48 protein-coding genes, 2 tRNA genes and 4 pseudogenes (2 of these 54 cut by a window edge) are annotated in these 57,671 nt (G+C 34.6%); 19 read left to right on the top strand and 35 right to left on the bottom strand.

The annotated features are described in order from the left end of the window. The 7 genes from ffh to rseP all read right to left on the bottom strand — a co-directional run. Positions 1-989, bottom strand: the 5' portion of a protein-coding gene (gene ffh / locus NHG98_RS00535; protein WP_096616097.1) for a signal recognition particle protein. It extends 355 nt beyond the left edge of the window; 989 of the gene's 1,344 nt are visible here — the first part of the coding sequence; it begins with the start codon at positions 987-989; its stop codon lies off the left edge, out of view. Next, positions 974-2,533, bottom strand: a complete 1,560-nt coding sequence (locus NHG98_RS00530) for a proton-conducting transporter transmembrane domain-containing protein (protein ID WP_096616095.1) — start codon at positions 2,531-2,533, stop codon at positions 974-976. The genes ffh and NHG98_RS00530 overlap by 16 nt, the downstream gene beginning before the upstream one ends. Before the next feature lie 304 nt (positions 2,534-2,837). Then, complete coding sequence (locus tag NHG98_RS00525; protein ID WP_096616093.1) at positions 2,838-5,738, bottom strand: FAD-dependent oxidoreductase; 2,901 nt, start codon at positions 5,736-5,738, stop codon at positions 2,838-2,840. A 45-nt stretch (positions 5,739-5,783) separates the two neighbouring features. Continuing rightward, positions 5,784-6,215, bottom strand: a complete 432-nt coding sequence (fabZ, locus tag NHG98_RS00520; RefSeq protein ID WP_065094742.1) for a 3-hydroxyacyl-ACP dehydratase FabZ — start codon at positions 6,213-6,215, stop codon at positions 5,784-5,786. A 4-nt stretch (positions 6,216-6,219) separates the two neighbouring features. Continuing rightward, positions 6,220-6,771 (bottom strand): OmpH/Skp family outer membrane protein, encoded by a 552-nt coding sequence (locus NHG98_RS00515; protein WP_096616091.1) that lies wholly within the window; start codon positions 6,769-6,771, stop codon positions 6,220-6,222. Next, positions 6,772-9,114, bottom strand: coding sequence for an outer membrane protein assembly factor BamA (gene bamA / locus NHG98_RS00510; protein WP_096616129.1), 2,343 nt, complete (start codon positions 9,112-9,114; stop codon positions 6,772-6,774). 7 nt (positions 9,115-9,121) lie between these two features. Further along, positions 9,122-10,240: an RIP metalloprotease RseP gene (rseP, locus tag NHG98_RS00505; RefSeq protein WP_096616089.1), complete on the bottom strand. Its 1,119-nt coding sequence runs from the start codon at positions 10,238-10,240 to the stop codon at positions 9,122-9,124. Positions 10,241-10,340: 100 nt separating this feature from the next. On the opposite strand from rseP, the gene NHG98_RS00500 reads away from it, so the two are divergent. Continuing rightward, on the top strand, positions 10,341-10,619 hold the full coding sequence (locus NHG98_RS00500) for an FAD assembly factor SdhE (RefSeq protein ID WP_096616087.1): 279 nt from the start codon (positions 10,341-10,343) through the stop codon (positions 10,617-10,619). On the opposite strand, the gene NHG98_RS00495 is transcribed toward NHG98_RS00500, so the two are convergent. From NHG98_RS00495 to NHG98_RS00485, 3 genes are all read right to left on the bottom strand, one after another. Further along, positions 10,594-10,920 carry a cell division protein ZapA gene (locus NHG98_RS00495; RefSeq protein WP_096616085.1) on the bottom strand — a complete coding sequence of 109 codons (327 nt, stop codon included), beginning with the start codon at positions 10,918-10,920 and terminating at the stop codon, positions 10,594-10,596. The genes NHG98_RS00500 and NHG98_RS00495 overlap by 26 nt on opposite strands. A gap of 72 nt (positions 10,921-10,992) precedes the next feature. After that, a complete protein-coding gene (locus NHG98_RS00490; protein WP_096616083.1) occupies positions 10,993-11,271 on the bottom strand; it encodes an HU family DNA-binding protein in 279 nt (92 codons plus the stop codon). 29 nt (positions 11,272-11,300) lie between these two features. Continuing rightward, positions 11,301-12,953 (bottom strand): 30S ribosomal protein S1, encoded by a 1,653-nt coding sequence (locus tag NHG98_RS00485; protein WP_096616081.1) that lies wholly within the window; start codon positions 12,951-12,953, stop codon positions 11,301-11,303. A gap of 147 nt (positions 12,954-13,100) precedes the next feature. On the opposite strand from NHG98_RS00485, the gene trmB reads away from it, so the two are divergent. Further along, the gene (trmB, locus tag NHG98_RS00480; protein WP_096616079.1) at positions 13,101-13,748 is read left to right on the top strand and encodes a tRNA (guanosine(46)-N7)-methyltransferase TrmB; all 648 of its coding nucleotides are present in this window, start codon (positions 13,101-13,103) and stop codon (positions 13,746-13,748) included. A gap of 114 nt (positions 13,749-13,862) precedes the next feature. Here trmB and NHG98_RS00475 read toward each other — a convergent pair whose 3' ends face one another. From NHG98_RS00475 to NHG98_RS00435, 9 genes are all read right to left on the bottom strand, one after another. Continuing rightward, positions 13,863-14,030 (bottom strand): hypothetical protein, encoded by a 168-nt coding sequence (locus NHG98_RS00475; protein ID WP_259245426.1) that lies wholly within the window; start codon positions 14,028-14,030, stop codon positions 13,863-13,865. Between the two features lie 448 nt (positions 14,031-14,478). Beyond that, positions 14,479-15,234 carry a putative folate metabolism gamma-glutamate ligase gene (locus NHG98_RS00470; RefSeq protein ID WP_096617617.1) on the bottom strand — a complete coding sequence of 252 codons (756 nt, stop codon included), beginning with the start codon at positions 15,232-15,234 and terminating at the stop codon, positions 14,479-14,481. A 76-nt stretch (positions 15,235-15,310) separates the two neighbouring features. Then, positions 15,311-15,823, bottom strand: a complete 513-nt coding sequence (locus tag NHG98_RS00465) for a dihydrofolate reductase (protein WP_096617615.1) — start codon at positions 15,821-15,823, stop codon at positions 15,311-15,313. Further along, on the bottom strand, positions 15,820-17,109 hold the full coding sequence (folP, locus tag NHG98_RS00460; protein ID WP_096676704.1) for a dihydropteroate synthase: 1,290 nt from the start codon (positions 17,107-17,109) through the stop codon (positions 15,820-15,822). The genes NHG98_RS00465 and folP overlap by 4 nt, the downstream gene beginning before the upstream one ends. Continuing rightward, positions 17,106-17,489: a dihydroneopterin aldolase gene (locus NHG98_RS00455; RefSeq protein ID WP_096617260.1), complete on the bottom strand. Its 384-nt coding sequence runs from the start codon at positions 17,487-17,489 to the stop codon at positions 17,106-17,108. Before NHG98_RS00455 ends, folP begins: the two co-directional genes overlap by 4 nt. A gap of 31 nt (positions 17,490-17,520) precedes the next feature. After that, entirely contained in the window at positions 17,521-18,171 is a 651-nt protein-coding gene (locus tag NHG98_RS00450; protein ID WP_096617258.1) for a CADD family putative folate metabolism protein, read from the bottom strand. 78 nt (positions 18,172-18,249) lie between these two features. Further along, positions 18,250-18,326 (bottom strand) — tRNA-Met (locus tag NHG98_RS00445). A gap of 42 nt (positions 18,327-18,368) precedes the next feature. Further along, complete coding sequence (trxA, locus tag NHG98_RS00440) at positions 18,369-18,692, bottom strand: thioredoxin (RefSeq protein ID WP_096617256.1); 324 nt, start codon at positions 18,690-18,692, stop codon at positions 18,369-18,371. A gap of 114 nt (positions 18,693-18,806) precedes the next feature. After that, entirely contained in the window at positions 18,807-19,427 is a 621-nt protein-coding gene (locus tag NHG98_RS00435) for a ribonuclease D (protein ID WP_096617254.1), read from the bottom strand. Positions 19,428-19,607: 180 nt separating this feature from the next. Here NHG98_RS00435 and NHG98_RS00430 point away from each other — a divergent pair. The 3 genes from NHG98_RS00430 to NHG98_RS00420 all read left to right on the top strand — a co-directional run bounded on the left by NHG98_RS00430 (position 19,608) and on the right by NHG98_RS00420 (position 22,277). Next, positions 19,608-19,680 (top strand) — tRNA-Gly (locus tag NHG98_RS00430). 800 nt (positions 19,681-20,480) lie between these two features. Further along, positions 20,481-21,080, top strand: a complete 600-nt coding sequence (recR, locus tag NHG98_RS00425) for a recombination mediator RecR (RefSeq protein WP_410543660.1) — start codon at positions 20,481-20,483, stop codon at positions 21,078-21,080. Positions 21,081-21,083: 3 nt separating this feature from the next. After that, positions 21,084-22,277, top strand: a complete 1,194-nt coding sequence (locus NHG98_RS00420) for a KAP family P-loop NTPase fold protein (protein ID WP_096641522.1) — start codon at positions 21,084-21,086, stop codon at positions 22,275-22,277. Between the two features lie 154 nt (positions 22,278-22,431). Here NHG98_RS00420 and NHG98_RS00415 read toward each other — a convergent pair whose 3' ends face one another. Next, positions 22,432-23,427: a hypothetical protein gene (locus NHG98_RS00415; RefSeq protein ID WP_259245425.1), complete on the bottom strand. Its 996-nt coding sequence runs from the start codon at positions 23,425-23,427 to the stop codon at positions 22,432-22,434. A gap of 60 nt (positions 23,428-23,487) precedes the next feature. Next, on the bottom strand, positions 23,488-24,822 hold the full coding sequence (locus NHG98_RS00410; protein ID WP_096641524.1) for a pyruvate dehydrogenase complex dihydrolipoamide acetyltransferase: 1,335 nt from the start codon (positions 24,820-24,822) through the stop codon (positions 23,488-23,490). 70 nt (positions 24,823-24,892) lie between these two features. Here NHG98_RS00410 and NHG98_RS00405 point away from each other — a divergent pair, with 70 nt between their 5' ends. After that, on the top strand, positions 24,893-25,384 hold the full coding sequence (locus NHG98_RS00405) for an SH3 domain-containing protein (protein WP_096641521.1): 492 nt from the start codon (positions 24,893-24,895) through the stop codon (positions 25,382-25,384). Here the strand turns inward: NHG98_RS00405 and NHG98_RS00400 are convergent. The 8 genes and pseudogenes from NHG98_RS00400 to NHG98_RS00365 form a co-directional block, all read right to left on the bottom strand. Then, complete coding sequence (locus NHG98_RS00400; protein WP_259245424.1) at positions 25,381-25,623, bottom strand: hypothetical protein; 243 nt, start codon at positions 25,621-25,623, stop codon at positions 25,381-25,383. The genes NHG98_RS00405 and NHG98_RS00400 overlap by 4 nt on opposite strands. Further along, positions 25,610-25,927: a WBM0748 family T4SS-associated protein gene (locus tag NHG98_RS00395; RefSeq protein ID WP_259245423.1), complete on the bottom strand. Its 318-nt coding sequence runs from the start codon at positions 25,925-25,927 to the stop codon at positions 25,610-25,612. Before NHG98_RS00395 ends, NHG98_RS00400 begins: the two co-directional genes overlap by 14 nt. Positions 25,928-25,980: 53 nt before the next feature. Next, positions 25,981-28,836: pseudogene (locus NHG98_RS00390) on the bottom strand (hypothetical protein). Then, entirely contained in the window at positions 28,817-31,171 is a 2,355-nt protein-coding gene (locus NHG98_RS00385) for a VirB4 family type IV secretion/conjugal transfer ATPase (protein ID WP_096617729.1), read from the bottom strand. Before NHG98_RS00385 ends, NHG98_RS00390 begins: the two are co-directional and overlap by 20 nt. 44 nt (positions 31,172-31,215) lie before the next feature. Beyond that, complete coding sequence (locus NHG98_RS00380; protein WP_096617731.1) at positions 31,216-31,587, bottom strand: hypothetical protein; 372 nt, start codon at positions 31,585-31,587, stop codon at positions 31,216-31,218. A 100-nt stretch (positions 31,588-31,687) separates the two neighbouring features. Next, positions 31,688-32,695 carry a hypothetical protein gene (locus NHG98_RS00375; protein ID WP_259245421.1) on the bottom strand — a complete coding sequence of 336 codons (1,008 nt, stop codon included), beginning with the start codon at positions 32,693-32,695 and terminating at the stop codon, positions 31,688-31,690. Between the two features lie 169 nt (positions 32,696-32,864). Beyond that, the gene (locus NHG98_RS00370) at positions 32,865-33,917 is read right to left on the bottom strand and encodes an NAD(P)H-dependent flavin oxidoreductase (RefSeq protein WP_096617733.1); all 1,053 of its coding nucleotides are present in this window, start codon (positions 33,915-33,917) and stop codon (positions 32,865-32,867) included. A 5-nt stretch (positions 33,918-33,922) separates the two neighbouring features. Next, positions 33,923-34,444, bottom strand: coding sequence for a cytochrome b (locus NHG98_RS00365; RefSeq protein ID WP_096617735.1), 522 nt, complete (start codon positions 34,442-34,444; stop codon positions 33,923-33,925). A 494-nt stretch (positions 34,445-34,938) separates the two neighbouring features. Here NHG98_RS00365 and NHG98_RS00360 point away from each other — a divergent pair, with 494 nt between their 5' ends. From NHG98_RS00360 to NHG98_RS00330, 7 genes and pseudogenes are all read left to right on the top strand, one after another. Next, complete coding sequence (locus NHG98_RS00360) at positions 34,939-35,370, top strand: hypothetical protein (protein WP_259245420.1); 432 nt, start codon at positions 34,939-34,941, stop codon at positions 35,368-35,370. A gap of 327 nt (positions 35,371-35,697) precedes the next feature. Beyond that, positions 35,698-36,030 carry a hypothetical protein gene (locus tag NHG98_RS00355; protein ID WP_096617737.1) on the top strand — a complete coding sequence of 111 codons (333 nt, stop codon included), beginning with the start codon at positions 35,698-35,700 and terminating at the stop codon, positions 36,028-36,030. 9 nt (positions 36,031-36,039) lie between these two features. Further along, positions 36,040-38,004 carry a hypothetical protein gene (locus tag NHG98_RS00350; RefSeq protein ID WP_096617739.1) on the top strand — a complete coding sequence of 655 codons (1,965 nt, stop codon included), beginning with the start codon at positions 36,040-36,042 and terminating at the stop codon, positions 38,002-38,004. Further along, positions 38,001-40,394, top strand: a complete 2,394-nt coding sequence (locus NHG98_RS00345; RefSeq protein ID WP_096617741.1) for a hypothetical protein — start codon at positions 38,001-38,003, stop codon at positions 40,392-40,394. The genes NHG98_RS00350 and NHG98_RS00345 overlap by 4 nt, the downstream gene beginning before the upstream one ends. Positions 40,395-41,034: 640 nt before the next feature. After that, a pseudogene (locus NHG98_RS00340) lies at positions 41,035-41,350 on the top strand (IS4 family transposase); the annotation flags it as partial. Positions 41,351-41,523: 173 nt separating this feature from the next. Further along, positions 41,524-42,627 (top strand): hypothetical protein, encoded by a 1,104-nt coding sequence (locus tag NHG98_RS00335; protein ID WP_096617745.1) that lies wholly within the window; start codon positions 41,524-41,526, stop codon positions 42,625-42,627. Next, on the top strand, positions 42,524-43,144 hold the full coding sequence (locus NHG98_RS00330; protein WP_096617747.1) for a hypothetical protein: 621 nt from the start codon (positions 42,524-42,526) through the stop codon (positions 43,142-43,144). Before NHG98_RS00335 ends, NHG98_RS00330 begins: the two co-directional genes overlap by 104 nt. A gap of 248 nt (positions 43,145-43,392) precedes the next feature. On the opposite strand, the gene NHG98_RS00325 is transcribed toward NHG98_RS00330, so the two are convergent. The 3 genes from NHG98_RS00325 to NHG98_RS00315 form a co-directional block, all read right to left on the bottom strand. After that, positions 43,393-46,830: a cytoplasmic incompatibility factor CifB gene (locus NHG98_RS00325; RefSeq protein WP_310437604.1), complete on the bottom strand. Its 3,438-nt coding sequence runs from the start codon at positions 46,828-46,830 to the stop codon at positions 43,393-43,395. A 54-nt stretch (positions 46,831-46,884) separates the two neighbouring features. Continuing rightward, positions 46,885-48,315: a cytoplasmic incompatibility factor CifA gene (locus tag NHG98_RS00320; RefSeq protein WP_096617583.1), complete on the bottom strand. Its 1,431-nt coding sequence runs from the start codon at positions 48,313-48,315 to the stop codon at positions 46,885-46,887. A 100-nt stretch (positions 48,316-48,415) separates the two neighbouring features. Beyond that, positions 48,416-49,372 carry an Rpn family recombination-promoting nuclease/putative transposase gene (locus NHG98_RS00315; RefSeq protein WP_259245419.1) on the bottom strand — a complete coding sequence of 319 codons (957 nt, stop codon included), beginning with the start codon at positions 49,370-49,372 and terminating at the stop codon, positions 48,416-48,418. A 462-nt stretch (positions 49,373-49,834) separates the two neighbouring features. On the opposite strand from NHG98_RS00315, the pseudogene rnhA reads away from it, so the two are divergent. The 5 genes and pseudogenes from rnhA to wmk (NHG98_RS00290) form a co-directional block, all read left to right on the top strand. Continuing rightward, positions 49,835-50,227: pseudogene (gene rnhA / locus NHG98_RS00310) on the top strand (ribonuclease HI); the annotation flags it as partial. A 200-nt stretch (positions 50,228-50,427) separates the two neighbouring features. After that, positions 50,428-51,387 carry a WO male-killing family protein Wmk gene (gene wmk / locus NHG98_RS00305; RefSeq protein ID WP_096676806.1) on the top strand — a complete coding sequence of 320 codons (960 nt, stop codon included), beginning with the start codon at positions 50,428-50,430 and terminating at the stop codon, positions 51,385-51,387. A gap of 207 nt (positions 51,388-51,594) precedes the next feature. Next, positions 51,595-52,272, top strand: coding sequence for a JAB domain-containing protein (locus tag NHG98_RS00300; protein ID WP_096676808.1), 678 nt, complete (start codon positions 51,595-51,597; stop codon positions 52,270-52,272). Between the two features lie 337 nt (positions 52,273-52,609). Then, positions 52,610-53,810, top strand: a pseudogene (locus NHG98_RS06480) (hypothetical protein). A gap of 163 nt (positions 53,811-53,973) precedes the next feature. After that, positions 53,974-54,921 (top strand): WO male-killing family protein Wmk, encoded by a 948-nt coding sequence (gene wmk, locus NHG98_RS00290; RefSeq protein WP_259245418.1) that lies wholly within the window; start codon positions 53,974-53,976, stop codon positions 54,919-54,921. An 8-nt stretch (positions 54,922-54,929) separates the two neighbouring features. Here the strand turns inward: wmk (NHG98_RS00290) and NHG98_RS00285 are convergent, their stop codons facing one another. Continuing rightward, a complete protein-coding gene (locus NHG98_RS00285; protein ID WP_096617658.1) occupies positions 54,930-55,475 on the bottom strand; it encodes a BRCT domain-containing protein in 546 nt (181 codons plus the stop codon). An 87-nt stretch (positions 55,476-55,562) separates the two neighbouring features. Then, positions 55,563-55,739, bottom strand: coding sequence for a hypothetical protein (locus NHG98_RS00280; protein WP_259245417.1), 177 nt, complete (start codon positions 55,737-55,739; stop codon positions 55,563-55,565). A gap of 181 nt (positions 55,740-55,920) precedes the next feature. Between NHG98_RS00280 and NHG98_RS00275 the strand changes: the two genes are divergently transcribed. After that, positions 55,921-56,943, top strand: coding sequence for an IS110 family RNA-guided transposase (locus tag NHG98_RS00275; protein WP_096617660.1), 1,023 nt, complete (start codon positions 55,921-55,923; stop codon positions 56,941-56,943). A gap of 152 nt (positions 56,944-57,095) precedes the next feature. On the opposite strand, the gene NHG98_RS00270 is transcribed toward NHG98_RS00275, so the two are convergent. Next, positions 57,096-57,671, bottom strand: the 3' portion of a protein-coding gene (locus NHG98_RS00270; RefSeq protein WP_096617662.1) for a WD_0033/WD_0034 family tandem repeat-containing protein. The gene runs 378 nt beyond the window's last position; 576 of the gene's 954 nt are visible here — the last part of the coding sequence; the start codon falls outside the window, past its right edge; it ends in the stop codon at positions 57,096-57,098.

Raw genomic sequence — 57,671 nt, 5'->3', positions numbered from 1 at the left:
TTTAGGTCGAATTTACCCTTTTTTACTTTCTTTTGTAACTTATCAATTTCTTCCTGACCAACAATCTCAGCAGCTTTTTCAACCAATGAGACAACATCACCCATGCTAAGTATCCTTTTTGCAATTCTATCAGGGTAAAAATCATCGAGGTCACTTAATTTTTCACCACAAGCAATAAATTTAATTGGACAATCGGCGATCATTTTCATAGAAAGAGCAGCACCACCACGTGCATCACCATCAACACGGGTAAGAATAATGCCGGTTACACCTATCGCCTCATTGAATGATTTGGCAATGTTGACCGCATCCTGGCCTATCATTGCGTCGGCTACTAAAATAACTTCTGCAGGTGAAGCTATTTCCTTTACGACTTTCAACTCATTCATCATATTATTGTCAATATTAAGCCTGCCTGCGGTATCTAGTATTAATACATCATAATTATCGTTCTTTGCTGCTGCCAGTGCCCTTTTTGTAATTGCAATAGGCCCCTCATTTATTACTATAGATAAAGTTTGTACGTCTATTTGTTTACCCACCACCTCAAGTTGTTTCTGGGCAGCCGGCCTATAAATGTCTAAAGAGGCAAGCATCACTTTTTTCTTTTGCTTTTTTAGCTTTAAAGCAAGCTTTCCTGAGGTAGTTGTTTTACCTGCACCTTGTAAGCCCACCATCATAATCACAGCAGGGGGTTTAACTGCCAGATTTAAGTCACTTTTCTCTGATCCGAGAACTGCAACTAAATTATCCTGCACAATTTTAATTATCATTTGTGCTGGAGAAACACTTTTTATGACTTTTTCCCCAATCACTTTATCTTTAATGTCATTGATGAATTTTTTCGCAACTTCAAGTGAAACGTCAGCTTCAATTAAAGCTATACGTATTTCACGCATGGCAAGATTAAAATCACCTTCAGAAATGATTGACTTTCCTCTCAGTTTACTAAATACAGAATTTAAACTTTCAGTTAACGATTTAAACATAATAGCGTTAGTAGAATACTCATTAAAAAGAGAGAAGAAGCTGAAACAAAACTCACTGAGTTATAATCCAGCACTTCTTTAAGTTTAGTAATATTATTAAAGTATAAACCAGCAAGTGAATTAGTCAAGTTTTGCACTATGCTGGCAAACATTTCTCTAGTTTTAGAGACTAACTGATTGAACAGCAAGACAATATAGGGTATGAAAGCTCTAAAAGTCCAATCAACATCCATTTTAAAATTTATTCTCGGGTAAAATAACTTGCGTAAAGGAATAAACAATAAAGTGGTACATAATAACAAATTAAATTGCGACAAAATATTTTTTGTGTTGTACACAAAATCGAAAATCGAAGATTTATTGTAAATAGGCAAGTAAGGATTGCCAGTGATTACGCATATAAATGCTAAAATGACCATAGTCGTTTTGCCCCCCCTCTCTGCTAAAGGTTTTGACTTACTTTTTGCAATAAATAAGTAATAAAGAAACTTTAGCCCCACGCTTAAATAAAGCAGCAAATTTAGAACCTTATATAAATTTTTATACCCTTTTAAGGCAACAGTGTTCATTTCAATTTCAGCTGTGATATATGATTTACTGATAAATCCAGCGGTTCCAGGAAATGCAGCCATTGTAAGTATTGCGATTATAGCACACATGCCTTCCACTGACATCAGTTTACCTACTCCATTAAAACTAATTGTTTTTGTTCGTGAAATAATTGAATTGCTGACCACAAACAATAATGATTGATAAACAAGGGAGAAGATTATATGCAGTATCAAAATTGGTATTGCCTTTTCCGAAGGGCTGAGTAAACCTCCTGCAATAATCAGCAAGCCCATTTGTCCGACAATATTATAGCATAAAAATCTGCGAATATTTTGCTCAAGAGAAGCAAATATAATACTGTAAATTGCAGTGATGGCGCCTACAAGCGCTAATATTTCAGTACAATCTTGCCATAGATTATAAGTGTGTAAAAGCATCACTAAAAAAGAGATTTTAGTGGTAAATAAAGAGAGATATGTAGTGCCATGTAGCGATGCAGCAGGATATGCATCAACAACCCAAAACGAAAAAGGAAAACAAGCGCAGTTTATAAATAAACCCAAAATTATCAGGTTAGTGCTTTGAAGTGGCAATCCTGCTATTAATATAACTCCAACGAAAAAGTGTACACAAGCGTACCTTATTGCAGGTCCACTATCTCTACAGCCAGCTGCGATAGTAAAAAATGCACTGAAGGTCATTAATTCACAGAATATTATAACCAATATCATATGTTCAGATAAAACTGCATAAAGTGAATTAATAGTGTAAGCAGCAAAAGATAGCATCTCTGAAAAAGTCAAATTTTGTGCTGGTAGAACAGCTAAAAATGCAACTGATAAAAAAGATATTAGTATGATACGAAAAGATAAATCAAAATCCAGAATTGGGAGAGACCAATTTACTGCAATGCTCAAATTTTCAGGTAACTTTAGGACTATAACTATTAATACAGTCAGTAGAAGTAACAGTGACGATTTATAAAGTTGCACAATAATTTAAACCAATATGGTTTATGCTATCTCAATATATGAATAAAATCAATTTGCATATTAACCACTAATTAAACTAATTATCATATAATTATATCAGAGTTTAGAGGGTTATAGAGAAACCGGTCAGATTAGGTTTTTAATCTAATCTGACCGATAGCTTTAATAGTGAGGTAAGCTTTAATATAGCATTCTTAATTCACAATGCTACACTCGTGCATAATTTATTTTTAATTTGTGCACGAGCGTTAGTAAATTATTTACCTTTTGAAATAAAATTTGGCAATCATTTTAATATCCAGACCTAGTAGACTTCAGTAGAGCATCCAGTTGGACCCATAAGAATTATTTGCTCGCCTTCTCTTAAGTGTCTGCATAAATTAGTGGAGCCGCCGATTTCCAGCACAATAGTGGAAATAATTCCTTTTTTTTTGTCTACTTCAGTGCCGGTTACGGCTATACCTTCCATAGCAAGGTTTGTATTATTGGCTTTTCTGCCATTGGTTTCAAAATTTTGCAACCTAAAGAATTGTCCAGGTTTAAAATTCTTTGCCGCAAGTGGTGCTTTGATCACTATTTCCACAACTTTGTCTGTTAAATATTGAACTTTTATAACCTTTGCAGTGAATTGCTCTTTGATTCTATTAAAGAATTCTTTATTAGCCAGGTCTTCAACACTTGACCACGCATTTTTTTTCTGGCCCACAACATCACACACTGGAATGACAGAAACGAAGCTATTAACTCCACTCAAAAGCTGAGAAATAATAGGATAACCATTCTTAGCGCTTGCCATAGCTTTCACGACGCTGCCGCTATACGAAGGATGAAGATCACCAAAAAAGCTAATTGTTTTATTGCCTTGCTTATATACTAATATCCTGTCTTTATTCTGCATCTTAGGGGAAAATATTGGATCTATTTCTTTTCCTGATGAATTCAAATGAGTAAAATACCCATTGCTTAATTTAAAATGCTTTTTATCTTCTGTTGCAATAACTGTATTTGGCTCAGTACCTGCTGCTATAAAAATAGAACGTGCTTTCATACATTTGATTTTGCCGGATTTTGTGTCTATTAGTTTTATTGACTCAGCATGGTTATATTTATCTGTCACAACTTCAACTGGCTCTAAGTTTTCAATAAAGTAAATCCCTTCTGATAATGCGTTTTGCACCTCCTCGCCATTTAATCGATAACTTGGCGAGTCTTTCAGCTCTTTTCTATATATAACTTTCACTCCCCCAAGACTCTGCATTAACTCTAATGTTTTTATTTCTCTACTCTCTTTTTTTGCTAATTCTTGCTCTGCTTGGATCAATTTTGCGTGCGATATGAGTTCATTCGCAATTTCGTGCTCTTCTTCTGTCCAATCTTTTTCAACACAGTCCTTTCCATACTTATCAACTAATATCTCATAACGAAGAAGAAATTTTTCTACTTGAATTGGATAATACGCTAAAGCTTCAGTGGCAGTGTCAATCGCAGTAAGCCCAGCCCCTATTACAACTATCGGCATACGAACTTGCAGATTTGCTATAGAATCAAATTTAAGAGCGCCAGTCAGTTGTAACGACATAAGAAAGTCAGATGCCATACGCACTCCACGAGCTAGTATATTCTTTATTTTGATCATTCGTGGCTTGCCAGAGCCAAGTGCTAGGGCGATGTGATCAAAACCCGAGTTGAACGCGTCATCAACATTAATCGTGCCACCAAAACGAATGCCTCCATAAAGTGCGAAATGTTCACGTCTTTCCAGCAGTAATCTAATAATCTTTAAGTAATTCTTATCCCACCGAGAAGTAATACCATATTCTGCCACCCCACCAAACCCTCCTGCCATGCGTTCACTCAATTTTTCGTGTTTGAAATCTTTAATTAGCTGGAAATTATTGATCAAAGGTTCAATCTTTAGTCCATCAATGGCGATAACGTTATGCCCATCATTCAACAAATGATGAGCTAAATTAAAACCAGCAGGACCAAGGCCTACAACTAGAACGTTTTTTCCGGTGTTTTCTCTTGGCAATGAACGCTGAAAATTTAAAGGACTCCAACGGCTGAGCAGAGAATATATTTCAAATCCGTACGGTAAACTGAGCACATCATCTAGAATCCTTGTTTCAATTGCTGGCACATTTACGGGTTCTTGTTTCTGATATATGCACGAGTTCATGCAGTCATTGCATATTCTGTGCCCAGTAGCCGCACATAATGGGTTATCTATCATCACAATTGCAAGGCTTGCTATGCTGTAACCTTCGCTTTTCACCAGATTCATTTCCGATATTTTCTGTTCTAGTGGACAGCCATGCAGCTCAACTTTTAGTGGGGACTGTTTAAAAGTATTGTCGTTATTAATTAGCCCCTTTGAGCAGCTGTCCTTATTTTGCTTATGACAGAATATGCAGTAGTGAGCGTTATCTAATGCTTTATTCAAACTCACCTTTTTGCTTGTTAGATCAAAACCATATCGTCTTTTTACTTCATTTGAATACAGCACTTCAGCTTTGTCTACTTCTTTTTTAGAAAATGGTATGAGGTTTTCGTGGTCGATTTTTTTATGAATACTGAATAATATACTCTGTTTATTTTTTACTCTCCACACTGCATATTGTGCCGCAAGTTCTATTTCTTCTTTGTGATTTTCTTTATCTTCAAACCAACGCATCACCTGCTCGGCAAAATTTTTTTCTGTTGTTGGCAAAGTGAGAAAATGACTTAGCTTGTTAGTAATATCTATATTCGCCACATTAATGTATTTCTTCAATGCGTAGCGTTGGACAAATAACCTTTTGCATTTATATATCACAGCAAAGTCATTATGTTTTTTCTTTAGCTCTTCTATTTCTTTTTTAATGTTGAAAAGTTTTGCAATAAATTCATCAAGTAAGTACGAAAGGTCTATAATGAGCTGGCTACCACGATCATCTGTCATCCAAGTAGCTGACACTGGAATCCGTCCTTCTTGTTTTCTAGATCCCAGTGTCGAGCACTGGGATGACGGGGGGTGACACTGGGATGACGGGGGATGGAACTGAGATGACATCGAAGAAGAAGCTGCTTTTTCTCTTGCTTCAATTAATGAACAAAACAAGCTCTCATCACATGATTTGATATAATTCAAAAATGCCTCATCTAATTTTATTAATCCATCACGAGTATATAGATTCGAAAATGAGATTTTGAAATTCAGCTTCATTGCTATACTATAAAGTGTACATGCTGTTTCTTACAGATGAAGATCTTATTTATTTTGCAGTACTGCTGAGATTGTTGCTTCTGCAACTTTTTCTTCGCTAACAGATGCAATACACCTAAATTTGTGTACACCTAAACACACACTTTGAATGTTAGCTTGAAGAATCAATGTGTCCCCTGGAGTAACTAGCTTTCTGAATTTTGCATTTTCAATGGATCTCAAGTAAACAACTTTATTTTCTATTGTTTCTTTACCAAGAACACATATAGCAGATGCTTGAGCTAGAGATTCAATTATCAAGACTCCTGGCATTATTGGATGACCAGGAAAATGACCAATAAAAAATGGTTCATTGAAAGTCACATTTTTGATTGCTTTTATACTTTTGCCAGGGTCGCATTCTATAACCCTATCTACTAAGAGGAACGGATAAGAATGTGGTAATATTTTTATAATATCACTGATATTAAATTGCATAAGTCTATTCAATGCCTTTTAAAGCAAATTCAGGTATTTCCTTGTTTATATTGTTTAATACCATATCCGATAAATCAACTTTATCCATAGAGTATAAAACTTGGTTCTTTTTTGAAATAAATAGTACCAAATCTATGTTGTCTTTTTCTGCCGTTTTTTTAGCAACTTCTTTTATCTTATTAAAAACACTCTCTACTGCATCTCTATAACTTTCTTCTAAATACAACATTTTTTTAGCGTAAGCATCTCTAGCATTTACAGTATGCTTATTAAACTGTTCTGTCTTTTCCTTTTTTGCTTCTTCTGACAAAAGTTCAAATTCTTCTTTTGATGGCTTAAGTTTTTCTAACTCACTTTCAAATTCTTGTTGTAATCTAGAATTCTGCTCCTTTATTTGTTGTTGTATATTTTGCAGAGCAAGAGATTCATTGATGACTTTGTCACTATCGATAATTGCAGCCTTTGTGTTCTGAGGTTGATATCCTGCAAACTTATACCCCACAAATAAGGAAATAATTAAGGCAATAACTGATATAAATAACTGTATATATTTCATTCAAATCCCCGCTTCAATAGAAAATTTAACATTTGGTGATGGTATTATATCATAAGATTCCTTTACTAAAGGAAACCCAAAATCTAATCTAAGTCTACCAAAAGGAGAAGGCATTGAAAAGCCAAAACCTGGTGACACTCTTATAAGCTTACTATCATTATATGGATCTTTATCTTTATATTTCTCATTTTTATCATCTAAGCCAAAAAGTGTTGCATAGTCAACAAATAATGAGCTTTTGATACCAGCATAGTCATATAGTTTTGGTAGTGGGAAATCTACTTGCTGTGTTAAATTAAAATAAGTTTTGCCTCCTAACGAGCTTTTATTGTTGTCTATTGCTCTTGGTCCTATACCAGAAAGATCAAACCCTCTAATCTCATTACCCCCTTTAAAAAAGTGCTGGCCAATGTTTAAATCTTCATCGGTATAAGAAAAAATATGACCTGCCGCTATCTTAAAGCGTAGTATTATGCTATCGTCAATTTTACTTAATATAGGATGCGTGTAAAAAGACAAGAACTCAGATTTTAGGAAGTTTACATTCCCTCCCAATCCTGAAATATCCTGACTTATACGCAATAAATATCCTTCTTTTGGAGCATAAAGATTATCCAGTTTATTATATGCCAATGTGTATCCTACTGATGAAATCTGATGTTCACCTTCTTGCCCCTTTATTATATCAGAGATGTCATTGTCTTTTCCTCCCTTATTATCCATGTGTATACGGTTATACTTGTAAGAGTAGCGAATAGAACTAGTTAAGTTTTCTATAACTTTGTATGATAATTTTGTTGAAAATCCCATGTCACAACTGTCGAAGCTAGTGTGTGGTTTATCTTGTTTTTCATAAAATACACCCACACCTAGTGATGTATCAGAATCGTTAAAATTATTTTCAACAACCTCTACATTAGTAGAAAGTGAATATTTATTTTTCTCAAGAGCAAAAGAGAGCTCTTTACCACTACCAAATAAATTACGATCTGTGAAATCAGTTTTTACAAATGCTCCGCCAGGAAAGGACATACCTCCTGCTAAAGATAATGAGGCAGTTCTTTTTTCTTTAACATTTAAGTCAAGATTTACTGCATTGTCATTAACTGCATAACTATTTACTTTTACTGTTTCAAAAAAATCACTACTCATTAGTTTTTTACGTGATTTTTGAATCTCAGATATATTGTACGCATCACCTTCTGCTATACTTAGCTTACTTCTGATCACCTTATCTAAAGTGCGATCATTACCATCAATTGTAATTTGATTTATATAAATCTTTTTACCCGGCAGCACTTTGTAAGTTACATCCACAACATTGTCAAGTTGTGCATACTCTGGATTAACTTTTGCAAATATATATCCTTTCTCATTTAAATACTTGTTTATTTTTTCTACTGTATTATTAATTTTAACTCTATTAAATATCTTATCGTTTTCCTCTGTTATAAAGTCCAATATTTCTTTTTTTAGGCTCAAATCCTGAATTTCAGTTTCAATATTAACCTCATTATTTCCAAACAAATATTGCTGTCCTTCGTCAATCAAAAAAGTCAATTCTATCTGATTGTTATTATCAACCTCAACAATTGGTTGAATATTATTTTGAATATATCCCTTAGACGAATAAAAACGATCGAGCAATTCTGTGTTAATCAATAAATGCTGTGGTGAATAATGATTTCCGCCTTTAAAAATGGCTCTAAATAACTTACTCAATATATCGTTACTATGTCTTTTGATAACTTGCTCTAGCTCATTTTCGGAAAAGCTTTTGTTGCCTATAAATCTTATATCCTTAATTTTAGAGGTTTTACCTTCTTTTATTTTAAAAATTAGATTGACCCTATTACTATCAAGCTTATTCAGCTCATATGCAACGTTAACACCAACCTTACCGTTATTTCTATAAGCAGTGATTAAATTCATTAAATCGTTTTGCAATTTTGTTTCAGTGAAAATAGTTAGCGATTTTGACTGAATTACATTATTTAGCAGCTCTTTGCTGTTAAATAACTTATTACCCTTTAATATTACCTTGTTAATTAGTGGATTTTCTTGAATTTTTACTACCAAATTTTTTTTATCATCGATATAAGCGTTAACACTAGCAAACAATTTTGTTTTATATAAACCTTTTATAATCGAATCTATATCATCGTCGTCTACATAGCTACCAGGTTCTAACTTTATATAAAACCCTATTGTTTGATTGCTTACTCGCTCATTGCCAATGCATTTGATATCTCTTATCTGTACTTTTTCCTTATTTTCTAAAGCAACAAGTAGAGCGGGAAAGGAGATAAAAATTACTATTAGTATGTAAAATAGCTTTTTCATATTTATTTTAAAAAAGACTCCTAATATCATTCGAAATTGCAATTGCCATCAGCAAGAACAAAATGAAAGCACCAAAGGTAGCCTCATATTTTTGATATTTCAAACTTAAATCTCTACGTATAACTGCTTCTATAATATAACGAAATAAATGCCCACCATCCAGTAGCGGAATTGGTAGCAAGTTAATCGCAGCTAAATTAGCTGAAATAATTGCCATGAGATACACAACCATAATAAATCCTTTTTTGGCTGATTGCCCTGAATATTTTGCAATTTTTATTGGTCCACCTATTTCACTTGCACTTCTCTTACCAACGATAATTTGAAAGATAGCTTTGATCGTTAAGCACATAGTGTGGTAAGTTTCACTGACTGATAAGCTCACAGCCCCAAGAAAAGATGACTGCTTTAATGTATTGACTGAAATAATCCCTATAGTTTCTCTTTCTATTACGTTGCCAAAAACATCTCTACTCTCAATTGTCAATGGAGTCAGGCTAGTTCTACGCTCCTCATTATTTCTGCTATATTTAATTTCCATTCTCGTCTTGGGGTTCGACATTATCACACGTGAAATATCTTCAAAGTATTTTATTTTATGCTCATTGATTTGTGTAATAGTGTCACCTGGTAATAGGCCAGCTTGTTTGGCTGCACTTCCTTCAATTACATCCCTAATCACCGGTGGAGTGCGGTAATAACCTGCCGTGCTAAAAAATATTGTAAAAGCTATAACAGCAAGTATCATATTTGCAAAAGGTCCTGCAAAAATCACTGCTGCTTTTTTATACCGCGGTTTTGTATGAAATGAATACAACTTTTCTTCTTCAGTTAATTCTTTTTGATCAGCTGGGACACTCGCTGCATTAGTATCCCCTAACATTTTAACATAACCACCCAATGGAACAGCGCTTAATTTCCATCTAGTTCCAGACTTATCGTTAAAACCAAAAATTTCAGGACCAAAACCTATAGAAAAAGATTCAACTTTAACTTTGCATGCTTTGGCAACAACATAATGCCCGTATTCATGCACAAACACTATAACAGAAATGATTAAGGCAAATGACAAAAAACAATATATTCCATTGCCAAACTGATGAATGAAATTCGAAATTAACTCCACCTGTGTATTTAGATCTTAAACAAATGTTAAGTATATTAAAACGCGCCTCACTTGACAAGTATTTAGTTTAACTTTTAAATTAAAAAAAAGTTTAATTGTAATGACAGATACCTCACTACTCAGAAGAAAATTGATGTATAGAAGCTGGCATAGGGGTTGCAAAGAAACCGATATACTTTTAGGGCATTTCGCATTGAAATATCTTGATAAATTTTCCTTGAGCGAACTAACCGAATACGAAAAAATAGTTGATCTTGATGATTACGAATTATATTGTTACATAACTCGTAAGACAAACCTCCCTCCTGGCTTAAATAGTCAGATAGTCAATTTAATTGCTTGCTTTATTGAAGCTAATCCTTTATGCACTCAAGATTAGTGATAATCTTATTTACCTTATCTAGTACCTCAATATATTCTATTCTTTTCTCGTTTCTATACTTTTCGCGCTCTTGATTTGCTTCATCCAACCGCTTTGTTAATTCTAAAATTTTATCCTCAAGAATTAGCGCTGCAAGTAAGAAATTTAATGCATCCGAACCCTTACCTCCAGTTTTTTGAGATACAGAACCAACTAGCTTGTCAAAACTATTAGCAAGACGTAATAAATGGCTCTTCTTCCCAGTTTCGCAAGATATTTTGTATGTGTTATTACGTATAACAATTTCTACTACTTGCATATGGTGCTAAAAATTTCTATCGTACAGTATAAACTCAAACCCCTACTTTCATCTTATTTATGGTATAAGTTTTTATTCATTTATCAAATCAGATAATTTTTTACTGCTACGAAAATATGTTTTAAAGTATTGATTCTTTGTAAACTTCTGTAACATTAAATAGCTTGTTTCTTTCAAGTTATAACTTCTAACTGAAAAAGAACCAAACCCCCTAATTTCAACTCTATTATGATGCTTCAATGTGCTTGAAAGTATCCCAAAAAATCTATCAACTATAGCTGCTATAACAATCTTATCTAAAAAAGGATGTCTTTTTGCTACCCTCGCTATTATATCAGACTTTGTTGCCATTTATATGAAGCCAAAACAAGTAAACCTTATCACTTAGCAGATAATACTATGTTATATTCTCCAACACCCAATACTTCAACTTCTATTTTTTCTGATATAGAGAACTTTTTATTTTCCGGCAAATGCTCTTGATCTATTAGAAGGGTTACATCGTTCTCAACTTCAACGACTAGTCCATTATCTTCTCTCTTACCTACAATAACCTGTATTTTATCGCCTACCTTAATTTTCTTTATCAGTTCTTCAAGAGGATCATACTTTATTTGTTTTATTCCAAGATAAATTCTTGCCCGATTCACGTTAGCCCTTATTACTTTTGCTTCTATTTTATCACCTACATTATACTTCTTTATCTCATCTGAGCTATTTTTAGACCAACTTAAATCTTTCACATATATTGTCCCTTCCACGTTCTCATCTATTTCAGAATCATTGAAAGCAATAGATACGTATGAGCCAGTATTATTCTTCACTTCACCAGAAACAATAGAACCAGGAGGATATTTCTTGATAAATACTTGCCAAGGGTTGTCTACACACCTTTTCATGCTTAAACTCATCCTACTCTTAGCAATGTCAATACTGAGAATTTTTACATATACTTCTTGTCCCCTTGTTACGAGACTACTAACTGGTAAATTACTCTTAACCCAAGTTATTTCTGACGAGTGCACTAAACCTTCAATTCCAGGTCTAAGCTCAACAAACAATCCATAATCTTCTATGCTTGTTACATAACCCTTATGCACACTATCAACTGGATATTTTGACTCTGCATCTTGCCAAGGGCTATCTTCTAGCTGCTTCACACCCAAGGAAATTTTAGCATTTTCCTTATCTATTTTTATGATTTTAACTTTTATAGTCTGGCCACAAGCAAAAACTGCAGATGGATGACTCACTCTACTCCAAGAGATATCTGTAATATGTAGCAATCCATCTATAACTCCCACTACATCTGATTCATGAATACCGACAAATACACCGTAATGAGTGATGCTTTTTATTTTTCCTTCTATTATATCGCCTTCATTTAAAGATTCTAAAAATTTAATTTTTTCACCAGCGTGCAATTTTTCTAACACCAGCTTTCTTGATACTACAATATTACCTTGCTTCTTATCCATTTTAAGCACGATGAACTTTTGTTCAGTTTCAATAAGGTGCTTCGCGTCTTTTACTTGCTTCAAATCCACATGACTCAGCGGTAAAAAAGCGCTTATTCCGTCACCAAGATCAACAATAAAACCACATTTAATTGAGCGTTTAATAACTCCGCTTACTTCAGCTCTTGTAACTGTATCTTCTTCCAACTTATTCCATTTCTCGTCTCTAATTGCTTTTTCACGGCTAAGAACAACATTACCATGATAATCTTCAATTCTTTCCACATAAACTCTAATTTTCGAGCCAATAATGATCTCATCATTACAACCGAGTTCCTTGATCAGAATTCTCCCGTCAGACTTTAAACCAATATCAACCACAACATCGTTAGGGTTTATTCTTGTAATTACACCTTCTACCACATCTCCTTCTTTAATTTTGTTAACAAAAGAATCTTCAAACAAGGCATTATCTTGATCCTCAAATTGGCTTTGACATATCTCTTCTATAAACTTGTTTGATGATAGCTTTCTGATAGTAACCGGTAGATTTATAACTGGATCATTATTATTCATGCAATGTGACCTTTAATTTAAACTTTATTAGAACTCATATATTATATAATATTAATAATTATTGACAAGTAATTTTTCGTTAATTCATTTCGAGAATTGTTTAAGCTATATAAAATATAGTAAGAAAATTATATATGTATCAAGAATATGTTATTTAAGAATAGCAAGTGGATTAGATCATTCTCCAGAAGGTCCAGGTTAAAACCGGATGTTGATGAAATATTGGAAAAATATTCTATTCAAAACAGCAAGGAATCTATAGAGAAGATTGTAAATTCACGAAAAAGAATATGGGTAGAAATAGGCTTTGGCAACGGTGAAAATATGCTTTACCAGGTGCTCAATGAACCTGATCTATTATTTATAGGATGTGAGCCCTACTTAAAGGGGGTTTCTCGCTTGCTAACAAACATAAAAATACAACACATAAAAAACATTTTAATATGGACAGAAGATGCAAGAGAATTGATTGCAAATTTTCCTGACAACAGTGTTGAAAGATTCTTTATCCTCTTTCCAGATCCATGGCCAAAAAGAAGTCACAATAAAAGACGATTAATTAATACGGAATTTTTAAATTTATTAGCAGAAAAAATACTTATAACAGGAGAAATATTCATTGCAACCGATCATCAGGACTATGCAGAGTGGATAGCATCACATATAAAGCAGTGTAACTCTTTGATCTATAGGGAAGACGATTTCACAAGTTATACTCTTACAAAATACCACAGAAGAGCGCTCAAAGATCAGCGTAAAGTGAGGTTCTTTAAAGTAAGTAAACTTCTTGCATAACCCAAAGTAAGTAGAAAAAGGTATCATCCAAGTAGCTGACACTGGTTCCTTTATGACGGCAGTGCCCAGACACTGGAATCCAGGAAAAAGAATGGTGTCATCCAAGTGCCCTGACTACTTGGATCCAGAAGACTTAATTTCAACCAAATAATAAAGGCTAGATCCCAGTGTCACGCACTGGGATGACAAGAAGAGGGCTACTCGGATGACAAAAAAGGAGCACTGGCATGACACCTGTAGCCCTACGTCATACCGCGATTCATTCGCGGTATCTCTTAACATAGATCCCGCTGCGGGATGACGGCAATCCTACGTCATACCGTCACGGTATCTCATCCGCTAACACATAGCGGGATGACGGTTGTCGTTTAGTTACAAACATTAAGAAATTTACCAAATAAAAAAAAAGGCAAAAGAAGCCCCGTGGTGCGAGTTTTGACTCTATATTACTGTAAGTGGCGCTGTAATAATGTGCTGACGCTTAGTTTAAGCGCGATTTGGCTGAATGTAGAAAAAATAAAAAAGACATGCAGCTGCTATAATTTTATGTAATCCGCCAATAAATACTCTGAGTTTTTTACTGAATTTTGTCATTGAGCCTGCAGGTCAAAAACAAGTTTTGAGTGATAAATACCCTTACTGTCATAATAAGAGGGCTGGCGGAGCTTGTCAAGTAGGTTTTTTCGTTTCTATTTCCAAGAAAAGTTCGTTATATGGTTATGCAAGAAGTCTAATAGCAAATTTTTAAGTTCCTCTTTAACCAACGGGCTCCCATGAGGAGGGGAGAGTAAAGATCCTTTTTCATAGATATCTTAACACTTTTTTCTTCTTTTGTAGTTGGCGGACGAGTAAGAAAGTGAACCTTTGGTGCACCACTAATTATTGCCATTGGTGTTTGCTCTGCCCCTTCTCCCATAACTAAAACAGCAGATGTTGCCAGTGCATCAAGAAGATTGACTTGTGTTACTTGCAGTGATTGATTATAAAGATCTGGCTTGCCTATATAGGAATAAAGTGGTTCAAATCCACACCAACCAAGAGCAACGCCCGTAACCCCACGACGCATAGGTGTTACATTACTATCTGTAATCAAAATACCAAGATGTTTTATGCAGTGTTTTGTCTTGAGATAGTTCCATATTGATAGAGCTGTTTTTTGAACATCTTTTGGATATAGAATATACACCTCATTACCATTTGATTCATCAATACCAGCAGATGGAATTAAGATATTATCTTTAATCGTTAAACAGATACTATAAGGATTGTGGTCCACATCAACAATTGCATCAGCTTCTCTTTTGATTAGCTCTTCTTTAGAACAAGAAGTTTTGCAAACTACTTGTTTTTGACAAACGGAAATGATTTTCGATGTGATAGCAAGAACAACTTCCTCTCTTAGCAACTCTGAAACATAGCGATCAAGAACCTGCTCTAATACTTCTCCACATTCAATGCGGTGGGTATAAATTGCTTTAACATACATACTATTACATCAAAAAGTTTCTCATAAAAGCCCTCTTGCTTGTTGTTTCAGTTGGCATAATTTACAATTAAGAGACTTAATGAGCTTCACAATTTTTTCTTCCATCTTTATCACGTGTTAACCTACATATAGTATAATCTTTTGTTTTAGCAAGAGCGGTTTTATACCATCCATCAAGAAGTGTTAAGTTGAAATATACATCACCTTTATAAAATCTGTGAATTTCTGTTATGATAAACTCTGAAATTAGATCATACTCCAAAAAAAGGTGCGCTATTTGTGCTCCACCAACCACAAAGATTTGAGGGTAACTCCAATTACCTTGGATTGACAAGAACTCTTGCATAGAAGAAACAATAGTGCATTCTATGCCTTTATTAAAACAAGGACTTAATTTGTTACGAGAAAAAACAATAGGCTTTAATATGTTTTGTGGTATTGTTTCAAATGTTTTTCTTCCCATAACAATAACTTGCCCGTAAGTCACCTTACGAAAGTGATCTAACTCACTTGGATAACGCCAGGGCAATCCATTATTTATTCCAATCACCCCCTTGGGATCAACAGCCATAATTCCGATAATCTTCATTCCTGTAAAGCAGCTTGAGCTACAAAAAATCGCATGTGATCACACACATTATGCACTCGAAGAAAATCAACCTTATTGTGCAGTACAGATGATAAAGCAATTGTTTCTAAATCTCGGTTAAAGACAGGTTCTGTAGAAAAAGAAGAAATAAATGACTTTCTAGAATGACCAACCAGAACTTTGCAGCCAAAACTTTGCAATGCTTCTATATTGCGTAAAAGCCAGATATTTTGATATAGAGATTTTCCAAAACCAATACCAGGATCAATAATTATTGAACTTTGATCAAAACCTAGAGCTAGTAATCTATTAATATTCCTTTCTGCCCAATGATTTATGGTACTAGTGTCATCTGGAATAATGTTATCCTTATGTGGTGGTATGGAGAGCGAATGCATAATAACGATGCTACATCCACTGCTAGCAACTGCTTTTAAGGTATTATCATCTAGATCTCCCTTCTGATCGTTTACCCAGGTAATTTTGTAGTGTTTTAAAACATTCAAAATAACATCTGGCCAGAAACTATCAATGCTAACTTTAATATCGCCAGCTTTCATATAATCGCTAAGATTATCAAGTACTGGCTTTAGACGTGCATACTCTTCCTCTGGGATCTGCATTAAAGATCCAGGTCTTGTTGATTGAGCACCAAGATCAACTATACTTGCACCGTCTGATACCAGTTGCAGTGCCTGCTTGGTTGCTTGATCTGCATCATAATAAAGACCACCATCTGAAAATGAATCAGGAGTAATATTGACAATACCTACAAGCTCTGGTGAAAGCGTAAAACTCTTTAAAAAACAATCTTGAATGTTAGGGATATCATAAGCAACAGTACCGAACGTCTTGTTGATTATTGGAGTATTATCCATAGGGTTCAGCATTGCCATCAAGTGAAGCAAAAATGGTCTGTTTATCAATTCTGGGTGAGGAATTCTAAGGTAGGGTGTATCGAGCGTTAGATCATCCCATAACAAAATATCCAAATCAATAACGCGAGGTGCCCACTTTTCATAGACCTGCAGGCGGCCAATATCACACTCAATTTGTTTTAGGCCTTTTAATAGCTCTTCGGGAGAAGAAGAACAACTTCCATAGACAATCATGTTGAAAAATGGCTTATCCCACCCAGATGGAGCACCATCTGGTAAAATTGCCTTAGTTTCTAGAATGATCGAAGATTTTAAATCTTTAAAATAGCGTTCCTTTAGTAACTGAGCAGCCCTTTGTAAATGGGAAAAGCGATTTCCTATATTTGAGCCAACAGAAATGTAAATCATTCTTGCAACGCATTACGATAAGTAAAGAAAACACCTCCATGCACACTGGGGACAGGTGGTGCAACTTTGTGAATAGTTACGCCTATAGAAGAAATAATATGCTTTTTTTGCATCACAAAGTTATTAATGGTCCTGTATATATCATGAGTTAAATGCTCGATTAAGTTGAATTGCTTGCTTTGAACGAGAGATTGAATACTCTGAACTACCTCCAAGTAGCATATAGTATCCTCAAGCCGGTCAGTTGTAAGTCCTAAAGGGGGGGATTTAAAGGTAAAATCAATATTAACACTAACTAATTGAGAATGAAACTTCTCTTCTGCACTACATCCTAAATGAACCCAAAGCCGCAGGTCAGATATAAGAAAATTACATTGCATTTTAATATCACTGAGTTTAATCTACTTACAATTAATGACACACACTAGCGTTCATCATCCCGTCAAGAAAACCCCACAAGAGTTTTGCTCCTTTTTTAGCGCCTTGCATGGCTTTCTCTTGCTCTTCTTCGCTTAAGTCTGCAATAAGATTTGCACATTCCTCAGAATGCCATTCATCAGCATGCATATGAACTATAAAAAATTGAAGAGAACGCTCATCACTTATTGAATAGTGTTTTTTTAAACCTTCAATTTTAGACTTAGAAACCTCTGGAGTTTGACGTTCATAAGCATAAAGTGCACCCAAACCGGAAGCAAAGTCTGATCGTATAATATCAAAGTAACCATCAACTAACTTCTGTGTCTCTTTAATCTGTGCATTCTTACGGAGATCAACACCAAGCCCTTCAGCAAAAGGTTTCCATAACTCTGGGTGATTTTCATCACCTTGTTCTTCTTCTATCAAATTACCAAGCAAAACCTGTCGCATTTTTAGATCTGGGCACAGAAAATGTATACCACTGATATAACGAGGAAACGCAGCAACGTGGTGATAATATTCTTTAGCGTAGGTTTGTAAAGCTTGCAAGCTTAAGCTTCCTGTATTCCATGATTGGTAGAATGGATGATTTAGTAAGCGCAACTCATCTAACTTATTATTCAAAGATTTAGTAAATTCCATTATTTCCTTTATTATATCAACATATAATTCATATACTATAGTTTTCTCATTGTTACGATCATGCTAAGATCAACACAATGGTGGGATTGGTAGGACTCGAACCTACGACCACTTCGTTATGAGCGAAATGCTCTAACCGACTGAGCTACAATCCCTTTTATCAATATTTATAATACACACAAAAGCAAATTTGTCTATTAGCTTATTTCACTATCAACCCAACTTAACAAATCATTTGTTGCACCAATTTTGCGTGCAATTTCCTTACCATCTTGAAATATGATTAAAGTAGGTATAGATTGCACTCCATACCTACTTGGCACTTCAGTCCCTTCATCTATGTCGAACTTGCAGATCTTAATCTTGCCTTTTCTGTCTTTAGCCAACTGTTCAATACGCGGCATTAGACTTTTACATGGCCCACACCATTCTGCCCAAAAGTCTATCAGAACAAACCCTTTATAGTCAGTGACTTCAGATTTGAAACTTTGATCATTTACCAATGTAATATCATCACTCATAAAATACCTAAATTTTTGTAAAATATAGCGCATCAATCAACAGTTAATCAACCAAATTCTTCTGAAAAATTGCCCTAAAGTGTCTTGCACAAACAAAAAACTTCTCACAAATGGTTATATCTGATGATTAAAGATATCCACGTTTTCCCAACCCATTAAGTCTAACTCAATGCGAGTAGGAAGAAATTCAAAGCACTTTTGGGCCAATTCTTTTCTATTTTCACGTTCCAACATTAAATCTAGCTTTTCCTTTATCTTATGGAGATACAAAACATCAGATGCAGCATAACTTTTTTGTTTGTCTGTCAAATTTTCATTTCCCCAATCAGAAGATTGCTGTTGCTTATTTAATTTGGTGTCAAGTAGTTCTAAGCACAATTCTTTTAAGCTATGATTATTTGTGTAAGTGCGAACTAACCGTGAAGCTATTTTCGTGCAATAGCATGGAAGTGCCCAAGTTTTCAAGTAATAATGTATTATGCTCAGATCAAATCGCGCGAAGTGAAATATTTTAGTTATATTTTTATCCTCTAATATTTTTCTCAAATTTGGCGCTGTGTAATCGTTCTTGAGTTGAACTAAGTGAACGTTGCCATCATTAAAAGAGAGCTGCACAAGGCATAATCTATCTCTGCTATGAAGTAACCCCATTGCCTCGGTATCAACAGCTATAGACCTTATATCATCTAGTATTGAACTAGCTGGCAAGTCGTCTTTATATAAAAATATTTCCATAAAACTAATACATTTTTTGGCACAATTGAAAATCCATGATAATCAAAAACGAGCCTTAAGTACACGAAAAGATCATAGAAGGAACCATGCAAACTTATGGGCTCTCACATTTTTCGTGTACACGGGGTTTACAAATCGCTGTATATGCCTATAATTAAGTAAATTTAGGTTAATTTAATTGCGGGAGTAGCTCAGTTGGTAGAGCGCAACCTTGCCAAGGTTGAGGTCGAGGGTTCGAACCCCTTCTCCCGCTCTTTACTTTCAAAATCATTTCGTCAAAAATCCCTTGACAAGCCTAGCCAGCCCCCTTATTATGATAATAAGGGTATTTATGACTCAAAACTTGTTTTTGATCTGCGCAGGTTCAACAACAAAAATTCAGTAAAAAACTCAGAGTATTTATTGGCGGATTACATAAAATTATAGCGGCTGCATGTCTTTTTTATTTTTTCTACATTCAGCCAAATCGCGCTTAAACTAAGCGTCAGCACATTATTACAGCGCCACTTACAGTAATATAGAGTCAAAACTCGCACCACGGGGCTTCTTTTGCCTTTTTTTTCATTTGGTAAATTTCTTAAACATTTATAGCTAAACGACAACCGTCATCCCTGTAAAGGTCAAGTATCCCGCTGCGTGTTAGCGGATGAGATACCGCGAATGAATCGCGGTATGACGGTTCGTGGCGGTATAGCAATTCGTCATCCCGCAGCGGGATCTCTTGTTAGCGGATGAGATACCGTGACGGTATGACGGTCTGAGGCGGAATGACGGTTCGTGGCGGTATGAAGGTTAAGCAATTCGTCATCCCGCTGCTTGTTAGCGGGATCTAGAGATACTGTGGCGGTATAGCTATACCTTTTTTCTACTTAGTTTTGTTTATGCAAGAAGTCTATTATAATCAGGCTTTAAGTGTGCGGAAGTAATTTTTTGCATTAGAGTAAAAAATTTTTTCTATAGCTAATCAAAGTGGATCAAGAGAAACTTACCACTTTCTTTACAAAGGGTTTGATGTTACCATTTGATGAACTATTCTGAATTTATTGAATGAACATTAACATAAAGAATCTAGTTCATGCTTTTTCTAAATTGCCAAGTTTAGGACCATCATCATCACGCAGGTTGGTTATACATTTACTCCAAAACAAAGAGAAAGTTATGCTACCACTTGTATCTTTGATTAAAGAGCTAGCAGATCTTATAGTAGAATGTGAGATTTGCGGAAATCTAGATAATAAGTCACCTTGTTCTATTTGTACTAACCCAAAACGTGACACTAAGTTACTGTGTGTAGTAGAAGAATTAGGTGATCTATGGGCGTTTGAAAAAGGAAATATATATTCAGGTTTATACCATGTTTTGGGGGGTAGATTGTCTGCGATAAATGGCATAGGTCCAAAAGAACTTAACCTTGATACTATTCTGGAAAGAGTGACAAAATCTAAAGTTGAAGAGATAATTATTGCAATTAATCCGACATTAGAAGGTCAAGTTACTGCACAATATATAATTGAATTGCTAAAAAATTTGGATGTGAAAATATCACGTCTTGCTTGCGGCATACCAATGGGCGGAGAAATTGACTATCTAGATGAAGGAACGTTAAAAGCAGCCCTCACTTCAAGACAAGAATATGAGTTAAATATAAAATAAGACATGTGCTTAAAAAAACTTATATCGCTAGTAACATTCAAAAAGAAAGGAATAGCGCCACCACTTAAAGTGGTGGCTTGGGAAAATGACCGTCTAAACTATAAGCAATTTTCAGGTAAATTCAACACTATAATTAAAACAATTGATCAGTCTTTTACAATAATATCTTTAGAAGGATATGATGGATGGGGTAAGACGTTTTTTCTGAAAAAGTGGGTAAAAGAGTTAAAACAGCAAAATGAAATTGCAGCTTATTATAGCGCATGGGATATCAATGCACTGGATCAACCACTTCCTTCTTTTTTAAATTTTCTATTTGAAGATTTATTTGCATCGTATGAAGTAAAAAGAAGCGTTATACAACAGTTCAAGAACATAAACCAAGAACTATTTTCTCTAAACACACTAGGAAAGCTGATCAGTAAATCTCCACTTGCTATGCTTTCCGTATTGCTTGACGCTACAAAAGAGGCTGATAGGAAAGATATTGGTTCTGTACTGAGAGAGTTGAATACTCTTCAAAGAAGAGAAGAAAACATTAAGGATTTTAAAACACAATTGGCAAAGGTAGTTAATAGAATTAGAAAAGACAAAAACATTTATATAATGGTGGATAATCTTGATGTGTGCCGCCCTAAATTCGTTGTCGATTTTTTGGAATCTATAAAGTATATGCTTGATGTGGAGGGGCTGGTTTTCATTATTTCTGTAAGTAAAGATAAGAGTAATGTACAAAGAGCAATCAGCACAATACTTGGACCAAATTTTGACCTAAAATCTTTTACTGACTTCTCTTTACATTTGCCAAAACAACCGATAGAAAAATTTACAAAAGAACTATTTGAAAATATTAAATTACCGAAAAAATCAAAAAGTTTAATTATAGATAGTTTTATATTTTATGCAGAAAGCTTCTCGTTATCATTAAAAGCAATACAATACTGTGTAAAGAAAATTAAGCTATGTTATGTAAAAGAAGAATTACTTGATCCGAATTTATTTACATTTTTAGTAATATTACAGTCAGTAGATGCTGATTTGTATGAGGAATTATATTCATCACATGAGAAAGCACTGGAGAAGATTGAGAGTCTAAATAGTCAAAAAGAATGGGAAAAGCTTAAAATTTCTCTCGAGGCTATCTTTAAAAAGAAAGATTCAGAAAGTATAAAACAAATAAAGAACATTTTGTTTTAAAACCCCTGCCTTTGATGTTTAGTGTATGAATATTGTCACCTGCAGGTAATTTTAGTAATGGATGATGTCATCCCAGTGTCAAGCACTGGGATGACATCTTTCTTGGTCTCTTGTATCATAATGTTCGTACAGTTGTGCCCTTAATGCAGAAATTTTAACCGCGGAATTTATTTGCTAATTCCTTCACATTAACTTTAGATAAATCTGATAAAGGCTCTTGCTGTTCATATGAAGCATCAGGTCTGATATCTCTTTTATCATTACCTTTAGTAATAGAGCACGTTGCCGTATCAGCCTTTACATGCTTAATACTTGGATCCGATTGAAATCCATGCTTTCTCTCCATTTTTGCTTCAAGTTTACTACTATCATGTGTAACCTTACACCTTTCTAGATTGTGATTACGTTTGTCAGGAGCTACGTATCCATCTATATCGCTGCATAAGAATGGACGAACTTTAAACCTATCTGGACTAACACCATCTTCAACACTTACGGAATTACTAGCTTCACGCATTCTATCCAAAGCTTCTCTTACTTTCTCTTTTGATGGTTTTGGAAACAGTGCTGGCTTGTATGCACATGCTGGTAGTTCTGGAAATGTGTCCCCATCAGATAAGGATTGACTTTGAACTTCCTTGCCATCTGATTGCTTAGAAGAAAAACCAAGATTTTCTCTTTCTGTCTTGCTTAGTGTTTTGAGAAATTTTACAGTCTCTAGTTCATCTTCTCTTTTATTCTGCTCAAATGTGTCATCAACATTTTCGTACACTGGCATAGTTTCCATCAGTGCCTTAAAAGGGTTTGACTTTTTCGCTTCTCTTTCCTTTTGCATCATGTATTCAGAACGAGTAGGAGTTGGAGTAATATGGTACTCTGGATTCACTTTCTTCTTTTTTGCAACGCTAAGCTTTGGAGCAACAGAATTAGCTTCCTTTCTTGCATTTAACTCATTAAGTCCGTCCCCAACGTTATTTTTTCTTGCTGTAGTGTGAATAACACCTGGAAGTTTTACTTCATACTTAAATTTCTTACCAATAGAGTCTATTGACTCATTGGACGAAGAATCTGTTAGAAGTCCGTTGTTTGAAAATTTTAATTTTGCATCATCAAAAGATATATTGCGTTTTTCTATTTTTATATTAGTCATATTTTTACCTCTAAATCTATCAACTAATAAAAGTATAAACTAAGGGGTATTAATTTTATACTAACAATACTCAAGAAACATCGCCACAGGATTCTCTATATAACGCTTAAAGGCATTTAAAAATTTTGCTCCGAGTGCCCCATCAACTGCTCTATGGTCAACAGAAAGTGTTACTGTCATTATTTCTGCTATCTCTATTTTCTCATTCATAACAATTGGTTGTTTTTTGGATGCACCAACTGCCATAATGCAAGATTGCGGTGGGTTGATTATAGCACTGAAAGCTTTTATACCAAACATCCCTAAATTGGAAATAGTAAACCCACCTCCTTGAAATTCTTCTGGCCTTAATTTTCCAGATCTTGCTCTGCTTACTAAATCTTTCACTTCTTTTGATATAGATAAAATACCCTTTTTATCAGCATTTTTGACTATAGGAGTAATTAGCCCATCTTCAAGTGCCACAGCGATTGAAATGTCTGCATTCGAGTATTTAAGTATTTTATTATCTATCCACGAAGAATTTATATCAGGAAATTTTTTCATGCTAAAAGCCACAGCTTTTATAATTAAGTCATTAATTGTTACTTTATTGTTTTCATCTGCTGAGTTAATCTCATTTTTGAGCGATATTAACTTATCAACCTGGCAGTCTACAGTCAAATAAAAATGTGGAACATTCTGTTTGGATTCAGTCAGGCGCTGTGCTATCACTTGGCGCATGTTGCTTACTTCAACTATGGTATCTTTCTCAGGACTTTCAGTGCGTATACCACTGTCTAAAAACTCCAACACATCAGCCTTAATTATGCGACCGTATGGACCTGTACCTTTTAATTGCTGCACATTAACCCCTTCATTTTGAGCTATTTTCTTAGCTAATGGGCTTATTTTTATTATACCTTCTGTTCCTTCCTCTTTTCTAGATCCCAGTGTCACGCACTGGGATGACATTGAGGAGTTCGATGACATTGGAGAGTTGGATGATATTGAGGAGTTCGATGACACTGAAAAATTGGACGATGTTGAGGAGTTGGATGACATTGAGGAATTGGATGGCACTGAGGGATTGGTTTCAACTTCTTTCTTAGCTTCAATATTGGTAGCAGAAGTTGAAACATAGTTACCGAGTGCACTTTCATCTTCTCCTTCTTCCAGCATTAAAGCTATCGGTTGATTTACAGGCACGCCACTTGTTCCTTCTGTTACTAAAATTTTTGCTAAAACTCCTTCATCTACAGATTCAAACTCCATTATGGCTTTATCAGTCTCTATCTCAGCAATTACGTCGCCTACTTCAACTTTGTCTTGTTCTTTTTTATGCCACTTGACAATTTTTCCTCCAGTTTTGCTCATTGTCGGTGAAAGAGCAGGCATTAATATTTCTATAGGCATTGATTTTTCATTTAAAGATCTATTCAATTTTTAATTTACTCTTTATCTTATGTCAATCTAATCGTGAATTATGATGAATAAGTCTGTTACATTATCCCTCATGTCATCCCAGTGCGTGACACTGGGATCTTGGTTCAGTACTATTATCCTATTGTTTTTATTATTTAGCCATAGCTTGTTTGCTAATACCTTTGTTTCAACCAAATCAAATAAAATCAACATGAGAACGGGGCCAGGGTTTCACTATCCTGTAAAATGGATATACACTTGCAAAAATCTGCCCCTGAAAGTGATAGAAGAGTTTGAGAGTTGGAAAAAGGTCTGCGATATAGATGAAGACTGTGGATGGATAAAAGGCAATCTGCTTAGTGATAAGCGCTACGCGATTTTAAAAGAAGATACTTATGGATATCAAAAACAGAGTGTAGACAGCAAGATTACTATGAAAATAGACAAGTTTGCTGTAATAGAAATAAAAAAATGCAGTGAAAAATGGTGTTTTCTGTCCTCATCGAAACGCAAAGCATGGGTACAAAAAAAACATATATATGGGGTTGATTAGGTTGATAAAGGATCTGGATTAACACTAGTTTCCGGACCTTCTGTAGCAGGTGAAGCAGAGGATGCACTGACTTCTTCATGCTCTGGAGAATTACTCTCCTGTAAAGGGCTATCATAGAAACTCCTTAACATCTCCTCAGCGGATGAGTTTAAAATTTGTACAATAGACTTTTCACTTTGTTCTCTTAGCGATTGATCCATCCTAGAAATCAACTTAAGAAACTCACTACCTAGCTTCACTTTTTATTTTACTTTCTATGCTTGCAATATTACCTTGATCAATTTCTTCTTTTGTTATGTTGAATGAATTTGCAACATCTTGATATCCAATCTTGCAATTTCCACAACCAATTATGCAAAAAGCAATAGAATTAGATATTTCACTTGCAGCCCACTTGTGTATAGTGTAAGCCAAATAATTGTCATGGTATTTAATGCTAAATTGTTGTTCTATTGACTCAGAAATTTTATTCTTTAGAGACCCCTCCTTACATTCGTTATACCTTTTTGTTAAGATACAGCAATTACACCATTTACTACACACTTTACTTTAATTAATTGTTAAAACAAGAGCATCATTTCCAGAGCTATATATTTTTACCTTAACAATTCTTTTTTGACTTCCTCTTCAATTATCCCACTTATATTCACGTTAAGGTCCCCTACCCAAAAATCAGTCATAGTTTCAAGATCTTATTGATCCTCTATTACTTTTTTAATAGCAGCATTTATTTCTTCTTCGTCAAATTCCTTCATAATAGGTCTAATCTTCACATACCCTGGAGAGCCTTTACCGTAAATTCCTTTCTGCATATGTCTTGGGGAGTTTTTATCATGAATTTCTTTGTTTTTATCAATGCAACCACCTGCACCAGGTTTATTGCTTCTCAAACCACTTTTACACTCTATTATTTCATACTTGATTTTACCATTTTCTATATATGCTATTTGATTGTCTTGTGTAGGCCCCAATTTATCTACTTTTACAATTTTATCTTCTGGCTTTAGATCTCGCTCATGAATTACTGTTTCCTTATAATCCACATTACCATACATTTTATACTTACCTCCACCTGCAATAGTGATTAAATCCTTGCACATTCGTTTGTCTAAACGACACTTTTTTATAAAAATAGGACCCCCATCCTTATCTGTGAGGTGAGTTTCCCGGTTACCTCCTCCCTCTGTGACTTGCACCTTAATTATAGGATAATCAGGATCAATTTTCAGTTTAGCTTTAATATAATCTCCTGGCATTCCTAGCCTACTTTCCGTAGAAAGAGCTTCATCAGCTATATGACCTGCTTCACCACTTCCCCACGCTTCTATTTCAACACGATCAAACATTACTGATAAGTTATCTGTATAAACATCTTTACTTTCAGGATCATAGGATTTTTCGCTCTTTTTTTCCAGTTCTTGTTTCTTACTTTCAAGTTGTTTCTTAATTATCTCTTTTACTTTCTCTTTTAAACCTTCCAAGTCAAACATACACAATTTATCAGCGTAAAAAACCTCTGTTCTATCTGCTTTAATCGGTTGATCTTTTAATTGTATACACTTTTGTACTTCATTTTTTTCATCTCTTAATACTTTACCATCCTTGTGTTTACAATCCACTTCCTCGTGCTCTAAGTAAAATGGACTATTATCTTCTTTATCTAAATATTGCTCTACATCCGTCAATTTGTATACTACTTTCAGTCCTTTACTAGATTTAAATGCGTCGTCTATCTCATCATTTCTTGTTACACAGTAACTGCATTTTCCCTTTTCCTGCTTATCTTCATCAGAGAAGAAAACATACCCTTGCTTATTAAATATTATTTTATCCAACTGATCTTGAGGTCTTTTCAAAAGGTCAACTATTTCCTTGCTTGGAAGATAATAGAACTGATTTGATTCCTTGGAGTAAACAGTATTGTATTTAATATATTTTGTTCCCATTAATTTTAGTGGTACTATCTTACCTTCTCTTTCAAGAACAAACTCCTCTGGTTCTGGCTGCCATCCAGAAAGACAGAGCATTTTACTGTTGGAATTTCCTTTATACTTTACTTCTATTTCTGGTTGTTCTAAGTTGTTCAATTTGCACTTATTCCCCTGAAATTCTTTACATCCTGTTTCAATATCAGGAACATAGCCATATTCTTTCAGAACTTTAAATTGTTGCGGATTACTTTCTAATATACCTTCTATAATATTATCAATATAACTTTTTGTGTTATTACTATCAGTCGTTTTTGCTACTATTGCTGGTTTTACTACTTTTAAAGATAGGGGGCCAAGATTTACAGGATGGTTGGTAACATTAAAAGTACAGGAACTATTGCTGTAGACTCCATGTGCTCTATAAGTACAAGTGCTCTCGCTCATCTTCATTCTTATTTTTAACGTGTCACTCTGCTTTCCAGACGCGTTACTTTGTACTATTTCTACTACTTCAGGCTCTGGAGCAGGTGGTGCTGGGAAACAGCGAATAAACTGCAGACTCTTTTCATCTATACCTTGAGTTCCATGGTATTTAGCACAGAGCTTATCTTTTTCTCTATAAGTTTTGAAGTAGTACATGATGCCATTTTTGTCTAAAATAGAGCGCCACTCAGCTTTATTTTCTCCATAACCTTTAGGGAAATCTAATTCTTTTCCAATTTTTCCGTCTTCTTCTATTAGATCACCAGCTATTACCTTAACTTTAGGGTTGAAGTAATCATTATCTTTATCTGTTATAGGAACAATTCTAACTTGTGGAAGCGACATTGCAAGTTGCTCGCAAAGTGGAGGCGGGCCAGGTGCAAGTGGTACAGGAGCACATTTTATCTTTTGCTTTCCTTTACTCCATGAACAAGTGTCGCAAACGTTTTCCATATCCCCTGGACGGAAAATATTTGCTCCTGAAAGAATTCTAGACAGACCTCCAGAAAAAGCATCCATACAAGCCCCTTTTTGACTGCAAGCGCATATCTTAGGAGAATTAGCAAATTTTTTTTTCTCTTCATCAGTAACATCTTCTGCCCACTCCCACTCAAGACTATCTGCTATTTTTGCATTAACAGATGTTTTATCTCCTTCCCAATCAATAAACACTGCAGCAGAAACACCCCCGCCTGTACTTTGCGTTCCATATATTTGACGGCAGGATGTTCCACTGGATAATATATAACAGTTGTCGTTCCCTTCATAATCGCAGACCTTAATCTTTGGGTCGAAATAACCTTCTGGTCCCTGATTATTTACTGCTGTAACTTTAATAAATTGCAATAATTTTTCATCAAAATCTAGATTGCTCCAATTGAAGCTAAAAAAATTCTTCAAGCCTTTTCCAGTTTTGTTAGCTGCAGCTTCAATTTCAGTATTACTTTTTACAAATATTGGACAATCAGCATATCCTTGATACGAAAGACCAAGTATCAAAAAGAACATCAATAAGAAATTAAGCTTTACATTTTTCATAAAACACCGGTAACCACTGATTAACTTCTTCTCCTTTTTCCTTTATTGCCTCGTACATATACTTTATCGTCTCTTTGTTAGCTGAAAGTACATGTATTTCTTGCATATTCTTTAAATCTAAATTTAAAGTTACTAATCCTTTATACTGTTTTATCAAAAATAAACCTTCCTGTGTTGGCGTCTGCAGAATTATATTCAGCTCCTTTTTTGATAAAGAAAATGCCTTCATGTATAATCTATTTGCATTGACGTTCGGCATCAAGATTCTTGTATCAACATGTTTATCTAAATATTGAGTAAATTTGCTAGCAAATGCGAGATTTAAATTTTCAGTACTTAGGATTACCACAACATTTAGTTCCGTCATTCTTTGCATCCAGTTATCAAACTCTTTCTCTGTAGGAAAGATATTACTTATCTCCCATGCTTCATCCAAAACAAGTATTGCAGGCGAGCCATCACATTTTGCCTCAAAAGAATATAAAAAATAGTAAAGTATCACGGACATACATTCTTTTCGTTTTGTGAGGTTTGCGGTGTTGAGAGATATAATTTTTGTTTCCCAGTCAATATCTGATTCATTATCATCTTGAAATAAGTAAGCAAACTCACCACCGTCACACCATCTACTTATTTTACCCCCGAGGAGCAAAAGCACCTCAGAAATTTGCGCAATAGAACGTGACTCCTTGGGTATAGCAAATATAGAATCCACAATTTTTCTTATCTTTTCTTCTACGTCCACCAAGCTCGTATCGGCTACCATTCTTTTGATCAGTTCAATCAGCATATTGCGACTGGAAGCACTATCTTCAATGTTTAGTGGATTAAATTTTAGGCTTTTGTCCTTATACTTCGGATCGATTATATAATATTTACCACTCACTGCTTTAGTAAAAATTATCGACTTTCCAGTGTTATCCAATATGACAATTCTTGGGTTAAACTTTCTTGATTCTGATAATAGGAAATTAATGAGTGAAGTTCTGCCTGAATTTGGAGCTCCAAGTATCGTAGTATGGCCATTATTTCTTTTTCCATGGAAATTAAAGAAGTAAGGATTTCCTTCTTTTGAGAAAAAAACTGTTACCGCTTCTTTCCACCTTCCTCCTTTTAATGTACCTGACGTAAAATCATGCAGCATAGCAAAACTGCAAGCATATTTTGCTAATATATTTTTCGGTTGTGTAATAAAAGTAAAATTGCCTGGAAGTTGTGCCCAAAAATGACTTTCCATATGTAGATCAGTTCTAAAGGTCATGAAGCCAATCAATGACATTATAGAGGATAAATCACCAATACTTTCAGCTAACTTATTCCTATCGTCTGCAAATATTGTAAAAATAATTTTCTGTTGGCAGAAGTCTATACTAGAGGTCTTTTCAAGCTCCATTATTTCTTCAATTCCTGAATTTTTAAGTAAGGTATTATCCTCACTAATTTGCAGCATGTTAATTTGTTTATTAAATTCTTTTACTGCCTTACTATTACTAGTAAATATCATTATTTCTGTAATGATAAATTCAGATTCAAGCTGCAAGCACCTATCTATATTGCCTAAGGAGATTTCTCGGTATTCCTTTATGCTGAAAACAGAGCCAAATTTCTGTTGATTTTCAAAGATTGTCTGAAACGTATTGAAACCAAAAGCTATTTTAAAATTTCTAATATATTGCGACAGATCCCTTTCATGTATTGGATAATCTTTGTGCGTTAATGTAACAATATAGTGGAGAAATTCTATCATTTCAGAATATATTTTACCTTCACTAAATCTTAGACCCAGTTTTTTAGCTCCAAAAGGTCCTAAATCATCGTGAATTAAGTCAGTTATCTTTTGCAACTCCTGGTGACTTTCTTGTAAAGACAGCTTATGCTTATTCTTTATTCTACTAAAAAAAAATGAATTATTGGTATGCTTACCAAAATCGCTAAACAATATTACAATATATAATTCATTTATATACTGTAATTTACTATCAGTGAGTTTATCAAACCGCGCTGAATGTAGCTTATCAGAGAAGTCTTCAGTTTTATTCCATTTTAAGCTTAATTTATTGCGCTTTCGGACAGTATTAATCCAAACGGTAAAATATAGGCTATTAATATTTTTTGATATGCTTTTTCTAATTTCAGTTCTAAGGTCGCTGTAGTTATCAACAGAAGAATAATCTTCTAACTTGATTATTTTTAACAACTCTCCCTGTTTTGTTAGTATAGTTTCTTCATTGTAATGACAAACATAGGGAATGAAATCTAAATCAATGCTCTCTAGTAATGCTAAGTTGTTCTTTTTTTCAAACTTAGAGTTAATTGCTGGTACTTTTAGCTGCATATGCGTATTCAATAAAGATAATTAAAAAAGATAAAAATACTATCTTAATTTTTATCTTTTTTTTCGCTATCGGATTGTAATTTTATATCTTTTACAAAATTAAATTTCTCTTTTAAGTAGTCTGTTGCTTTTTCTGTACTACCAAACATCATGATCAGTACACCAAACATTATCATAAAAAAGATTAGACCTCTGAACACTACTGCAAATATCACCGCAGCTATACACAACCCTATGATTGTTGAAGGACTCATATTTTCTACAGTATCTTTAATTGAAAATGAAGAAATAAAATCTTTTACCGTTTCTTGTACATCCTTTAATTCATCACTCACCGAAGCTTCGCTAGAATATGATGCAAAAATGAAACTTAATAAGGCTATAAAAACCAAAACTTTATTCAATTGAATGCGCATCAACTAAACACCTTTTAAACATTCCTCAAGTATAACAACTTTTATATAATAGGCAAGAACTGAATTCACTTATCCACTACAAGTAACACATATTTAATTTTTACAATGCTGTAAGCTCTTTATCATCAACAGGACGACTCAAATTGGTGGATGTTAATTCACTTGAAGGGGTTAAACACCATGTAGTTATTGCCTCTATAGCAAATACTGCTCCTATGACACACAATATTCCTGATTTTGCTATTGCTGCTGCAACAAGACATCCCACTGCTAGAAGAGCACAACCTGCTGCAAGTGCAACGTGAAGATTTCTATCATTGGATTGTTTTTCAAGTGGAGTATCTTCACCCTTTTTCTTATTCAAAGGAAATTTCTGCACGATTGTAATGGCGTTTTTTCTGTCCCTTTTTTCTTCGGGTTGCATTGAATCTTTTGCCTGGCTGCCTGTCATCTGAGTAGTTTGACTATTTGGATCCATACTTTCTTTTTCTCTGGATCCCAGTGTCACGCACTGGGATGACACCTGTGGCTCTTCTTCTGCAGTCTGCTCTGGTTGCATTTGATTCCCAGTATCTTCTTTTTGTGGATCGTTATTTTCTCCAGCAGAGCTTAATATTGAGCTCATACTGCTCTTTCTACTACTTACTGGTGATCTTGAATTTTCTTCACTCTTTCTAGGTGATTCTATTCCACTATCTGAACCATTATCATTACTGAGTTTAGAAGTTTCTACACTAAAGCTACTGTTTTGACTGTTTCTACGATCGTTTTGATTTTGAATAGTACTACTAGAATGATCTTTATCGCTCCTTCTGTTAGTAATATCCAAAATTATTCCTACTATTTTCCCTCTTATTGTTTGTGGTCTTTGTGATTGTTCTCTTTCATTGTTAAATACTGTAGGTACAGCTAGTTCTTCTGATTTTATTACTTCATCTTTCAATGCAGGAAGAAAGTTTTCGATATAATACTTATAATGTTTTTGATATTCCTCTTGTTTTTCTGGTGATTTTTCTAATTCAGTTAATACCTCAGGACTAGCTCCTTCCTTGAACAACTCTATGCATTTTTTGATAGTTCCATCTCCATTTTTTTTTTGGGCTTCCATGATTATGTGTTTTTTTTGTTACCTTTTTGTATATAGTGTCGCGCAATTGTTGGTCAATATCTTTTTTAGAACTTGGCATAGACTCCTCCATACAAATAAAATGTATAGATACCTCTTTAGCGTTAATTTTACATTAAAGCTGGGCAATTATGCCCTATAATGGGCTCTTTCAGAGATAATTATGATTTGCTTGATGGTTAACTATTTGCTTTGCTGCTTCTACAGATTTGCTTTTGATATAATTGTTCGCTTGTTGAACTAACATGTCTATCACTTCTTTCACAGGCTTTTCCTTATCAACCATGCCAACACTTTGACCGGCCATTAGAGATCCTGTTTCAACATCTCCATCAATTACTGCTCTTCTTAAAGCTCCAGCCCAGAATTTTTCTATTTCAAGCTGCCCATCTTCTTTTGAGATCTGGCCCTTTTGGTATTCATCAATAACTTTTTTTTGATGCTTCATAAAATCATCACTCGCTTTGTTGGCTATGGCTCTTACAGGAATTACAGGAAAATCAGCACTTATCTGCATAGAAGACACTGCATTACGCGCAGCTGATTTAATAAACACTTCCTTAAAATTTTTGTGGGCAATTGATTCATTGGTGCAGACAAATAATGTGCCTATTTGACAGCCACTTGCTCCCATTTCTAAGTAATTAACTATCATTTCACCTCTTCCTATTCCACCTGCAACAAACACTGGTACTTGTTCATTTTTAAAATGAGGCAATATCTCTTGTGCAAGAACAGAAGTGCTAACTGGCCCTATGTGCCCGCCTGCTTCCATTCCCTCTATTATTAACGCATCTACTCCCATTTTCACTAACCTTTTTGCAAGGCTTAATGCTGGTGCAAAGCACATAACTTTAATGCCCGCACCCTTGATTTTTTCTACATTAGGCTTTGTTGGCAGTCCACCGGCAAGCACTATATGGCTTACTTTCGTTTCAATACACACATTTATCAACTCACTCAACTTTGGGTGCATAGTAATTAGGTTTACACCAAATGGTTTGTTAGTTAATTTCTGTGTCTCTATGATTTCTTTTTTCAATAGGTCTGGAAACATTGCACCACATGCAATTACACCAAAACCACCAGCGTTTGAGATTGCTGAAACCAAGTTTCTCTCTGAAACCCAGCTCATAGCACCACCCATTATCGCAAACTCACTGCCAAGAAAATCTGTTCCTTTTTTCCAGAGGCTACTTAACATATAACCTATATCATACGTTTAAAAATGTTTTGCTTATCTATAAATGTGTGTTTCAAAGCGCCAAGTATATGCAAGATTATAAAGAGTACCATAAAACATGCAAGCATCGAATGTAGCTGATTAGCTATGTTAGCTAGATCTTTGTTTTGATTAATCAACAAAGGGATATGAAAAAAATACTTGATCTTTTTGCCAGAAGCAGAAGACATAACATAGCCAGATAGTGGCATTAGCACCATTAAAGAATATAAACCAAAGTGTACTGTTTTGCTTGCATTGATTACAAACCGAGGAAAATTTGCTGGAAGTCGTGGAGCATAAGTAAAGACGCGAAAAAATATGCGTACTATGATTAGTCCAAGAATAGTGATACCGCAAGCCTTATGAATAGTGTATATGTTGAACTTAATTTCATTGCTAAGTGGTAAGCTTTTCATATAAAGTCCAGAGCAAAGCATACCAATAATAAAAACAGCCATCAACCAATGGATAACTCTTAAGCCTAGGCTATATTTATCGTCTTCCATTTTGATTGCCCTAAAGTAGCATTTATATAATAGAAAAACTATTTTTCAATCAAAATTATTAAAGCAATTTAGATTTACCGACAATGTAGCTATACAAATTCGACCCAGCCGAGAGTCAAGGGCACCTAAGCCATAGAAACGGATTAAATGCAAAACTTACTTGACAAGCCTCGCCAGCCCCCTTATCATGACATTGAAGGTATTCAGTTATCTTCATCTGTGCAGATTAAACAGCAAGAGACCCGTGCTTGAATGTTAAACAAAATACCATAGAGTTTAAGAGAACAATTCCTAGGAAATTCCTACATCCAAAAAAAGGCAAATCGTGTTAATGTTGTTTAGATGTAAAAGATAAGCTAAATCTTTACAAAGAAAACATTTCAAGCAGCAAGGCGCCGTTAATTGAAAGAGAGCATCAAGCTTATGGACTAAACCGGTTTGCTATTTCAACTACTACAACTAAATCAATAAATCTTATAGGAGGAATAAGCACTATGAAAACGCCAAAGCTATTGAAAGGTATTGCTAAAAAATTTAAAAATAGGAAGGGTTTAAAAGAAACTGAGATACAAAAGCCAAGTGTTTCTAGCAGCACAACAAGAGAAGAAGGCAAAAAACTTTCAGAAGAAGTTCTTAATAAAGAAGTAACCATAAAGCAGCAGGTTGTAACAGGCAAAAGTGAAGAGGAAGTGCATGAAGTATGTGATGTAGAGCATAAATCTGTAATTGATACTGATATTAAATTATATAATATAAATAGTGAAGATCTTCAATCTATAAGTGAAAGCAGCAAAGAAGCGCAAATAGAAACTACTGTAGAGTCAAACAGCCCCTCTTCTGCTGCATGTTTTGATAGTGAAGGAAATTCTGTAGACGAAAAATCATCAAATCAACCAATTGTAGCTGGTGTTGTTGGTGCGGCATAGCAGTATTGTAGCTTATATATTGAAAATGTACGCCATAGCGGTAGTTGGCGGGATAGTTGGATCAGTTTGTATGAGTTATGCATTGTATAATACTCTAAAGCCTGGCACAAAGCTAGAAAAAGTGGAAGACACAGAACAATCTGCTCATCCTCCTTTGAAGACGATATAAACAAGATAATTTCTTCTATACGGAACCACAATGGTGAATGCCTTCAACAAATGGTCAGGTTTTAACTTAAAATTAATTAAAAATTTATGCAAAAAAAAGTGTTGACTTGTAATTTAATGATAGTTAAGGTATGCTTAATTTATCACTAGAGAGGTAATATGCCAGATTTTTTTGATAAGCCATTTGAAGAACAAGTAGAGAGTATAATTAGAACAGGAGATCTAAAACTACTACAAGCGTTCATCGGTATTCGCAATCCAATTGGACTTTTACAATACTACTCGAATTTTATAACTACTAAAATTAATATCATGAATACAAGACTTCATGGTGAGTACAAAGTACAAGAAAGGTGTTTAAAGCAGTATAAAGATAATATGATAAGAGAGGATGAAGAGCAAAGTAGAGCATTATGCATTAGTGATAATACAAATTCAAATTTACATTCTAAGTTAGTTTCAGATATCAGTAAAGATGTAAGAAAGGAATGATTAACGAATATGTTACTTCCTATAACTAATAAAGGGGATAAAAGTTATGATTCTATTTGTAATACTGATTATATGTGCTCATCAAATTCAGATCAGGATCTTATTAGTTATATACGTAATACTGAAATAAGTAGCCTATGCTCTATGGATACAAAGCAAATAGTTGAAATGTATGGCACATTTGTTCATAAATCAAAAAACCTTGTGAAAAGGATTATAGAGAGAAATTCTTTTGGAAGTTTGGAGCAAAAAAAGGAAATTAGTGAAGAATTAAGCGTTCTTAGAGGAAGAATTACAGAGCAAGAAAGTGAAATTATTAAATATAAGAACTCTCTAAGAAAAATAAAAGATCGTTCTTTTTTAAGAGAGTGGTACACTGAATTAGTGAATACAGTAAAGAAAGATGCCAAAGAAAAAGAGGGTCACATATTACATAAATACTTTCCTAAGGATATAAGAAGAGAGGATGTGTTTATCGAAAAGCTAAAAAATCAATTTGCTCTGGAAGTTGTATCACGTCTTTTAAAAGAAATTGTTAGTGATAGATGCAGTGAAGAGCAATTTGATCATCTACAAGATATAATAATGGATCAATTAGTAGACAACAGTAAGTTAGATTACCAGTCTCTTGTAGAGGGAGTAAATACAAGATTAAGGGAAGAAATCAACAAGTGTGACAGTAAGTTTAGAGAAATACCTGAACTAATAATTAATGAAGTGAGACCAGATAAGGTTATGAAAGTAGAGCAAAGTGTTCTAGATGATATACTTTTAGAAGCAGTTATCCAAGGAAAACAAGATAGTGCGTTATTATTAATATGCAATGGTGCTAATATTAATTTAGAAAAAGAAAGAAAAGATAAGACAAAAGTGAAAGTAAGGGAAAAACTGGATGAAGAGATCTTAAAGAAATCAGGCTTTTTAGTGATTAGGAAGTTATATAGCGATATGCTATCAATGAAAGCAAGCTTACGACTAGATCTAGATATTCAAATATTTAATAAATTTGTTGTAGAAGGATCTTCACAGTATGTTCAAATGTTTAATGAGTTTGTTGTGGAAGGATCTTTACAGTCAGTAGAAAACTTTAAAGAGTTTAAAGTAGAAGACATATTTACTCTTGCGGAAATTAGTGACGCCTTACCTGACAATACTGTAACCAAAAAAGCTGCAGATTCCTTAGTAAAATACAATAAAGATGAGTTGATTATCAAAGAGCAAGTCATGCAAAAACAAAAAGTTCTATATGAATTACAAAAGAAGTTCAACTCTAAGAAAGAAGAATACACAAAACCTTCATGGAAATGGGCTGCACTAGTTCCTATGGTTGTTATACCATGGTATAGTTTAGCATATGCTGCTTTGTATGTTGGTGCCTGTTTAGCTTATACTGCAGTTGATGTAGGTAGACCATGGAATGCAAGACGAAATGCTCAGAATGAGTTAGAGATAGCACAAGAAGACTTAGGCAGAGCAACAGAGATGTTTGAAGTTTTTTTAGAATATTTACAATGCTCAGTAGTAGCAGGAAGTGATATATTTAACGAAAGATGTAAGGAGGTAGAGGCAGAAATAGCAAATATAAAAAAGAGCAAGGAAAAGTGGGTTAATTTATCAAGTGTTTTGTCAGTGTTTGAAAACGCACAGAAGGTTAGTAGTGAGAGTGCATCTTGTTTCAATACAAAATCTATTAAATTTAATGAACTTGCTGAAAATATCATATGTAATAGAATGAGATATATGGATGAACTTAGTCAGCCAGATCAACCGTGTACAAGTACTAGTCAAGTTATAGTGATTGAGGATAAAGATAATAAGGAAGCAGAACAAGAGAAGGAGAAAGGAAAGAAGGTAGAAGAAAATGAAACTTTAGTGGATATTATTACAAGATTTCAAAGAGGAGAGTTACCTGCAAGTGCGTTACAGAACATGAATATTGAATCTTTAGTTGCGGGACCTTCTCATAAAAAATGACAATAGAAGAATTCATCAAGTTTTTAGAGCGTAAAAAGCTAAAAGATGCTCTATACAAAAAACTTAAGTGGCAAAGTAGTTATGTTCCAAATAGTTACGTAGAAGTAGGTAAGTTGTTTAATGAGTTTGGCAAGCAAAAGATAGCATTCTGCCTGAGCGGTAATGTGCTCTATTATGCAAATACAAGAAAGATTATTTCTTGGAAAGTAGGGGCATTAACTTTTTCTTTTTGGTTAGGGTCATTAATTTTATGTGCTCAACTTAATGGAAAGAAAAGATTATTAGCTCTATCGGGTTGGGCAGTATTGTCTGCCATTTCTTGGTATGCCGGGTATTCTTGGTGGCCAGGTTTACTTGACTTATGTTTTGCAAATAGAACTAAAGAATATGTTAAAATGTATAGTGAGAAGGTTATGTTGAGTCATCCAAGGAATGAAGGGTATTCAGGTTATGTTGAGTCAATAAGAGGGTTAGTAAGCGCTTCGGAGTTTGCAATGCATGTAACATATTTGCATAGCATTGACAGCAAAGCATTCAAAAAGTATAAAGAGCACCTTCTTATGACAACACTTGTAAACCATAAAGAGATAAGAAAAAGATTTTTGGAATATGTAGAGGCATTACGTAGTGAGGAGATAGCTAATGATGAATTTGAAGTGCATGTCTCTCGCCTTAGAGAATATACTAGCATAAAGATCGATAAAGAAGAACAGTACAGGTATAATATTCTATTTGATGAAACGAAGAAGTTTTTTTGGGAAGTTGTTCCCTCTTGTTATAAAAATAGGGCAATATCTGAAAACAAAAGCGTTGAAAATCTGTACAGAATATTAAGTGGAATAGATTACGAAAAGGCCACTTTAGGAGAAGTTTTAAAATCACTTGGTTTATTAGAGCTGGTAGGTGATTATAATATTGAATTAGTGTATGTGCTAAAAAAAATGCTATTTCAATATCACCCAGACAGAAATAAGCACGAAAAAGCCAAAGAGATTTTTACATTAATTAATGAAAATGTTAACAATCCGATATTTATAATACTTGATGATTTCGAAAAATATACAAATTGTTCCTACACTTCGTGTCAACTGGGTGAATTTCTAACTTGGCGAGTAGGGAAAATAAAAGAGATAAGGGAGGAGGAAGAGAAGAATTTACACCACAGCTTAGAAAACAGAGGAAAAAAAGCGCTAGCAATTTATAATCATCTTCTCTCTAAGGTTGGGCCAGAGGGTGCCAATTTTGGATATAGCGTTTTTGATGAAAGGTTTTTCAAGTACGAAAGGTCACCAGGTACATTTAAGATGGAAAATTATAGAAGCGAAAAAGCAGGTATTTTGAATGAAAAAGATAAAATATTAGTTGAATATAGGGAATTAGCAAGAGAATACATTGTATTGAGACAAAAGAAACTTTTGCATAGAGAGAAAAAGAAGCAGCTGGAAGACATAGAAGAAAACTACAGGAGAATAAAAGAAGAGGAAATAGAGGATCTAGGTAATGAGATAGAAAATGATGAGAAAAGAATTAAAGAAAGAGAAAAGTGTCTAGAAGAAAAAAAGGAAAGAATGAAATCGTTAGTAGAGTATTTTGTACCATTGTATGACCCAATGGTAGAAAGGTATGAGGAAGAAATTAGTTATTTAAAGGATGTATGTGCAGGCAAAGTAGATTTTGCAGAGAAATGGAAAGTGCGTTATGAGTGGGATCAAGATCATATAGATAGGTGCAAAAGGAAAATAAAGCAAGAGAAGCTCAACACTTTTGTAGATGAAAGAAGACTGAGGCTATATCAAGAAAGGTTGTTAGAATTAAAAGAAGAGAAAGAAGTAATGGAAACTTTGCTAGCTTACCTATCCAAAGAAACGGCAAAGCCCATGAGCTATAAAGAGTTAACAAAGCACTACTGTATTAAAATAAAGGACAAATTAGAGTCAAAGGTAATTGAATTAGGAACTAAATTGTGTCTTATCTTGGACTATAACACTGATAATCAAAAAGGTTTGGCAAGTGAGTATATGAGTGCATGCTATGAGTATGAACACTTAAAAAGCGAGTGTAAGTCAGCTAAGCAACAAGAAGATATTGAAAATTTAAATGTACAATGTGAAGATTTAAAGAATATGCTCAAAACTGAAAAAGAAAAATATGAGGAGTCACAAAAAAACAAAAAGAAGGTAGACAAAAAGGAATTATTGGTATTAGTAAAAGGAAGAAAGAAAGTGGAAGTAAAGGCTCAAGAAGCAAAGATAAGAACTGAAGAAGCAGAAACAAAAAATGAAGCTTATAAAAACTTACTGTTACAAATAAAAAGTGGAGATCTGCCTCTAAGTGAGTTACAGAACATGGATATTGAATCTTTAGTTGCAGGACCTTCTTGGAGGAAATAAGAGTTTTGGAGTTTCTATCGTGTGAAAGGTTTGAATTTGTAAATATTATTTTATATAGCCTTTCTACCATAGAGGGTATTAAAAAATTACTTTTTATAAAAATACAAGTTTATTAGCGTTGCAAAAAAATTAAATATTTACTTTCTTCAAAAACACGAAAATAGTACCTACCTTTGTGAGAGCAATTTAAATAAAAGCGGCGTTGTGAAAATAAAAGTGTGAAATTGTTGCAACAAAGCTAAGCAAATTAGTTCGTATATAAATGCGGTGAAAATAGGCTAATATGGCTAGTTCTAGCGTATAATAAAATCACCATATAAAAAAGTTCGTATGTATCACTTGGTTAACCAACTCATCCCAAAACAAAAAGTTCTCACGCTTGCTGGTTTTGGTTGTTGAAATGATCAAATTACTTGTGTTTTTAGTAATATTTAATACTAAATTAATATAGATTTATTTCCTTCTACTAAGGATATATGGTTAAGAGTGAGATAAATGGGAGCATGTATAGCCCTTTTAATAATACTCCGAACGGAGATGAAAACATCTTTATAGCTGTTGTAAGCAAGGAGGCCAGCATTGTATTATTATAATCTGTTCGGATTATTTTAAAAAGAGCTATACTATAAATGTTATGGACAGTGGTTATGAAAGTAATACTAAATTCATAATAAAATTAGAGTTAGTTTTCGACTACTTAAATGTCAAGTATTGGGTCAGCTTAAGCTAATAGGTGGAATAAGAAGGATATAGAAACCATTCAAGCAACCTAATGATTTTGTAATACCTAAGTTAGGTTACTTTGTACCAAAAACAAATTGATAAAGCTGGAGCCTATTTTGTTAGCCGTTGATACCAATATATATGATATAGAAACAAATCAAAAATTAGAATGTTTAGCGGATAAATTATTTCCAGAAGATGTGGTGCTGTTAAGAGAAGAAACAAAAGCTAAAGAGAATTATAGGGTTTTTCATAATAATGATATAGGAAAATAGAATTAACAGCATGACGAAAAGATCTAAAAAAATTCCTATTTTCACAATAAAAATATTTATTTTTTTTGAATACTTTATATTGATTTTTCATAAAAGTTAATATACTATTAATTAGTAATAATGGTACAGAAATGCATAATAACATAAGCAGTGAAGAGGTGGGCAAGTTAGACAGGTTAGCTTACCAACAAGGATGGGAATTTGGAAAGCTATTTCATAAACTTAGTCCCGACCATCAGAATGAATATATAGAGCATGTTAAAGAAAAGCAAAGCTTGACAGCTATGTACAGTGTACTAAGTATGGTAAAGCGTGAAAGAGCGTTTTCAATCTTTAAGGAGTTACTCGAAAATAAGGAGGAGTTTGCTTTCAATACACTCGGTTATGCTGCGCGCAAACCTGCTTTATTTAAAGATCTATTTGATAAATTAGATCAACGCGAAGATAAATATATAGAGCATGCTAAAGAAAAGCCTGAAGGCTTGACAGCTATGTACAGTGTACTAAGTGTGGTAAAGCGTGAAAGAGCGTTTTCAATCTTTAAGGAGTTACTCGAAAAGGAGGAGGGGTTTGCTTTCGATGTACTCAATCGTGCTACGCAACGAGCTACTTTATTTAAAGATCTATTTGATAAATTAGATCAACGCGAAGATGAATATATAGAGCATGTTAAAGAAAATCTTAAAGACTTTGCTATGTACAATATACTAAATGTGATAAAGCGTGAAAGAGCATGTTCAATCTTTGAGGAGTTACTCGAAAAGGAGGAGGGGTTTGCTTTCGATGTACTCAATCGTGCTACGCAACGAGCTACTTTATTTAAAGATCTATTTGATAAATTAGATCAACGCGAAGATGAATATATAGAGCATGTTAAAGAAAATCTTAAAGACTTTGCTATGTACAATATACTAAATGTGATAAAGCGTGAAAGAGCATGTTCAATCTTTGAGGAGTTACTCGAAAAGGATAAGGAGTTTGCTTTCAATATACTCGATTGTGCTGTGCAACGAGTTAATTTATTTAAAGATCTATTTGATAAATTAGATCAACGCAAAGATGAATATATAGAGCGTGTTAAAGAAAATCTTAAATACTCTGTTATGTGTGGTATACTAGATATGATAAAGTGTGAAAGAGCATGTTCAATCTTTAAGGAGTTACCTCAGAAAGGAGAAGAAGTTTGCTTTCAATATACTCGATTGTGCTGCGCGCCGAGCTGCTTTTTTATTTAAAACTCTATTTGATAAATTATGTGAAGATGAATATAAAGATTATGGGGTACATTTAAAAGGAAAAAGTACGCCAGATGCTCAGAATACCCTAAAAAGACTCTACTCAAACAATAAAGAGAGTTCAAACAATCTAAGCACTGAAGACTCCAATAAAGATAGTTTATCGCCAGTACAAAAAAGAAAAAGAGCTGAAGCGAGTCAATTATATAGCCAAAATATAGTACCGAAAGAAACAGAATCTTTAACTAGACTGGAAAATGGAGAACAGCCATCAACTAGTCTACAATCCTCAACTATGGATGCGTTGCCAGAGTTAAATTTCTCTCTTGTATCTCCTTCATCAGAGGAAATGACAGTTAGTAGTAGTTTAAAGTCGAATGAGAATATACCAGATAATCTCGAATGCGAATTACCTTTTCAATTAGAGCAAAATTTTCAAATAAATGAAGAACAGCCATCAACTAATCTGCAACTCTCAAGATTTGATAGATCAGGTGATTTGAAGAGATACATATAGATCAATCAGCAAAGTTCCAGACCACAATAGCTAGGTTCTATGGACAAAAGTGAGGAGAAAGTGGTAGTTTAATCTCATAAGGCTAGCTATGGATTAACTGACCTTACCCAACTCGACACATATACTTTTTGAAACATTGCTGCAAGTAGAAAAAAACAGGTTACCCACCTTAACTTCTGTAAATTTGTTTACAATCTCTACTTGACGCATAAGGTTTTTGTTACACTCCTTTCATCTACCGATTACCTCTACCTACCGCCTTTACCTTTGCTAAGGTCAGAAACACGACTAGCTTCAGGGCTTTCTAAGCTTGACTGTGGCAGGTCACCAAAATTACTGGAATCACTAACACTAAGTGATATAGGTACTTCTACTGGTCCACACCCTCCTCCCACTCTGTGATATCCTAATTCTAGATAAGTACATAGTAATGGATCAATTTGTTCTCTATTTTGAATGTATGCTTGCAATTGCACATCTTGAAATCCCGGATCATTCCTGAATAATTGTGAAATGCCCACTCTTATGTTCTGAAAGTAATTTCTATCTCTGTTTGGGTGGCCTCTTCCAAGAAAATCACGCATAATATTTACAACATTCTGAACTTGTTCTCCAGGATTTTCATTTAGGACTCTATTAATATCTGTAGCATTTTCTAATGCCCATAAACCACAATTCCAACCATCTGTTTGCTGACGAACAGAAACATTATTAATCCTGATATTATTTCCTAAGTTATTTTGAATGATATCGGTAATACCACCTGGAACAGCAGTAGCAGTTGAATCAGCATAGTACCCAACATAGTTCCCATTTTGACGTTCAATCACTAGTGTAACCCAATGAGTATTATTTAAAGTAATGATTAAAGTTAAACGCTGTTGTTCTTCATTTTCCCTAAATTGATTTAATACTCTAACAATGTGTTCGTTACCGTCATTCCTTGCCAAATTAGCTACTTCAAAAGTGTGATTACCTTCAGTACGAAGCTGATATCGCAATCTTCCAGCGTGAGCTATATCAATTTGTTGAAGCCAGTAATCATAATGTTCATTTCTCGTCGCAAATTCTAGTGTAAGTAGATCATTTACTTCTATCCCTTGATTTCCAAGAATATCTCTTATTTGTCTTCTTATCTCTTGTGCTGTAGGAATGGAATTATCACCTCCCCTTATTCTTGACTTTAATGTTTCTATTACCTGTGCTCTAGTACCTTGCAAGTAACTAAATGGAACGTGCAGATTATCATCTATATCAAGCAAAAAAATCGAGTTCTGTCCTGGTTTTCTTTCCGTGTAAAAGCGCCTGAAATTTTCACGAGTCTGATCTGATAATAGACCCTCTGGTGGATTTTCATCAATAACACTTTCAGGTCCCACTAATCCTCTAGTACTGCGGTCAAGCCTATGTATATATAGTTCTTGTGGAATAGATATGAGATCTTCTACTCTCTGTGCACCTGCATTAAATACAGCAGAAGATAAAACCACCTCATTTCCAGGAGTAATAGGCAAATATCCCCTTTGCTTGTTCATAAGTTCTTTTATTCGATCTTTTGCGTTATTCTCCTTTTGTGCTACTTCTTCTGCATTATCAGCAAATCCTAATACATATACAATCGGATGAGTATCTGCTGTAGGTTGTCTTAATAATAAAAGGTCTAATCTCTGTTCTGTAATTCTTGTGAGTATTACCCTTTCTCCTTCTTCTTCCTGACCCCTTTTCAAACTATATGTTTGACCAACTTTATAAATAGCAAACACTTTATCAGGATCGTCACTAGCATAAAATACACCATGTAACATAGACCTAAACTTGTCATTGCTATCTACATCTATTATTGCATCACCGTTCATATTCTCTGGCATTAATACTCTAGAAATAGCCATCAGTAATACTCTATGCTGATCTCTATTTTGCCAGCCATTATTCATAACTTGATTCAAAGCATTATGTACATTTTCAGCATTAGGCACTTGTATAAGATCACCAGCAAGAAAATTATTTGCATTTTGGTAATCGTGATATAAACCAAGGTCATTTGGTTGATCAATATCTAGCTCAAATTGGTCATTAAGTATGCATGAAACTTCCCATACATGAACATTATTTCCATTAATATTAAGATTTTCTAAATTGATTGCTCCTTGTTGTTGCACATTGTAAGCTCTAACGTCAAGTATGACTATAGGCAAACCTTGAACATGAAAGACCATAGTTAAACATCTTCTTAAATCTGGATCATCATATCTGAATATGTGTTTTGTTGCCTGCAACCTACTTCTTTTTCCATTCCTTTGTATTGGTATATACCCATTATCAAAAGCACTACTCCCAAAAGCAAAACCAGTTATACAATCAAATATTCTATTATAATTCTCTGCATTCCTTGGTATTTCACCAGGAAGATGTTGAAGTAAGAAATCTCTAATATTCTCTCCAACCTCTTCATCTTCTATATACTCAAACAATCTTTGTACTAAAGGAAATCTATTCTCTAAAAACTCTACTGTATCAACACTAAAAGGATCTATATTTAGATTAAAATTTAATCCAATACAAACAGCATTTCTTGATTCAGTATGAATAGATATAAATGAAGAAGCATGTAATCTTTTAGCATCACCTCTAGCGCGGTTTAATGCAATATCAGACGATGTCCTCCATCTAGTAACATTAATAACGATAGGAATGTTTTCTCTCTCTGCCTGATGACGTACAAGAAAAGCAACATATGAATTTCCAGGAGACAAGTCAAGGTCAATATCTATTGTGTAGAGATGACTAAAATTTGCTAACAAACCTAAGAAAAATCCGTGACTCTCAAACTTTTGATTGCGATTTTGAATGTCATTTTGTAGGCTGCCTAGGTAATTACGATAGATTCGAGTTATGTATGGCAAAATTCCTTCATTTATTCCACGTTCTACATTTATTCTTTGGTTACTTGCTAGCACTTCCATAAAATTGAAAATCCCTTGCTGACCTGGTGCAACTTGCACAAAATTGACCAAATGACCAAGCTGTACTCTCTGATCTTGATTGAGTCGTATACTTCCTATTTCCTTAACTGTCAACACACTGCGTGGCGCAGGCGCATTAATTCCCCTAAGCCTATTGCGTTCTATATGCCTCAGAAGGCTAATCTCAGACGCTGAATATTTAGCAAATCTATCTCTACCTTGAGAATCTTTTTCACGAATCACCTCGAATACTGTTGCAATCGCCTCTCCCTGACTCTTACCCTTTCCATGCATGCATACTTTGTATTGCTCAAAATTTAGGTCTTCTTCCCTTAAATTTGGATTTTGCCGTATAATTTCTTGTACTAGAGAATCTCTCTCCCTTGTACTGAACCTCAACCCATCACTATTAGGACGATCAGAAATGCTGTAACACCTGACAACTTGCTGTCCGTCACGATAAACAGCAACTTTTAGGTTTCCTGTATTTCTATTTCTACCACCTGTATCAATACCATGATTATCAAAACGAAAATAGACTTTCTCATCTGTATTCAAAATGCCTGCATCATGAGCAGTAGCAAACATACTAAAAAAGAATACAGGAAGAAAACGACCTGCATTCACATAATGCAAGAAAGATGGACATTGATCTAAAAAGGATTCAAACTCTTGTCTAAAACCATCAAGATCTCCATCCACTAAACTTCTTACTAAAGACACAAAGCACCTCTCTATTTGCTAAGACCAGAAAAACCACTTACATTAATGAGTAGACTAGATTCTTCTTTTCTTATGAGACCCAAAAATACCACTCACACTAGGAGCTTCAAACTCAGACTGTGGGCCATCATCAAGTGGCAAAGATACCTTAGATTGAGACCGCAAATTATTCCAAGGACCATCACCTACAGAAGGTAAAGTTACCTTCTCTAACTGAAGAAATAACTCTTCTGCAAACTTGCCGTAATCTACACCTTTCTTCTTTCCTTCCCTACCACATATTCTAAGGTTTTCTATCATGACTTCTTTAAAAAGGTCAAACTTTTCAGGAAAGCAACTTTTAGCAAATGATATTATATCTAATATTTCTTCTTTCTCTATTTCCCTATCGGGCTTACAAACATCTTCTCGTTTCCAATTAATGATTAATCCCCCAAGTACACTCTTTATAGGAACTGTATAATTAGAAGTATTAACAGAGGTCTCTCTGTATTCAGTAAAGCGTTCACATTTCCAAATCTCCATAATAAGGGATCTAGCTTGAACACTTAACTCAGGATTTTTCAACATCACATTTGAAAGTGAATAAAGAAAAAGTTCATAGTCTCGCTGTGAGAATATCTTGTCCGAACAGTCTCCTCCTGCTGAAACGCCTTTATAACACCAGCACTGTACCAAATCATGAACCGTATCAAAAAAACATGACTCTATTAATTCAGCAAGAAGGGAATATACTCCCTTATCTTTCCGCAGCAATTTCTGTAAAAGAGTATCTTTATCGACTATCTTATTTATACAAAAATCTAAAATAGGAGCATCTTTCTCAACAGATTGAGGACGAGAAAGAGCAATAATAGCTTCTGTAAGTTTCTTTTCCTTATCTTCTTCTTTTAAATGATTATAAAAATACTCTACCCCTTCGCTCCATTCAAGTTTTACAGCACTGTCAAAACCTTCTGACGCGTTACTTGGTTGCTTTAATCCCCCAGATTCTCTATCGATCCAGAAACTTAATACAGGATCTTCCCTTTTCATACCGTTCAACAGTGAGTTTCTTATGTATATGTCAGTTACAGGGTTACCATAACCATCAACTGCATTCGAGGAAAAACTACCTTTGTAAGATTCAAACTGCTCTTGAAAGAGATGGTGAATTTTATCTACTACGCAATACCTACAAGCTATATCATATTCTGAAAGTGGATTATCTATTTCACCTATTTTTTCTTCAGTAAACCTTTGACCTAAAGCAGCATTATTTAATCTTATACCTGACCAGCAGTCTTCATCTTGGAACACTTCATGCAAAAACCTCAGCTTATCATCTTTAAAGTATTTTATGTGCTCCATAAAGTTATCTTGAAGGACTCCCACCCATCTCTTGATAGCTGACTTTCTCCCGGCAGCAACTGTTGGATCTGGATGTTTAACAGCTTCCTGTAATTTTTTGGACATCGTAGCCCGAAGCTCTTTCTGTGTTGGCATTAACCCCTCCTATTAAGTATTTATATAAAAAAGGCATTGTACAGATATTAGAATGGATTGCAATATCTAGAATAAAGGGTTTAATAAAAAAACGTTATGGCTAAAACTTCTTTTCTTGAATTTTCTCAATATAATCAACAGAAAGACCAGTAGTTTGAGTTATAATGTCAATAGAAACTCCTGCTTTAAGTAGATTCCTTGCGACCTCAATTTTCTCTGCTTCTCTGCCTTTTTCATGACCGATTTGGATGCCTTCCTCCTTGCCTTCCGCTCTGCCTTTTTCATGACCGATTTGGATGCCTTCTTGTCTACCTTTTTGAGTAGCATCATCAAGTTTTTGAGCGAGGATGCCTTCTTCTTTGCGCAGATCCATTATCCTTTCTTCGTACGCTATCAGATCTTTCTCATTCCAGCGAAACTTGTCTAATTCATCGTATGCTAGCTTTATTATTGGCGATTTTTCTGCTATATCCCTTAGGTCTTCATCTGTAGTATCTTCTGCGTACTTGAAAAAAAAGCACCAGCGCTCTATTGTACTCTCTAGCCGCTCTACTTTATTTTTTGCGAATTTAGGCAACTCAATAAAGACAAACTGAAAGTCTTTTAAGTAATGTCCGTTGGTTTTTATATCTCGTATATTATGAGTGGAAATATACTCAACCTCCTCAGGAAATAGTGTATTATCGGAAATAGCAATAAAGAATACTGTTTTTAAATCGATGTACTCGCCACCTTTTCCAACCTGCCTTAAATAAGCTTTAGCAGCATATAGCTGAGCACGTTTCTCAAAGCCTCTATCACGAGCGAGCTGCATTTCAATCACGTATCTGAGTCCACTAGAATCCCTGCAAAGGACGTCAACGATGCTTTGTTTATCAGAGGCGACTTCAGGATCCATATAGGCGCTAAGAAACTCAACTTCTTGTATAATATCTATCCCGGTAAATCCTAAGATATCATTGAGGAAGTGAATAAGAATGTTCTTATTTTTTTCGGTACCAAAGACTTTTTTGAAGGTTAAGTCTAATTTTGGATTGAGAAACTTCGAGAGAGCCATAGCAAGAGTACCTAAAAAGCATTAATAATTATACACAATTCTGAAGAAATATTCAACCTTTTTATGCTGAAGTCTATTAAAGTGGTAAATTTAGCTAAATTTCAAGAGTTGGCAAAAAACTACCTTCATAGATGACCCTAGAATGCTACTACGCATCTCAGACGTCCTTTATAGATCTTTTTATAACCCCCTCATAAAGCGCCTAAAAACCCCAGCAAATGAATTTATGGATTCAGTAGCTATTAAAGAGCTTTAAAAACACTTATTTTTGGTGTGAGAGGTTAACCTCCTAATAAAAATACGAGCCCAAAAGCTCAATTACGATTTACCTAACATCGCGAGGACAGGTTCATTAACCTCTCACACCTTCATAATAAAAAATCCGAAACTCAATATCAACATATTTCAGTAGCAAATTTATGTTAAATCCATATCCTGTGAGTATGGGCGAAAAAAAGAAGGTATACGGATGGAGCTTGTTCTCTGGTCCAGGAGGCTGGGCTGCTGTAGTTATGTATGAAAATAAAAGTGTCTTTATCAAGAAACGTATCTCTGGAGGTGAAGAAAACACAACGAACAACAAGATGGAGTTAAAGGCTGTGATTAACGGTCTAAAGGTGTTGAAAGTTTCTTGCGAAGTTATTTTACATACTTATAGCCTCTATATCAAACAAGGTATAACAGAATGGATCAACAAATGGAAGATAAATGGTTGGAGGACGGCGAATAAAAGCCCAGTAAAAAACATAGAATTATGGAAAGAGCTAGATGAAGTTGCTTTACAGCATGACGTTAATTGGAAGTGGGTTAGAGCTCACAATGGCAAACGAGGAGGCGGATAGACTGGCTAGAAAAGAAACTAAAAAGCTGAAATATAGGAATCATGAGATCCAGAAACCACTAAAAAAGAGAAGAAACTCCAAGTTACGTAGATTAAAGACCGTAGCAACATAAGTTACCTGTGCCATTTTAGCTTGTCACAGCATAGGCATTGAATATACTAGTTTTCAACAGGCATCTGAGAGTTAGTTTGTTTTGAAATCGTGTGAAAAAGAGTGACAGCTAGTAACATTAATAGTAGCCGTATAAAGCATACTAACGCTACAAGATATAAAATAGCACAAAAGGTAAGAAGCTGGAGGTTAAAAAGAAAATATACCATAAAAGATTTAGCGGACAAAACAGGTATAAACTATCATACGCTGCGAAGATATGAACTAGGGGTATGTAGCATTCCAGATGAGGAATTACAAATTATAGCAGACGCATTATCAGTTAGCTTGAGTGATCTGCTTCCTAGACAAAAAGTACTCAAAGAAAATCGTTGTTGTGATAAGACTCAATGGATGTCCAATTTCATAGAAAAGACAAGGGGACGCAAAGCAATTTACGCATTAACCAAATCTATTCGGGCTGAGGAAGAAAGTGCTATAAAAGCAGCAAGAATAAGAATGGCGAAGAATATGCTAAAGGCAGGATTTGCTAATGATATAATCTACCGAGCAACAGGCTTATCAGTTGATGAATATGAAAATAAAGAAGAAAAAAGTTCTAAGCGTTTCAACAAAAGGGATGGAATGAAAAAGTGGAGAATAATACAAGGGTATACGCAAGAGGAATTAGCAAAAGAGCTTGGTGTAGGAGGTCCACAGATACATTACTATGAACAAGGGAGCACCATGTTCGGTGAAAGGTTATGGGAAATAGCAAGAAAACTATCAGTGAATGCTGAAGATCTGGCGCTTAAATCAACGAAAGAAAACTGCTGTGAAGACGAAGATACAGATAATGAAGGAGAAAAAGAGCTATTAAGCTGGGCAAGAGAGTTAAAAAAAATTAACAATCAAGAATCACAAGATGAACTGGATGTATGGGTAGAATTTTTATCCCAAAGAAGGCAAATTTACAAAGAAAAGATTGATAAAGCAGAGGGGATCAAAGTAGCAAATAATCTACTTATACTAGGTGTTTCTGTTGATGCTATTTCTTCAATAACTGGCTTGCCTGCAGAGTAGCCTTAAACGATACTTATTTTTTTAAACACGCGCTTAAGGGAATAAACATCTATTAATATCTTTTGTATTTTCATAAAAAAAATAAACAAAAAAAATCGAAAAAATTGACTTGACTTCCGCCAAAATGGATGGCTTTATGCCAATACTGCTAAAAAAAATAGCAGTAAACATTTAAAAACAATTTATTATTAATGAATGGTATATTTTATGAATAACAAGAATAATAGTGAAAAACTTATAGAAAAAATTGAGAGAGTACTACAAAGCGGAGGAGGAAGTGCTCTATTTGATCGTGAAATAGTGGCAGTACTTCTAGGGGCAGTTCATGACAGGGCCCAAGCTCAAGATGTTACTAAAAATCTAATGGACAATTGCCCAGGCATAGGAGAAATTTTAGGGCGAGAAATCGATGACCTGAAAATGATAGACGGAATGACCGAACATGCAGCCGCAGCAATTGAATGTGTTAAAGAAGCTTACAAGAGGGCACTAAGAGAAGGGTTAAAGAGAGGCCCTGTAATGGATAGCCAAGAAAAGCTCATAGAATATGTAAGGGTAAGTATAGGCTTTTCAGCAAAAGAAGCTGTCCAGATAATATATTTGGATACACAGTACCGTTTGATAAGAGACGAAGTGTATTTTGGTACAATAGATGAGGTGCACCTATCTGAAAGGAAAGTGGTAAAAAAGGCATTATCAATGGAGGCAGCATCAATAATATTAGCTCACAACCATCCAGGAGGGAGTTTAGAACCATCAGAAGATGATAAAGTTATGACTAGAGAATTAGTGTCAGCATGTCAAGGAGTGGGAATTGAGCTAGAGGATCACATTATTGTGACAGACAAAGGATATTGCAGCTTTAAGGAAAGAGAGCTGTTATAAACCAAATTTTTCAGGTTTGGGAAATTTACTGCTAGTGGAAGCAATACGAAATATGAATATAAGTGCTTTAAGGAAAGCATATTTCTATAGCTGAGATTTGGAAAAAGACATCACAAAAGTTGTAAAACATACAAGATCTTTGTATAACTTGTGTATTAAGTTATAATAAACGAATAAAAGCCCAAAAAGCTTTATTCTTTTGTTACAAATAGTTGCAAATTATACAAGATCTTTCTATAATTTGTATATTAAGTTAATAGTAAAGCAATAAATTGCTCTATAGACTTAGATAATATGCTTAATATAGGAGGCTTATATGGCTAGTAAAAAAATTACAATGGTTCGAAAAGACCCAAATAAAAAGAATCGTAAGTTCAATATTAACCGCAAGTTATTGGGCAAAATATTTAGTGCTCTTGAGGGCATTGATATACAACCGTCTAACTTTGTGAGCAAAATTAATAACCAAAATCCTGGAGGTACAATGCCTTCCCCTAGTAGAGATGGTCGCGAAAACCAAATAAACTTCGAAGAAGGACTTGATCGTATTTACGGCACAAAACCAGCAAGTAATCAAGAAGATTATCCAGAGGGGTTAAATCCATTTGTTTCAGGACTGCAAAAAATAAAGCTAAGTGCAAGGGAAAGTAAAGGATTGAGCCGGTTAAAAAGTGCAATTGTAACAGCAAAAAATCCAAGTGAGCTGAACAAAGTTGTAGATGAGGCAATAGCTGCTGGAATGAGGATGAATGGGTGTGATGAGGGAGGCCGGAGCTTTGCTGAGTCTGGGTATGCATTTTCACAAGTTCAAAAAAGGTGATCAGAAAAAGATAATGAGTAAATTAATACTAAGAGGAGCAGAGTTTCATGACAATCTGTTGCAGAATAAACTGTTAGGTGAAATTTATAAAGAACTGCAACCGGAAATGCAGCCACAGATAGATAAGCGACTTGAAGAACTAAGGAAAGTCGGTGAAAGTGCTGTTAAAAGAGGAGCCGTAATAGACGTGGAAATGGACAACAAAACATTTTTTATGGAATTCTCTGAGGATAGTAAAATAGAGGTTGCCAAGGTACTAGAAGGCACAAGAGATTTAGGTCTAGACAAAGGGTTAGGAAGTAACATTATAAAAATGGGCGATAGTGAAATTGAAGTCAGAACTGAGAAAGGAGGTGAGAGAAACTACATTGATGTATCAGAGAGTAGCTCAGTCGTGTTAGAATTTCCTACAAGTGTTGGCAAGCTAAATATTATATTGTACCATGATGTAAAAAACTGCTATCAAGTACAGGTAAGAGTGGGAAACCAAGAAATGTGGGCTGAACTACAAAAAAGAGGCGAAGTAGTAGGAAAAGGTTGCCTTTTTGGGGGAATGACAGTCAAAGAAGCGGTAGAAAAAGGAAGTTTCCCTAGGGATGGCAAGTGGAGTAAAGAGAAGGTTACAGAAGAAATAAAGGCGGTTAGTGGCTCAAGTGAAACACTATCGTGGGTGGATAGGACATGTGGAGGTAGCCAAGAAGCCTTTAGGAAACGTTAAACAAAGGGCTTCCTTCTCAAATTGGACTGCGTAAAAGCTTTATATAAATCGCAGTCCAAGCCGAGCTCTTCCAATAAACATAAGCTAAATTTAATCTTTTGACAAAGTAGCAAAAAGCCTATTAACAGGGTATAAATGTTTATTTCCGTAAAACCGTTGCGGCATGGCAAATATCTCTATAAGATACAAAATAGCGCAAAAAATAAGAAGCTGGAGGTTAAAAAGAAAATATACCATAAAAGACTTAGCAGACAAAACAGGTATAAACTATCATACGCTGCGAAGATATGAACTAGGGGTATGTAGCATTCCAGATGAGGAATTACAAATTATAGCAGACGCATTATCAGTTAGCTTGAGTGATCTGCTTCCTAGACAAAAAGTACTCAAAGAAAATCGTTGTTGTGATAAGACTCAATGGATGTCCAATTTCATAGCAAAAACAAGGGGACGCAAAGCAATTTACGCATTAACCAAATCTATTCGGGCTGAGGAAGAAAGTGCTATAAAAGCAGCAAGAATAAGAATGGCGAAGAATATGCTAAAGGCAGGATTTGCTAACGATATAATCTACCGAGCAACAGGTTTATCAGATGACGCATATGAAAATAAAGAAGAAAAAAGTTCTAGGCGTTCCAACAAAAGGGATGGAATGAAAAAGTGGAGAATAATACAAGGGTATACGCAAGAGGAATTAGCAAAAGAGCTTGGTGTAGGAGGTCCACAGATACATTACTATGAACAAGGGAGCACCATGTTCGGTGAGAGGTTATGGGAAATAGCAAGAAAGTTATCAGTGAATGCTGAAGATCTGGCACTTAAATCAACAGGAGAAAACTGTTGTGAAGACGAAGATACAGATAGTGAAGGAGAAAAAGAGCTATTAAGTTGGGCGAGAGAGTTAAAAAAAATTAACAATCAAGAATCACAAGATGAACTGGATGTATGGGTAGAATTTTTATCCCAAAGAAGGCAAATTTACAAAGAAAAGATTGATAAAGTAGAGGGAATCAAAGTAGCAAATAATCTACTTATGTTAGGAGTTTCTATCGATGCCATTTCCCAAGTAACCGGCTTATCCACTGAAGAACTTGAAAGTTCAGATAAATAAAGTTGAGATTACGGTTTTTCTTCCAGAATTAATTTGTAAAATTCCTCCTCGGTTAAAATTTTAACACCCAGTTCCACAGCTTTTTTGTGCTTTGATCCAGGTTTTTCGCCGACAACCAAGAAGGCTGTTTTACTTGACACACTTGAGCTTATTATGGCACCTAAAGATTCTACTTTTACTTGCGCTTCATTTCTTTCTGTTTTTGAAAGTTTTCCAGTAAAAACTACTGTTTTGCCATTAAAAATGGAATTACTAGTATTAGCAGCTACAGGAAGAATAGTTAACTGCACGGCGAGATTTTCTACCATTTCAACATTATTCTCATCAGAAAAAAATTCCTCCAAGGAAGCTGTAATCTCCTTGGCTACACCTATTATGCTCATTAATTGACAGCTACCATAAGACAATTGAGCAATAGCTTCGTACCAACTCTCATAAGATTTATAACGGTCGGCTATTAATTTTGCTGTATGCGGTCCGACGTGCAGAATCCCTAGAGCAGTTATAAATTTGTTGAGGGTTATGGTTCTTCTGCTATTTATTGAATCCAACAAATTAGATATCGACTGTTTACCCCACCCCTTTAGTTGACTTAAGTCGAAATTTTCAAGTTTTTCTTCGAGAGTAAAAATGTCAGGGATTTATTCTATCAAGCCAAGATCGTAAAAGAATTCTACTTGTTTATTGCCAAAACCTTTAATGTCAAAAACTTCCACAAAATGTTTTAACTTTCCTATTTGTTGTGCTGGGCAAAAGTTTTCTCCAGAACATCTAGCTTGTATCTTGTAAAAAGCATTTAATGTTTTAAGCTTAAGCATTAGATGGAGAAGGGAAAAACTTTGGTATTTGGCTTAGATATAAAATCTGTGCTGCAGATAAGAGTTCCCTTCTCAAAAGTATAGGCTGGACGGTATCGTAGAAAAACCTAAATGGTTCTAATTCTGTATTCACAAGGTAAGCCTTACTTTTCATTTTAAATGGTAACGTATGGGGTTATATATGATCAACAACTTTTTAGGAATAGACATATCAAAAGATCGCTTTGATGTTTTTCTTTCATTCATAAGCAAAAAAGGAAAACGTGAAACTAGGAAAAGGAATTTTAAAAACGAGGATTCTGGGTTTCAAGGTTTGCAGGACTTTCTACAAAAACATAATGTAGAAGAAGTAAAAGCCTGTATGGAAGCTACTGGTTGTTATGGCGAAGCTTTGGCTGAATTTCTTCACAATGCTGGATATTTTGTTAGTGTTGTAAATCCTTATTGCATAAAATCTTATGCAAGGAGTAAGCTTGTACGACAAAAGAATGATCAGACCGACGCAGAAATTATTGCTGATTATTGCCAAAGACAGGAACCAACTCGTTGGACACCACCTTCTCCTGAGTTAAAAAAGTTAAAACATCTTTATCGTTGCTCGGCTGCGTTAAAAGATGAATTGACATTGGTAAATAACCACTTAGAAAAAAAAGAGAGACTGCCTAAAGAAGTTGCAAATGCTTGGGAAGACCTTGCAATGAACATAGAACAAAGAATAGAAACAATAAAAAACTCCATACGTGAATTATTAAAGCAACACAAAGAGTTGTTGGAAAATTTTCAACTTCTACTGACTATTTCAGGTATAGGAGAAAAATCAGCAATAGCTATTTTAGCTGAGGTTCCTGACATAAAAGCTTTTAGAGATGCCAGGCAATTAGCAGCATATGCAGGAGTTATACCGAGAAATATAACATCAGGTTCCTCTGTATATGCCAAGCCCAGATTAAGTAAGGCTGGTTCACGAACATTACGTAAGGCACTTTTCTTTCCTGCTATAGCAGCTAAGAATCATAATCCTATTATTATGACTTTTTGCGAAAGGTTGAAAGAGAAAGGTAAGCATAATATGGCTGTTGTGGGAGCGGCAATGCGTAAGTTACTCCATATTGTTTTTGGTGTTTTAAGTTCAAAGAAGGCTTTTGATCCAGATCATATAAAAAACTATAGGGCTAAGAGGTTGGCTGAAGGTTTAGTGCTTTAAAATCAAAAAATGCTTTCTATCACATCTTATGCGAAATAGTATCTTACACAAATTTATTGAATGTAGTTGGTTAGTGGATATGTTGATAAGTAAATTTCTGCTGTCTTATATGTAACTAATTAACATATCCACTAACTATAATCTGTGTACCGCTACACAGGATGTAAATTGAAAGTATTTTTTGATTTTATGATGTAACTTGAGCAATTTTTATAATTTTTTTGTTGACTGGTGAGACGGTATCTTTGTCCTTGTATGTCAGTTTCTGTTACAGCAGTTTCATTTTTTTCGCATATCAGTTGGTCTCCAGTATTATCAAGCTTTTCTATTGAAGCAGCGATATCTTTGTCCTCTATAGCTATTGCATTACTGTTTTCGCATGGTTTATGTTCTATAGATTCTTCAAGACTACTTTTATTACTATTTTCATATGTGTCAGCAGGTGTCTCGATATTACCTTGAAGCACTTTTTCACTTCTAGCTGTAGTAGTTTTGGCTGTTACAACAGTGGACTGCTGGGTTACTCTCTTATTAAGAATATTTCCCAGTTCTCTTACAGCTTCACTATTTTCACACGCTTCAGCATAGGTGAATGGAGTGTAAGTTGTTTCTTTGCCATTTGAATGTTTTATTGTTATTCTTTTTTTGACAATCTCTTTCAAGATACCCTTTTCCTCAGAGATCTTTAACACTGCTCTAATCATGTCATTGTCTCTACGTGATATAGC

Source organism: Wolbachia endosymbiont of Aedes albopictus (genome assembly GCF_024804185.1).
GTDB classification, from domain to species: domain Bacteria; phylum Pseudomonadota; class Alphaproteobacteria; order Rickettsiales; family Anaplasmataceae; genus Wolbachia; species Wolbachia pipientis_B.
The sequence above is the reverse complement of the archived record's forward strand: the minus strand, read 5'-3'. Positions and strand labels throughout refer to the sequence as shown.

Coding starts and splice junctions, on each gene's coding strand:
- NHG98_RS00315 (WP_259245419.1), bottom strand. CDS start 49,372: ATGGCTCTCTCGAAGTTTCTCAATCCAAAATTAGACTTAACCTTCAAA.
- NHG98_RS00515 (WP_096616091.1), bottom strand. CDS start 6,771: ATGAAATATATACAGTTATTTATATCAGTTATTGCCTTAATTATTTCC.
- NHG98_RS00490 (WP_096616083.1), bottom strand. CDS start 11,271: ATGGCAACAAAGTCTGATATAATAGCGAGGGTAGCAAAAAGACATCCT.
- NHG98_RS00475 (WP_259245426.1), bottom strand. CDS start 14,030: ATGTTAAGAGATACCGCGAATGAATCGCGGTATGACGTAGGGCTACAG.
- folP (WP_096676704.1), bottom strand. CDS start 17,109: ATGATTTACATTTCTGTTGGCTCAAATATAGGAAATCGCTTTTCCCAT.
- NHG98_RS00410 (WP_096641524.1), bottom strand. CDS start 24,822: ATGCCTATAGAAATATTAATGCCTGCTCTTTCACCGACAATGAGCAAA.
- NHG98_RS00470 (WP_096617617.1), bottom strand. CDS start 15,234: ATGTATGTTAAAGCAATTTATACCCACCGCATTGAATGTGGAGAAGTA.
- NHG98_RS00385 (WP_096617729.1), bottom strand. CDS start 31,171: ATGCAGCTAAAAGTACCAGCAATTAACTCTAAGTTTGAAAAAAAGAAC.
- NHG98_RS00360 (WP_259245420.1), top strand. CDS start 34,939: ATGAAAACGCCAAAGCTATTGAAAGGTATTGCTAAAAAATTTAAAAAT.
- bamA (WP_096616129.1), bottom strand. CDS start 9,114: ATGAAAAAGCTATTTTACATACTAATAGTAATTTTTATCTCCTTTCCC.
- NHG98_RS00320 (WP_096617583.1), bottom strand. CDS start 48,315: ATGCCAACACAGAAAGAGCTTCGGGCTACGATGTCCAAAAAATTACAG.
- NHG98_RS00350 (WP_096617739.1), top strand. CDS start 36,040: ATGTTACTTCCTATAACTAATAAAGGGGATAAAAGTTATGATTCTATT.
- NHG98_RS00405 (WP_096641521.1), top strand. CDS start 24,893: ATGATGAATAAGTCTGTTACATTATCCCTCATGTCATCCCAGTGCGTG.
- NHG98_RS00455 (WP_096617260.1), bottom strand. CDS start 17,489: ATGCAATGTAATTTTCTTATATCTGACCTGCGGCTTTGGGTTCATTTA.
- NHG98_RS00345 (WP_096617741.1), top strand. CDS start 38,001: ATGACAATAGAAGAATTCATCAAGTTTTTAGAGCGTAAAAAGCTAAAA.
- NHG98_RS00450 (WP_096617258.1), bottom strand. CDS start 18,171: ATGGAATTTACTAAATCTTTGAATAATAAGTTAGATGAGTTGCGCTTA.
- NHG98_RS00500 (WP_096616087.1), top strand. CDS start 10,341: ATGACAGATACCTCACTACTCAGAAGAAAATTGATGTATAGAAGCTGG.
- NHG98_RS00280 (WP_259245417.1), bottom strand. CDS start 55,739: ATGCTTAAGCTTAAAACATTAAATGCTTTTTACAAGATACAAGCTAGA.
- trmB (WP_096616079.1), top strand. CDS start 13,101: ATGTTATTTAAGAATAGCAAGTGGATTAGATCATTCTCCAGAAGGTCC.
- NHG98_RS00485 (WP_096616081.1), bottom strand. CDS start 12,953: ATGAATAATAATGATCCAGTTATAAATCTACCGGTTACTATCAGAAAG.
- NHG98_RS00275 (WP_096617660.1), top strand. CDS start 55,921: ATGATCAACAACTTTTTAGGAATAGACATATCAAAAGATCGCTTTGAT.
- NHG98_RS00300 (WP_096676808.1), top strand. CDS start 51,595: ATGAATAACAAGAATAATAGTGAAAAACTTATAGAAAAAATTGAGAGA.
- wmk (WP_259245418.1), top strand. CDS start 53,974: ATGGCAAATATCTCTATAAGATACAAAATAGCGCAAAAAATAAGAAGC.
- NHG98_RS00380 (WP_096617731.1), bottom strand. CDS start 31,587: ATGCGCATTCAATTGAATAAAGTTTTGGTTTTTATAGCCTTATTAAGT.
- NHG98_RS00365 (WP_096617735.1), bottom strand. CDS start 34,444: ATGGAAGACGATAAATATAGCCTAGGCTTAAGAGTTATCCATTGGTTG.
- NHG98_RS00370 (WP_096617733.1), bottom strand. CDS start 33,917: ATGTTAAGTAGCCTCTGGAAAAAAGGAACAGATTTTCTTGGCAGTGAG.
- NHG98_RS00355 (WP_096617737.1), top strand. CDS start 35,698: ATGCCAGATTTTTTTGATAAGCCATTTGAAGAACAAGTAGAGAGTATA.
- NHG98_RS00420 (WP_096641522.1), top strand. CDS start 21,084: ATGTGCTTAAAAAAACTTATATCGCTAGTAACATTCAAAAAGAAAGGA.
- NHG98_RS00375 (WP_259245421.1), bottom strand. CDS start 32,695: ATGGAAGCCCAAAAAAAAAATGGAGATGGAACTATCAAAAAATGCATA.
- trxA (WP_096617256.1), bottom strand. CDS start 18,692: ATGAGTGATGATATTACATTGGTAAATGATCAAAGTTTCAAATCTGAA.
- NHG98_RS00415 (WP_259245425.1), bottom strand. CDS start 23,427: ATGACTAATATAAAAATAGAAAAACGCAATATATCTTTTGATGATGCA.
- NHG98_RS00435 (WP_096617254.1), bottom strand. CDS start 19,427: ATGGAAATATTTTTATATAAAGACGACTTGCCAGCTAGTTCAATACTA.
- NHG98_RS00465 (WP_096617615.1), bottom strand. CDS start 15,823: ATGAAGATTATCGGAATTATGGCTGTTGATCCCAAGGGGGTGATTGGA.
- NHG98_RS00525 (WP_096616093.1), bottom strand. CDS start 5,738: ATGAAGCTGAATTTCAAAATCTCATTTTCGAATCTATATACTCGTGAT.
- NHG98_RS00335 (WP_096617745.1), top strand. CDS start 41,524: ATGCATAATAACATAAGCAGTGAAGAGGTGGGCAAGTTAGACAGGTTA.
- NHG98_RS00495 (WP_096616085.1), bottom strand. CDS start 10,920: ATGCAAGTAGTAGAAATTGTTATACGTAATAACACATACAAAATATCT.
- fabZ (WP_065094742.1), bottom strand. CDS start 6,215: ATGCAATTTAATATCAGTGATATTATAAAAATATTACCACATTCTTAT.